Source organism: Neopoerus faecalis (genome assembly GCF_029218125.1).
Classification (GTDB): Bacteria; Bacillota; Clostridia; order Oscillospirales; family Oscillospiraceae; genus Oscillibacter; species Oscillibacter faecalis_A.
Genome location: NZ_JARFXX010000011.1, coordinates 1 through 55,774, shown reverse-complemented (window position 1 = coordinate 55,774; position 55,774 = coordinate 1). Strand labels below are relative to the sequence as shown.

Here is a 55,774-nt window from a genome sequence, read left to right as displayed (position 1 = left end):
AACGCCCTATGAGGGCTTTTCCTATGAGGCGATTATTCCAGTGGACTTCACGCTGCACCTAACCTCCCCGGCGGATATCCGCGCCCTGTTCCAAATGACGCCCTACTGCTGGAAAACCCCCAGGGCGGGCGTGGAGCGGATGGAGCAGTTGGAGACACTGAACTGTCAGGCGTCCTTCCACATCCACGTCTTTCAAAAGCTGTAATGCAAAATCGCTTGTCAAATAATTTTGTTGAAATCCAGTATATTTTCGGCAGCGGCGCTCCCCTGCCGCCCTGTCCCATACGGATTCATTGAAATTTACTTTCAAAACGTACAAGGCCCCCGGCTCTTTCGAGCCGGGGGCCTTGCTTTCATCATTTTATCAATAGACCGCCTCACCGGTGTAGACCAGCTTGGCATCGCCGGTCAGGGTGATGCGCTCATCGGTGTAGTTCACCACCAGATCGCCGCCCTTGACCCGAACAGTCACATCCTTCCCCTTTTCACATAGGCCGTTGGCCACGGCGGCCACCACCGCGGCGCAGGCGCCGGAACCGCAGGCCATGGTCTCTCCGCTGCCCCGCTCCCAGACCCGCATCTTGATGGTGCTGGGATTGACCACGCGAATGAACTCCGTGTTGACCCGCTCCCGGAAATAGGGCGCCCGCTCAAAGCGGGGGCCCAGCAGCGCCACATCCACATCATCCACCCGGGGGCAGAACACTACGCAGTGCGGGCTGCCAAGGTCCACACAGGTGACATTGAAGGACTGTCCGCCGATGGACACCGGGTAGTCTACCACGGATTTTTCGGGAATCTCAAACCGCAGCGCCGCCGTATTCAAAAGGGCGCGGCCCATATCGCCGCTGGCAGAGGTGACCTTGCCGTTGGTGGTATAGAGATGCACGGCCCGAATGCCGGTATCCGTTTCCAGCCGCAGGTCCTCCCGGACCGCAATGCCGTTATCGTACAGATATTTGCCGACGCACCGCAGCGCGTTGCCGGACATTGGGTCCTCGCTTCCATCCGCCTTGAACAGCCGGATACGGGCGTCCGCCTGATTGGAGCCTTCGATAAGCACAATTCCGTCGGCGCCGATGCCGTAGTGCCGGTCGCAGAACGTCACGCACAGCGACTCCGGGCAGGTGATCTCCCCGTGGAAGTTCTCCAGCACGATATAGTCATTGCCGCAGGTCTGCAACTTGGCAAAACGGAAGCTCTGGCGCTGGGCGCGGAGATGGCAGATGTCGATCAGCTCCGTGTTGCGCTGGTTGTAGCGGCTGGCCAGAATATCCGTCAGCGCGTTGGCGGTATCCAGCGAGGTCAGGCAGGGAATCCCCAACTGAACGCAGCGATGATTCAGGTGGATGAAATCCCGGATATAGGTAGGCTCGGTGGAGCCGGTGAGAATCACATAGTCGATACGGCCGTTTTCCAAAAGCTGGAACACCCGGTTATCCCGGCCCAGCTTTCCCACGATCTCCACATCCGTGCCCAGCCGGGCAATCTCAATGGCGGTGCCCTCAGTGGCATAGAGCTTGAAGCCCATTTCGCTGAGCTTTCGGGCGATGTCCACCACCTCCGGCTGGTCCCGGTGGTTCACGGAGATCAGCACGCCACCCCGAGCCTCCTTTTCCACCTTGTAGCCGGCAGAGACAAGGCCCTTGAACAGCGCCTCCTGCATATTTTTGCCAAGGCCCAGCACCTCGCCGGTGGATTTCATCTCCGGGGAGAGGGCGGCATTGGCGTCCGTCAGCTTTTCAAAGGAGAATACCGGCACCTTCACCGCCACATAGGGTGGCTGCCGGTACAGCCCCGTGCCGTAGCCAAGAGAGGCCAACGACTGACCCACCATGACCCGCGTGGCGATGTCCACCATCGGCACGCCTGTTACCTTGGAGATATACGGCACGGTGCGGCTGGCCCGGGGATTGACCTCGATGACGTACAGCTCGTTCTGGTAGATCAGATACTGAATATTGATGAGGCCATGGGTTCCCAGAGACAGGGCCAGCTTTTCCGAGCAGTCCACAATGGTCTTGAGCATCTTATCGCCGATGGAAAACGGCGGGTAAACGGCAATGGAGTCGCCGGAATGGACACCGGTGCGCTCAATGTGCTGCATGACGCCGGGAATCAGCACATCCTTTCCGTCGGAGATAACGTCTACCTCCAGCTCCTTACCCATGAGGTACTGGTCCACCAGCACCGGGTTTTCGATCTTGCCGGAGAGAATGACCTCCATATAGGTCCGCACATCCTCATCGTTATGGGCAATGACCATGTTCTGCCCGCCGATGACATAACTGGGGCGCAGCAGAACGGGATAGCCCAGCTCGTGGGCGGCGTCCAGCGCCTCCTGCATTCCGGTGATGCCCCGGCCCTGCGGACGCTTGATGGAAAAGCGCTCCAGCAGCGCGTCAAACCGCTCCCGGTCCTCCGCCATGTCGATGGATTCCGCGCTGGTGCCGAGGATGGGGATGCCGTGGCTGTCAAGGAATTTCGTCAGCTTGATGGCCGTCTGGCCGCCGAAGGCCACCACAACGCCCACCGGCTTTTCCACCTCGATGATGTGCATGACATCCTCGGGGCACAGCGGCTCGAAGTACAGCCGGTCGGCGGTATCATAGTCCGTGGAAACAGTCTCCGGGTTGTTGTTGACGATGACCACCTCATAGCCCAGCTCCTTCAGCGTCCAGACGCAGTGCACGGAGGAATAGTCAAACTCAATGCCCTGCCCGATACGGATGGGGCCGGAGCCAAGCACCATAATCACCGGCTTGCCGCTGCGGGGGAAGGTCCGGGACTCGCAGAACTTGTCAAAGGTAGAATAGAAATAGGGCGTTTCGGCGTCAAACTCCGCGCCGCAGGTGTCCACCATCTTGTAAACGGCGTCTCTGTGCGGGCAAGGCAGAGCCTTTGCGCCGGAGAGGCGCAGCAGCGTCTCGTCGGGATAGCCCATGCGCTTTCCGGCCTCATAATGTGCCTCCGTCAGACCGTCGGCCGCCAGTGTCTTTTCAAAGTCCGCCATTTTTTTCAGCTTGGAGAGGAACCAGCGGTCAATGCGGGTGATGCCGAAGATCTCGTCCACGGAGACGCCGGCCTTCAACGCCTCGAACACCGTGAACAGCCGGTGGTCATCCACCCGGCGCAGCCGCTCCCAGATAGGCGCGGTGTCTTCTGCGTCCCGCTTGCGGTTCAGGCTGTCCAGTCCCACCTCTGCGCCCCGGACCGCCTTCATCAGCGCCATTTCAAAGCTGGGGGCAATGGCCATGACCTCGCCGGTGGCCTTCATCTGCGTTCCCAGCGTGCGGCTGGCATCGGCAAACTTATCAAAGGGCCACTTCGGCATTTTGACCACGATATAGTCCAGCGTCGGCTCAAAGCAGGCGCAGGTCTTGCCGGTGATGTCATTTTTGATTTCGTCCAGCGTGTAGCCCAGCGCGATTTTTGTGGTGATCTTGGCAATGGGATAGCCGGTGGCCTTGGAGGCCAGCGCGGAGGAACGGCTGACGCGGGGATTGACCTCAATGACCGCGTACTCAAAGCTGTCCGGGTTCAGAGCAAGCTGCACATTACAGCCGCCCACAATGCCAAGGTGGGTGATGATGTCCAGCGACGCCTTGCGGAGCATCTGGAACTCCTTGTCCGCCAAGGTCTGGGTGGGGGCAACCACAATGGAATCGCCGGTATGGACGCCCACGGGGTCAAAGTTTTCCATGGAGCACACGGCAATGACGTTGCCTACGCCATCCCGCATGGTCTCAAACTCAATTTCCTTCCAGCCGAAGATGGCCTTTTCCACCAGAATCTGTGTAATGGGCGAAGCGTCCAGTCCCGTCTGTGCAATGACCCTCAGCTCCGCCTCGTTGGCGGCGGCACCGCCGCCGGCGCCGCCCAGCGTAAAGGCGGGACGGACAATGACAGGATAGCCAATGCGGGCGGCCACTGCCAGCGCGTCCTCCACCGTCTCGGCAATGTCCGAGGCAATGACCGGCTGGCCGATCTCCGCCATGGCCTCCTTGAAAAGCTCCCTGTCCTCGGCCCGGGAAATGGTCTTGGCGTCCGTCCCCAGCAGGCGAACGCCCTGCTGGGCCAAAAAGCCCTCCTTGTCAAGCTGCATGGCCAGCGTCAGGCCGGTCTGTCCGCCGAGGCCCGCCAGAATGCTGTCGGGCCGTTCCTTTTTAATGATGCGCTTGATGGTCTCCGTGGTCAGGGGCTCCAGATAAATTTCGTCCGCCATGGCCTGATCGGTCATGATGGTGGCGGGGTTGGAGTTGCACAACACCACATTGACCCCCGCCTCCTTTAAAACGCGGCAGGCCTGCGCACCGGCATAGTCAAACTCGGCGGCCTGCCCGATGACAATGGGGCCGGAGCCAATAACAAGGACCTTTTTAATAGAAGTATCCAGAGGCATTACCTCTCACCGCCTTTCATAAGCTCCACAAACCGGTCAAAGAGGAAGGACGTATCCTTGGGGCCGGTGCAGGCCTCCGGGTGGAACTGGACGGTAAACGCCCGCAGCTCCGGGTAGTCGATACCCTCGCAGGTACCGTCATTGGCGTTGGCATAGCGAATCCGGCCCAGTTTCACCGTATCGCTGTCCACAGCGTAGCCGTGGTTCTGGCTGGTGATATAGGTGCGGACACCGGCCACATCCCGGACAGGCTGGTTTACGCCCCGGTGGCCATATTTCAGCTTATAGGTGCTGCCTCCGGCGGCCAAAGCTGTCAGTTGGTGGCCAAGGCAGATACCAAACATCGGGATTTTTCCCAAAAGCCTGCGAATCTGCTCGATCTGATAGGTATTCTCCGCCGGGTCGCCGGGGCCGTTGGAGAGCATTATGCCGTCAGGATCAGCGGCCAGAACATCCTCCGCGGAGGTGGACGCAGGCAGGACTGTCACGGTGCAGCCCCGCTTCTGGAGTTCCCGGACAATGTTGCGCTTGGCGCCGTAATCCAGCAGGGACACCCGGAACCGCTCCTCCCCTTCCGCCGGATGGATGACCGGCGCCTTACAGGAAACCGCCTCCACCACGCCGGTCACGGCGTAGGTCCGAACAGGCGTCAGGTCAGCGGGAATTTCATCGCAGATGGCGGCGTTCATCACACCGTGCTCCCGGATGATGCGGGTCAGTTCCCGGGTATCCACACCATATAAACCCGGCACGCTCTGCTCCTTCAAAAATGTGTCCAGATCGCAGTCCGTGCGGAAATTGGAGGGCATATCGCAGTATTCCCGCACCACATAGCCCTTCACACAGCAGGGGCCCTCAAAGTCGGCCCGGATGATGCCGTAATTGCCGATAAGCGGATAGGTCTGCATAACGATCTGACCGGCATAGCTGGGATCCGTCAGCGTTTCGATATAGCCGCACATGCCCGTGGTGAACACCAGTTCACCCACGGTATCGTGCTCCGCGCCGAAACGGAGGCCCTCAAATACCTGACCATCCTGCAAAACAAGATAACCTTTTTTCATGCTCACTCCCTGTCCGCACATCACCGGCCCGCTTGCGTTTCACAGTAGCGGCAGCGGTAGACCCGCTTTTCCGGGTCCGTCAGCACAAACTCCTGCGTCAGCTCCTGCTCCACAGAGGTGATGCATCGGGGATTCTTACACTTCAGCACACCCCGGATGCGCTCCGGCAGCTTCAGCGTCCGCTTTTCCGCCAGCGCACCGTCCCGGATGATGTTCACCGTAATGCTGGGGTCCACATAGCCGATGAGGTCCCAGTCAAGGTCCATTTCCCGGTCAATTTTGATGATGTCCTTGCGGCCCAGCTTGCCGCTGGTGACGTTTTTCAAAATGGCCACGGTGCACTCCAGCTTGTCCAATCCCAGAATGTTATAGAGCTCCATGGCCTTTCCGGCGGTGATATGGTCAATGACGATGCCGTTCTGAATGGAATCGATAATCATGTCCGTTTTCTCCTTTCACGCAATGCCCAGCAGCTTCATAATCAGCGCCATGCGGATATACCGGCCGTTCTGCGCCTGCTTGAAGTAGCAGGCCCGGGGGTCATCGTCCACCGCCACAGAAATTTCATTCACGCGGGGCAGCGGGTGCAGGATGCACAAATCCTTTTTGGCGTTTGCCAGCTTATCCGGGGTGAGAATGTAGCTGTCCTTCAGGCGGAGGTAATCCTCCTCGTTGAAAAAGCGCTCCTTTTGAACGCGGGTCATGTACAGCACATCCAGCTCCGGCATGACCTCCTCCAAAGAGGCGGACTGCGTATAGGGGATGTTCTTTTCCTTGATGTACTGCTCCTTGACATAGCGGGGCAGCTTCAGCTCCTCCGGGGATACAAACACAAAGCGGATGCCGGTGTAGCGGCTCATGGCCGCGACCAGAGAATGCACGGTACGGCCGAACTTCAGGTCGCCGCAGAAGCCCACCGTCAGATTGTCCACATGACCTTTTTCTTTGTGAATGGTCATCAGGTCCGTCAGCGTCTGGGTGGGGTGGTTGTGTCCGCCGTCGCCGGCGTTGATGACCGGCACCAGAGAGTGCATGGTCGCCACCAGCGGCGCGCCCTCCTTGGGGTGTCGCATGGCGATGATATCGCAGTAGGCGCTGACCACCCGGATGGTATCCGCCACGCTCTCGCCCTTGGAAGCGGAGGAGCTGGCGGCGGAGGAAAAGCCCAGCACCTGTCCACCCAGAGACAGCATGGCGCTCTCAAAGCTCAGGCGGGTGCGGGTGGAGGGTTCAAAAAACAGCGTTGCCAGAATTTTTCCGTCGCACTTATGGGCGTATGCGGCAGGGTTGGCCATAATGTCGCAGCCCTTTTGCACCAGTGCGTCGATCTCTTCTACAGAGAGCTGCATAATGTCGATCAAATTTTCCATGTCAGTTTTCTCCTCCCTGAATCCAGCTTTCATCGGACGGGTTCTCCCGGAATTTCAGCAGCCGGGCCACATCCTCCTGAGAGATATAGCCCTCTGCGGCACCTACCTGCGCGATGGTGTCCAAATCGGTCAGGCTCACGTTCTTCACGTTGGCCGCCGCCATCCGCTCAATGCCCTTTTTCATGCCGTAGGTGAAAATGCTCACCACGCCCAGCACCTCGGCCCCCGCTTCCCGGAGGGCTTCCACCGTTTCCAGCACACTGCCGCCGGTGGAAATGAGGTCCTCGATGACCACAACCTTCTCACCCTTGTCCAGACGTCCCTCAATGCGGTTCTGGCGGCCGTGGTCTTTATTGCCGGAGCGGACATAGCCCATGGGCAGGCCCAGCAGATGCGCGGCGATGGCGGCGTGGGCGATGCCCGCCGTGGCCGTTCCCATCAGGACCTCCGCCGCCGGATACTCCCGCTTTACGGCGTCCGCAATGGCCTGCTCCACCTCGTTTCTCGCCTCAGGGGCCGTGAGAATCAGCCGGTTATCGCAGTAAATCGGGCTTTTAATGCCGCTGGCCCATGTAAAGGGCTCCTGCGGGCGGAGAAATACCGCCCGAATCTCCAGCAGGCGCTTGGCAACGCGCACATTGATATGCTCCATCGTTCTCTCCTTTATCTATCCACAAAATTTTATTTTGCTTTTTTGTTCTCAGCCTACGAACTCCGCCACGCAGCGGCGATAGGCGGCCACAGGGTCCTCTGCCTGCGTGATGGGCCGGCCCACCACGATATAGTCGGAGCCCAGTTCCCGGGCTCTTTCCGGGGTGGTGACCCGTTTCTGGTCGCCCACGTCTCCATCGGCGAAGCGGACGCCGGGGGTCACGGTGAGGAAGTCCTTGCCACAGCGCTCATGGACAACGCCCGCCTCCAGCGGAGAGCACACCACGCCGTCCAGACCCGCCTGCGCGGCGTTTTCGGCATAGTGCATCACCACCTCGGCAAGAGGCTTTTCGATCCACAGCTCTTTTTCCAGCATGTCCTGATCCGTGGAGGTCAGCTGGGTCACAGCGATGAGCAGCGGACGGGTGCCGTCGGGCCGGGTGAGACCCTCCAGCGCGGCGGTCATCATGGCGGCGGTACCGGCGGCGTGGAGGTTCACGATGTCCACATCCAGCGCGGACAGAGCGGCCATAGCCTTTTTCACGGTGTTGGGGATATCATGCAGCTTCAGATCCAGGAATATCTTGTGGCCCCGGGCCCGGATCTCCCGGACGATGGAGGGGCCTTCGGCGTAGAACAGCTCCATGCCGATCTTCACAAAGGGCTTTTCCTCTGTGAAGCGGTCCAGAAATGCCAGTGTCTTTTCCTTGCTGTCAAAGTCCAGCGCAACGATAACGTCTTTACCCATGATGTGCTCCTCCTATGATCTCTGTCAGATTTTCCATGCCGTACCGTTCCATCACGGCAGGCAGATCTTCGATAATGGTCTTGCAGGCATACGGCTCCACAAGGTTCGCCGCGCCCACGCCGACGGCGGTGGCGCCCGCCAGCATCAGCTCGATGACGTCCTCCGCCGTGGTGACGCCGCCCATGCCCACGATGGGGATGGACACTGCCTCGTAGACCTGATACACCATCCGCACTGCCAGCGGGAACATCCCCGGGCCGGACATACCGCCGGTGGTGTTGGCCAGCAGCGGACGGCGGCGCTTCAGGTCGATTCGCATCCCCGGCAGGGTGTTGATGAGGCTGACGCCATCCGCCCCCGCGTCCTCACAGGCTTTCGCCACGGCGGTGATATCCGCCGCTGTGGGGGACAGCTTCAGGATGATGGGCTTTTTTGTCACTGCCCGAACCGCCCGCGTCACCTCCGCGGCGGCCTTGGGGTCCGCACCGAAGGCCGCGCCGCCGCCATGGACATTGGGACAGGAGATATTCACCTCCAGCCAGCCCACCTGCTCCTGGGCGTCCAGCTTTTCGCAGACCTCGGCGTATTCCGCCACGGAAAAGCCGCTGACATTCGCCATCACCGGCTTGTGGAAGACCTGCTTCAGCTTCGGCAGCTCCTCTGAGATCACGGCGTCCACGCCGGGATTTTGCAGTCCCACCGCGTTCAGCAGGCCCCCGGCATACTCCGCAATGCGGGGTGTGGGATTGCCGTAGCGGGGCTCCCGGGTAGTCCCCTTGAAGGAGAACGTGCCCAACAGATTGATGTCATACAGCTCCGCAAACTCATAGCCGTAGCCAAAGGTGCCGCTGGCAGGGATGACGGGATTGTCCAGCTTCACGCCGCAGAGGGTCACTTTTGTATTCACCATACGATCTCCTCCTTTTCCAGCACCGGGCCCTCCTTGCAGATACGCTTATTGCCGTATTTCGTCCTGCAGGAGCAACCCATACAGGCTCCGAAGCCGCAGCCCATCCGCTCCTCAAAGCTGAACTGGCCGGAGGTCCTGCATACACCGTATACCGCTTTCAGCATAGGCTCCGGACCGCAGGTATAGAGATAGGTGTAGTCGGACACGGCGGCCATGCCGTCGGTCACAAGGCCCTTGAGGCCGGCGCTGCCGTCGGCGGTGGCGATGATGACCTCCACCCCCAGCGCCCGGAACTCCTCTGCCAGGAAGATTTCGGATTCCCGGTTGAAGCCCAGCACGGCGGTGACGCGCTTACCCTGTGCGGTCAGCCGCTTGGCAAGGCCGTACAGCGGGGGAATACCCACGCCGCCGCCCACCAGCAGGGGCCGCGCCCCTGCCCGGGATACATCGTAGCCGTTGCCGAGCCCCGTCAGCACGTTCAGCTCCGCGCCGGGGGTCATACGGGTCATGGCCTCCGTGCCATGTCCCAGCACCTTATAAATGAGGGTCAGCTCCCCCTCCGTCCAGTCGCACACGGAAATAGGGCGGCGAAGGTAGAAGCCGGAGAGCTTCAGGTTCACAAACTGCCCCGGCGCAGTGATGGCAGAGGTGTCCCCCGTCAGCCGCAGACGGTAAATGCCCTCTGCCAGCCGGGTATTTTCCAAAACAGTCAGCAGCGTCTCCTTCATTCGGCGCCCTCTCCTTCCAGCAAGGTTTTATCATACCAGACCGCCCGCCCCTCCATGGCTGTCAGCAGGCAGCGGCCCTGTACGCTCCAGCCCGCAAAGGGCGTGGCCCGGCCCATGGACAAAAATTCAGCGGGGTCAATCGGATAGGTGCGGTTCAAATCAAACACGGTAAAGCCGGTGTCCGGCGCAATGCCGAAGCGGCGGCAGGGCGCGTCATGAAGCAGCTCCATCAAGCGGGCAAAGGAAATGACACCGGGCTTTACCAGATGCGTATAGAGCAGTGGGAAGGCCGTTTCCAGCCCTACGATACCCATGGCGCTCTTTTCTAAGCCCCGGCCTTTTTCCTCAGCGCTGTGGGGCGCGTGGTCCGTCGCGATCATGTCAATGGTTCCGTCCGCCAATCCCTCTAACAGCGCCTCCCGGTCGGCCTTATCCCGAAGCGGCGGGTTCATCTTAAAGCGCCCGTCCTCCTCCAGCATGGCGTCATCCAGCAACAGATAGTGGGGGCCGGTCTCACAGGTAACGTTCAGTCCCTCACCCTTGGCCTTGCGGATCAGGGCCACGCTTTCCTTGGTGGAAATGTGACACACATGGTAGCCGCAGCCCGTCTCCCGCACCAGCTCCAGATCCCGCTGGATGGGCCGCCACTCGCTTTCAGAGCAGATGCCCCGGTGGCCGTGGGCCCTGGCATAGGCGCCATCGTGGATATAGCCGCCGTGAAGCAGGGTGTTGTCCTCGCAGTGGGCCACGATCAGCTTGCCGAGGCGCTTGGCCTCCTGCATGGCCCGGCGCATCATATTCCGGTTCTGCACGCCCTTCCCGTCATCGGAAAAGGCCACTACATAGGGGGCCATGGCCTCCAGCTCCGCCAGCGCCTCCCCCTGCTCCCCCCGGGTGATAGCACCATAGGGCAGCACCCGAACCACCGCGTCATGGCGGATGGCCTCCAGCTCCGGCTGAAGATGCTCCAAGCTGTCCGGCACCGGGTTCAGGTTCGGCATGGCGCACACAGCCGTATAGCCACCGTGAGCCGCCGCAAGGGAGCCGGTGCGAATGGTCTCTTTATAAGAAAAACCCGGTTCCCGAAGATGTACATGAACATCAACGAAACCGGGTAATATCACAAAAGAGGAAGCATCCACGGAAAAGGGGGAATCACTGCCGCCTCGGGAAACACGGGGACCCATATCAGCGGAAACATCGCCGCGGGAAAATACGCCGTGTCGGAACATCTGTGCGTTTTTCAAAATTGCGGTCACAGTGCATCGCTCCTTATCTGTCTATAAACTTTCAATACAGTATCATGAGTTCCCCCGCTTGTCAAGGGCGTTTCGGCAAAAGTCCGCCGTTTTTTCCATGTGGAAAATCGAATGGCAGATATTCGCAAAAATAATACAGCTCGTATATGAGGCAGCCATTGCGATGTTCAAATTTTGGCGTTTTGCCATCTTTACAAATCCAGCCTGGGCGCTCCCGCAAAAATTTTGCTAAAAAAGTGACTGTTTTTTCCGATGGTCACGCCCGACGTTTTAGTATCTCTTTTCATTTTATATTTACATAAAATTTATGATAATTTTTGTCTACAAGGAGTTATTCACATTTTCCACAGAGTTTTCAACATTGAATTTTCATTGAAATTTCAGTGAAAATTCAATCTACAGGCAAATTTATCCACTGCGCTTCTTCAAGGTTATCCCCATGATACCCCTTTACAGACGATTTACATAATACATACATTTCCGGCAACAGCAGTCAAAAACCGCCGTTTTTTCCTCTTGACAGACAGCGCTCGACTGTATCTCCGCTTTCCTCCAGTCTTGCCGGAACGCTTCCTCTGCTTCTGCGGACAGCCCTCGCGATGAACTCTTCCGCCCGGGCACAGAAAAAGAGCCGCTCCGCAGAAGCGGAGCGGCTCGTATCAGCAAAATCAAAGCTGCTTGACGGTATAGTAGACAGCCAAAGCGAAAATCACCGCCGCCATGGCCCAGATGGCATAATACGCGGCGCCGGGAATTGCCAGCGCGGCCAGCAGCGCCACAGCGGACAGGCCACAGGAGATATAGACCGGCAGACGGTCCGCAGTCTCGGGCAGCAGCTTGCCGGTCTTCCCCTGCTTGGTGAGAACGGCCAGCACGATCAGCGCCACCAGATAAAGCGCCACCAGTGCCTTCACCGCCGTACCCACATACATACTGGAGGCATACCGGCGATAGCCCCACAGGGCCAGCAGCGCCACGCCAAGGACTGTCAGCGCCAGTGCGCATTCCCGATCATACAGCGCCCAGAGCACACCCAGCAAAATCACCACCGGGACAACAATGGTCATCAGGGACAGCGTTGCCATATTCCAGCGCACCAGCGCAGAGGCAATCCCAACAAACGCACCGGCTCCCGCCAGTGCCCAGCCGGTTTTGCGTCTTCCGGCATTGGCCTTCGCGGTCAGCGCCGCAATGAGACCCACCGCCAGCACGCCCGCGCCGATACCCGCCAGCATCCAGAGATAACGGTCATACCACGCGATTCTGGAAAGCTCGGAATCCGCATTGATATAGAATCTGCGGATAATCAGAAGATATAGCTCGGCCACGCAGCCGGCCAGGAAAAACTTCATTGCGCCGTTCATCTGCTCGTCCTTCTGGAGAGCCTTTGCCTTTTTGTTCGGATTTTTTGCCATCTATACGAAACCTCCATGGTTATATTTCCCAAAATGCGGGAACGTATTCCCGCCGACACACGTTAGTAGTATAGCAGACCCGCCTATGATTTGCAAGGAAAACCTTTTCTATTTTGTTTGCTTTTTTTTCGTACCGTGGTATACTGAAAAAATCAGACTGATGTTATTGCTGCTTATTACATATTAAAAGGAGGCCCCATGAAGCGGAGTTTCATGTTTATCTGCGCGGTGGCGCTGCTGCTCACCGGCTGCGGCGCAAGTGCCGATGAGGCGTCGGCCCAGCTTTTCGCCATGGACACGGTCATGCAGTTGGACGCCTATGGCCATCAGGTAAAGCAGGCGGTCAGCGATGCCGAGGAAACCATTCAAGCGCTGGAGGCGCGGCTCTCCCGCACCCGGGAGGACAGTCTGGTGTCCGTCCTCAACCAAAACGGCGCGGCACAGGATTTATCCGCGGCGGAGCAAGCGCTGCTTTCCGAGGCCCTGACATTCCGGGACGCCACCGGCGGCGCTTTCGATATTACTATCGCGCCGGTGATGGACGCCTGGGGCTTCACCGGGGACAGCTACCGCGTCCCCGCTCAGGATGAGCTGGACGCGCTGCTGGAAAACGTGAACAGCGATGAAATTCGGCTCTCCGGCAGCAGCGTCACGCTGGGGGCGGGACAGGCCATTGACCTCGGCGGCATCGCCAAGGGCTACACCTCCGACTGCGTAGAGGCAGTCTTCCGGGAAAACAAAATTGAAAGCGGAAAAATCTCTCTCGGCGGCAATGTGTTTGTGCTGGGCGGAAAGCCGGACGGGGCCGGCTGGCGTGTCGGTATCCGCGACCCGCAGGACGAAAACGCGCTGGCGGCAGTCCTAACGCTGCGGGACGCCTACGCCATCACCTCCGGCGGCTATGAGCGCTACTTCACGGAAAATGGGAACACATACCACCACATCATTGACCCCTCCACCGGCTATCCGGCAGACAGCGGCCTGCTGTCGGTCACGGTGGTGGCGGAGGCCAACGGCCCGGACTTCTCCGGTCCCGGAAACGGGACCATGTGCGATGCCTTTTCCACCGCCCTGTTTATCATGGGTGAGGAGCGGGCGCTGGAATTCTGGCAGACCGGCGGCTATGACTTTGACTTGGTTCTGGTCACGGCGGATGGCCGGGTCATCATAACGGACGGACTTTCCGACCGATTTGAAGTGGTAAAGGACAGCGGTTATACCTATGAGACAGTCTCCTGAGCTGAAACCGAATATCTGGGACGGGCTTGTCGTGCTGGTCATCCTTGCACTGGCAATGTTCGCGGCGCTGGCGGTCTGGCGCGGCACAGACAGCGGCAGTGCCCCCCTCGTTACCGTCACCGCCGATGGCACGGAGCTGGACCGCTTTGCCCCGGAGGCGCTGCTGGACAGCCCCCGCAGTTACAGTCATAACGGCTATACGCTGACCGTGGTGGCGGAGCGGGACGGGGACACGGTGCGTCTCCATGTCGCCTCGGCGGACTGCCCCACACAGGACTGTGTGCACACTGGGGCCATCTCCCGGAGCGGGCAGAGCATCATCTGCCTCCCCGCCCGCATCGTCATCACCCTCACCGGCGGCGCGGCGGATTCCTCCGGCGTGGACGTTGTGATCGGTTAGGAGGCCCACGATGAAGCTGACAACAAAACAGTTGACGCTCTGCGCCGTGCTGACCGCCATGGCGCTGGCCCTGAGCTATCTTGAAAACCTGTTCCCCCTGTCCCTCGCCATTCCCCTGCCGGGCATCAAGCTGGGCCTTGCCAATATCGTAACGGTGTTCGCCCTCTACGCCTTGGGGCCCGGACAGGCGCTTTTAATTTTAGTGGGACGCTGCCTGCTGGGAGCGGTATTCGCCGGAAATATGAATGCGCTGATCTTCTCCGTGCTGGGCGGCGTGTCCGCCATGCTGGTGATGATTCTCCTGTCCCGGCTGGGGCAGCTGTCCGTATACGGCGTGTCCATAGGCGGCGCGGCGGCCCATAATTGCGGGCAGATCGCAGCAGCGGTCCTGACACTATGGAGCACCGCGCCGCTGACCTATCTGCCGGTGCTGCTGGCAGCCTCTCTGCTCACCGGGGCGGTGACCGGCGTGGCGGCGGCCTGCCTGTTCCGGGCCCTGGACCACACCGGGGTACTGCGGCCGCGCTGACAATGCAAATCTCCGTTTGCACTCCCGGCGCGGACATGATAAAATACAGCAAGAAAAAAGCGGCTGCCGGCGGGGCTTTCCCCCTTCCCGCGCCGCATACAGGAGGACCTGCACTATGATTCGCACCGTTTTATTCGATCTGGACGGTACACTGACGGACTCCCGAGAGGGAATTGTCAACTCCGTGAAATATACCATTGAAAAGCTGGGCGGCACTATGCCGGACCAGCAGACACTTTTGAAATTCATCGGCCCGCCCCTGCAGGAGTCCTTCATGGCCTACTGCGGCTATGACACGGAAACCGCCGCCCGGGGCGTGAAGGTTTTCCGGGAGCGGTACGAGCCGGTGGGCCAGTATGAAAACCAGCCCGCGCCGGGTCTGCGGGAGCTGCTTGCGCGGCTGAAGGAGCGGGGATATACGCTGGCGCTGGCCTCCTCCAAGCCGGAGAAGCTGTGCTTGAGCATCTGCGAACGCTTCGGATTCACCCAAAGTCTACAAACGATCGTGGGAAGCCCCATCGGGGCGGATTGGCAGAAGGCCGATGTCATCCGGGAGGTCATGCGCCGCCTGGGACTGGCGGAGGTGGACAAGACCTCCATGCTGATGGTGGGCGACCGCAAATATGACGTACTGGGCGCCGCCGAATGCGGCCTCCCCTGTGTGGGCGTAGAGTTTTTCGGCTATGCGGCGCCGGGCGAGTTGGCGCAGGCCGGCGCCGCAGCGGTGGTTCACACAGCGGCAGAGCTGGAGACCTATATTCTGACGCACTAAGCGGCCTGCCGCGTTCAACATAAAAGAAAGGAGAGCAATCATGTTTCGACCTATCCGAAAAAAGAAAAACGAGCTCAGCACCGAGGATACCAGGCAAATTCTACGTGAGGCCCGCCGGGGCGTGCTGGCGGTCAACGGAGAGGACGGTTATCCTTACGCAATTCCCATCAATTTTATATATGATGAGACTGCCGGGCGGATTTATTTCCACAGCTCCCGCACCGGATACAAGCTGGACGCCATCAAGGTCTGCGATAAAGTCTGCTTCACGGCCTACGGAACAGAAATCGTCCGCGAGGAAGCATGGGCGCCCTATATGCGGAGCGCCGTGGTATTCGGCCGCTGCCGCCTGCTGGAAAGCACCCCGGAGACCATGGCGCTGCTGAAGCGCTTTGCCATGAAGTACTACCCGGATGAGGCGCTGGCGGATCAGGCTATCTTAGAGGGCGGCAGAGCCGTGCGGATGTGTGAAATCGAGATCGAACACCTCAGCGGGAAAGAGGTACAGGAGCGATAAGCTCCCCCTGAACATACACCGTTCCATGCGAAGTGGGACGGTGCATCTTTTTGCCGCGCTGCCGGACGCCACAGAGAAAATTACGGCTTCATCCATCATGTTAAGGCCATCGAACCCTTGAAATCAAAAGGAAATCCAGAAAATCTGTTTACATTTTCCCATAATATCATTATAATAGATAGGACTTTCAGGGCCGGTGCTCTGCCAGGGCCGGTGCTCTGCCAGGGCCGGTGCTCTGCCAGGGCCGGTGCTCTGCCAGGGCCGGTGCTCTGCCAGGGCCGGTGCTCTGCCAGGGCCGGTGCTCTGCGCCGGCCGCAGTATCGGCGGAACTGTCAGGAGGTGGCGTATGTCGGGTCCGCGCACTCTGGAGCCGCTCCGGCGGCGCATGGGGACCATTGTGGACATCGGCTCCACGGAGGACTTTCCCAGCCGGGCGTATGACATCGTCTACACCCTTGTTATTTTTCTGAATTTAGGCGTGACCATCGCCTATACCTTTGATACGGCGGAGGACCGCTGCGGGGTGCTGCTGCTTACCATTGAGGAATGGACGGTGGCTTACTTTGCCGTGGACTGGGCGCTGCGGGTCTGGACCGCCAAATACCGCTGTCCCGACCTGCCGGAGACCCGGGCCATTTTGAAATACCTGCTCTCCTTTGGCGGCATCGTGGATATTCTGAGCTTTCTGCCCTATTACTTACCTTGGTTCTTCCCCGCCGGAGCCGTGGCGTTCCGGATGTTCCGGGTGGTCCGCATTTTCCGCCTGTTCCGCATCAACGCCTATTACGATTCCCTGAACGTTATCACACAAGTGCTCGCCAGCAAGGCCCAGCAGCTTCTCAGCTCCGTATTCATCATTCTTGTGCTGATGACCGCCTCCAGCCTTTGTATGTACTCGCTGGAGCATGACGCCCAGCCGGAGGTGTTCTCCAACGCCTTTTCCGGCATCTGGTGGTCTGTGTCCACGCTGCTCACCGTGGGCTACGGCGACATTTATCCCATTACGACCATGGGAAAGATTTTCGGCATATTCATCACGTTTCTTGGCGTCGGCATGGTGGCCATCCCCACCGGCATCATTTCCGCCGGCTTTGTGGACCAGTATTCCCGCATCAAGCGCATCAGCGAATACGGCACGTCCTCGGACGTTCATTTTATCTGCGTCCATTTAACGCAGAAGGATGCGTGGGCTGGAAGGGCCATCCGCGAGTTGGGTCTGCCGGAGGGAATCATCGTGGCCGCTGTTCAGCGGGGCCGGGAAACGCTGGTCCCCCGGGGCGGCACGGTGCTGCGGAGCAGGGACAGTCTGGTGCTGGGAGCCGGCTCCTATCGGGAGGATGGCCGCATTGAGCTTCAGGAGATCACCCTCCAGCCTCAGAACCCGTGGGTAGGCAGTCCCATCCGCAATCTGGACATTTCCCGCCAGACGCTGATCGTCATGGTCCGGCGCCGGGGACAAACTCTGATTCCAAACGGCGGACTGGTTCTGCTGGCCGGGGATCAGGTCCTTCTCTACAAACAGCACCATAAAACGGGAAACACGCCGCTTTAAGCGGCAGAACAGGAGGCCATGATGGCTGGTGATATGAGGACTCTGGGCTACATCTGCCCGAAATGCGGCGCGCCGGTAATGGGTGCCCGCTCCATTTTCGCTTTGGAGGCGTCCGATGCGGAAATTGCCTGCTCCTGCGGCGGCAGCGTGCTCCATACGAGCTTTGACGGACAGCGCTACCGCCTGCTGGTGCCCTGCGGCGTCTGCGGTAAAATTCACGAGGCGGTTTGTCCGCCGGAGCGCATCCGGGAGGGGGCCACGGCTCTGAGCTGCCCGGAGAGCCGGCAGTTCTGCTGCTTTGTGGGAGATGAGGGCATTGTGGACCATCATCTGCGGGAGGCAGAGATCGCCATCTCCAAGGAAAAGGCCCAGTCCGGCAGCGGCGAGACAGAGGCCTTCACCGATAATGTCATCATGTACGAATTTCTCTCGGAGCTCCGGGATATTGCCGCCCGGCCCAATGGCATCACCTGCGGTTGCGGCAGCCACAGCTATTCCATGGAAATCCGCCGGGACGCCGTGGAGCTTACATGCCGTGACTGCGGCGCACGGCTGCGGCTCAGCGCCGCCACAGACCGGGACCTTGATGACCTCTGCTGCCACATGAAGCTGGTCATCCCGGGAAAGAAATAAGTCAACCGCATGGGCCGCAAAAGCGGCCTATACTTTATAACAGAAAGGAAGCGATTGATATGATCTCGCTTCTTGCGAAAATTTTCTGCAAGCCGGAGGGCCGCACTCCCACCCAGTTGCGGACAGCCTACGGCATTCTCTGCGGGGCGGTGGGAATCGCCTTGAATCTGCTTCTGTTCGCCGGTAAGCTGCTGGCAGGCACGCTGTCCGGCTCCATCGCCATCACAGCGGACGCCTTCAATAACCTCTCGGACGCCGGCTCCTCCATCATTACGCTGCTGGGCTTCAAAATCGCCGCCAAAACGCCGGACCCCGGCCATCCCTTCGGCCACGGGCGGGCGGAATACCTTTCGGGCCTTGCGGTGTCCATGCTGATTCTGCTCATGGGCGTGGAGCTTGGCAAGGAGTCTATCGGCAAAATCCTGCACCCGGAGCCGGTGGCCTTCAGCGCTCTGGTGCTGGGGATTCTGGCGGTTTCCGTGTGCGTAAAGCTCTATATGGCCTTTTATAACCGCGCAGTCGGCAAGCGGCTGGACGCCCCGGCGCTGCTGGCCGTAGCAGCGGATTCCGTCAGCGACAGCATCTCTACCGCCGCCGTGCTGGCCGCCGCGCTGGCGAGCCGCTTCACAGGGCTGGCCGTGGATGGCTGGGTCGGCGCCGTAGTGGCGGTTCTCATCCTGAAAGGCGGCATCGACGCCGCCAAGGCTACCATCGATCCCCTGCTGGGCGTACCGCCGACGCCGGAGTTCGTTCGGGAAATTCAGGATCTGGTGATGGCCCACAAGGAAATCTGCGGGATACACGATCTGGTGGTGCATGACTACGGCCCCGGCCGGGTGATGATCTCCCTCCACGCGGAGGTCCCGGCCTCCGGCAGCGTCATGGAGCTGCACGATGTCATTGACAACATCGAGCATGAGCTTCATAAAAAGCTGGGCTGTGAGGCAGTGATTCACATGGACCCCATCGCCGCCGATGACAGCCGCACCGCTGCCCTCCGCGCACAGGTGGAGACGCTGGTGAAGTGCATCGACGCCTCGGTCAGCATTCACGATTTTCGAATCGTCCCCGGCTCCACCCATACGAATTTGATTTTCGATGTGGTAACGCCTCCCGGCTTCCGCATTGCCGATGACGAAATGGCCCGGCAGGTACGCTCGCTGGTCCGCTCACTGGACAGCCGCTATACCGCCGTGGTGCAGGTGGAGCATTCCTACACATGACCAAAACAGGCCCGGAGCTTCCGGGCCTGTTTTTCAAAATTTCGTTTTTTTCAAAAAGGTACTTTACAAGCCGCAGAAATATGTTATAATAATATAGCTGTTTGGGCTCGTAGCTCAGTTGGGAGAGCGTTCGGTTCGCATCCGAGAGGTCGAGGGTTCGAATCCCTTCGAGTCCACCATGAACAAGGCAAGTGATTATATCGCTTGCCTTGTTTTCGTTTCAATGGGTCAGGAGCGTATCTGCTCCCGGCCTTTTTGCTTGATCTGGCTCCCCTCCAGATACAGAGCTTGAAATTCCTCAAATGACACATTGAACTCTATGTCGATCTCATAATCTCGCCGCACATGGACTGCTTTTACAAACTGGGCCACGATCATTTTCTTGGCTTCAAAGGTGCAGTGGTCATACATCTCGGCCCAGCTTATCAGCTGGTCATATTCCCGCAGCACTTGGCTGGCCGTCTGTACGGTTTCTTCCAGTTCGGCTGTGGTGGTCTGAATTTGCGCCCCCAACTGCTTGATTTGTTCCATAGTCTCGCTGACAAGGCTGTTCAGCAGGTCTGCATTCAAGCGGCTGGTGCCTTGGATGACCTTGATGGTCTCTGCGCGCAGGTCTTGATACTCCCGCTGCTTCTGCCGATATCGCTCGTTCAGCAGGTTCAGCTTGGACTTTGCGAGGTCTACTTCCTTAGCCTGCTGTTTCGCTATCAATTCCTGCGAGGATGCGCTCCGGATTCGTCCCAGCTGGATACGAATGATTTGATCCACCAGCTTATCCAGCTTTTCAACGCCGTACCCGGATTGCCCGTCACATTCGCCTGGATGCCGAATATTGTAATGGCATTGATACCTTGCTCTGGTCTCGCGTATAACAGTCCCGTCCTTTCGGACACGCTTTCGTCCGCTGGTGGTCAGTGTCAGACGTCCGCCGCAGTGACCGCAATAGATATTCCCCACCAGCAAAGACCGTCCCTTTGTATTGAGCGGCACATCATTATGTCAGGTCACCCGTTTTTCCATCATCTGCTGTGCCCGTTCATAAGTTTCTGCGTCGATAATTTGAAGCTCTGGCAGCGCCTCTGATTGGCTGTCTCCATTTCGGATGACCCCAGTGTAAATGGGGTTCTTAATGATGCGGTTGATTGAAGTAGTCGGTATGTTGCGTCCTTTTCGGTTTGTAATCCCCTGTTCGGCAAGATACCGGCAAAGGCGCTGCGCTCCATACCCTTCGCAGAGATATTTCTGAAAAATCAGTTTCACGATCTCCGCTTCGTCCGGGTCTACAACAAGGTCTCCTACATCCTGATTTTGCTTGTTCGTGCGGCCCTTATGCTCCAGACGATAACCAAACGGAACACCGCCGCCGGTAAAATGTCCCTCCTGCGTCATTTGCTCCATTCGGGTCTTGGTGCGGACAGAGGTTTTGATGCTTTCGCCGGACGCCTGCCAGTAACGGATATAATTCAGCAGCTTGTCCACATGGGTATCAAACCGCTGCTGTCCTTCCTTGGCACTCCACACCTCGATGCCGTTTTTGACAAACCACTCCACAACGAACGGCGTTTCGTCCTCTCTGCGCCCCAGTCGGTCAAACATAAATACCAGCAGAATATCGAATTTGTTCTGCAAGGCATCACGCTGAATTTCTTGAATGGCATCCCGGTCTTTTGCTGAGACCTTAAACCCGGAAACACCCTTTTCCGAAAACTCCTTGACGATTTCCCATCCGGGATGCTGCCGAACAAACTCCCAGCACGCTTCCTTTTGCATGGGAATATCATCTTTTTCGACTTGTCCCAGCGTTGATACACGATAGAGACAGTAAACGCGCCGCCCTTTGGTTATCAGTTCTTCTAACATATACATCACTCCTGTTTTCTTCCGATATGGGGAATGGTGTATATGGCCTCGTTTCAATTTTCAAGGTGCATATCTATACCATCATTATCTCATATCCACGTAGAAAACACAAATTTTATGACTTTTTAGAGACGTTTGAAAGAAGAATATCCTTGATCTCACGAACTGCGGCAGGATTCTCCTTGCCGGCATATCGAACTGTAACCTTGCAGCCATCCACATAGATCGTCTGCGTCTGCCGCGGGCTCTGTGGAAATACAGTCTGCTTCTGCTCCACGCTTCATTCCTCCGTATATTTTATAAAATGGCAGGGCCATATCCTCATGCAGACATGGCCTTGGTATAAAATGCCGTTTTCTCCGAACCCGTTCCTGCCCCTGCACAATATTCAGCGGCGTTTTGATTTCCTTGGTACGCAGACGCGATACTTCACCGGAAAGCATATCCGATTCGGACGGTCATTCACTTCTCAAGGTGCAGGTGTTCACCACATAGCTGTGATGAGCAGAAAGCTGTTATCGCCACAGTCTGCGTCAGATAGATCCCGCATCCTCTTGTGTGTTTTGGAAATGAACAGTTGGCTTTTCAGCGGTGGACGTGCTTGATATTGCTCTATTAGTTCGTCTACCTGACAGGCACAAGCATAACAGTCTGGTTCATTCTTCTGAATATACCGGCAAAAATAACCGGTGTGATGGGCAAAATACGCAGCATGACGCCTTCGTTTCAATCCCCCATACTTCCTGTTATAGGCATAGCAGTCGCTCCGTGTCCAGCCCATAGCTACAAGCGGGTACTTATTTTCAAACTCCCTTTTAAGTTAATTGTTGTTACCGCTTGGTTAGCCAGCCCTAATGTAGATTTATTCATTAGGGGCATAATAGAAACCTCAGCTTCGACAGGTAGAGCCTTGTATTTGACGAATTCTCTTTTTATCCCTATAATATATAAACTATTATAATAGGGATGAGCAAAACTCAATTATTGCGAAATCAAGACACGATATATATGGTTTGAGCGAGCCTTATAGCGCTATTTGTTGTATATCCTTATGCGCAAATCGGAGTTTTGCTCAACCCTATATTATAAGGTTAGGGGGATCCAATATGCCCAAGTTCAAAATCTCAAATGAATATATTTCAAAATGTAATGACACGGAGATTTCTGAGTATCCAAAATACACGACCCAAGTGATTAATCTCGCAAACCAGAATGCAGGTGGTACAAGGCCAAGAAATGTTGGTCAGTTATCGGAACTACTTCCCGAGTATCTGTCTTCACCAGGCGAGGCCTCTCTTTCTGGCTGGAAAGAATGGTATAATGAGAGATATCCCGACGCTGTTAATAATGCAGTTGATAGGGTTTGGGATCAAGTTAACAATCTTAGAGATTGTATGGATTACATTGACAAGCATATTCTATCAAGGATTTTTAATGATACCTGTTCACCTCTGCCCATTTTATCCATAGTAGATTTAGATATGTTTGTAGCTTTCATCAGCTGATTTTTTGTCATTTCCTTGTCTATTAGCAATTTCACCAAGGTTTGTAATCAAATGCCATATTTGTCACCTCTTACGGAAATACTATCACAGCAGTCCGAAGTGCCATATCGTCTATTCTTTGTAGCCACCGCCCGCCTTGTTGTGGAGCGTCCTGTGGACGGCCGGCTTTCTCTTTCCTGTGTTAAAGTCTGTACATGAGTCCGCACAGTTCCCCCCGTCACAGGCCGGTGGTAATCTCCAACTATAAGAAGTCATGTCAGTACTCATCGGTTTTGATGGTTTCCATGAGCCGCTCCAGCTGCTTATCATCGTGGGTGGTCTTAGCGGCTGTCACCTTCTTCGGCAGTATCACATCATTGGAGGATAAGTATATATAATTAGCCTCCTTACCTTTTCCTTTAGACATTATGCTCCGCAAAGTTCTCAACCTGCTCCATAACTTTTCGGAAAACCTCTGGGCTGTACTGCGGAGGATACCCATTCTTTATCAGGCAAACTTTGATATCAAATTTAAGCTGGTCGCGGACATTCTGATTGTTGAGCCAGTCTGCAAACGAGGATTTTGTATCAATGATTTTTTTGATCTTTTTCGCCAAAGATCTGCACTTCTCATTGACAGAAACACCGTCGACGATTTTGTCTTTGCCGCACTCAAAATTGTACTCGTTGCGCAGTGTCATCAAAATATCATAGAATGCCTTCTCTTCAAAAGTAAGACCAATCTTCCGGAAGCTTTCGTGGTCCTCATTCATTTCATGCAGAATGCGCAAGGCTTGTTCCGTGGCATTTCTGATGATTTCCTCGGAAGTTTGCTCTTGGGCTTCGCCAGCTTCCTCCGTAGCAAGATGCTTCCTGCGCTCATGATAATGCTGGATGGTCTCCTCAAGCATTTCCTGATACTTCTTTGCGGCCATCTGATTTGTTTTGCCATATTCCCTGATCTGCTTGCGAAGCATTTTTACCAGCAGTTCCAGCTTGGATGCAGGCATTTTCACATCAGACAGCTTCTCATAATATTCAGGGCTGAAAATATCCTCGGGTTCTCCATCCTCCAGAACGCTTTCAGGTGCATTGTACCTAAGTGCTTCTTCAACCATCTTCGCCACACGGCGGTTCATGATATCAGTATCCACTTCGGTATCGGTTCCGTTCATCTTACGCACAAATCCCGCAATGGCCATGAAGCACTGAGCGAGGGCAGATTCTTCTTTGCCTATCTCACCGAATGGCTGACAAATATCATACGCCGCCCGCATTCTTTTGACGGTTTTCAGGAAATACGTCTTGAATAAGACTTTGCTAACACCTTTGCCACCGTTAGTTTCTGTTTGCAGTTCCTGTGCGGAAGCAAAAACATACTCGGAGGCTTTCGCTAAAAGTTTGTACCGCAAGGCAGGATCTTCAGCCGGATCAAGGAACGGAGCCAAATCATACCCCGAAAAAAGATCCTTCAAAATCGAAAGTTCCTCCCTGAATACGTCGGCAGCCTGCTGCACATCGTCTGCCGTAGGTGCAATAGAGTTATCACCACCGTAGATTTTCAGAGCCTTGCGCATATTATCGCGGATCCCGATATAGTCGATAATAAAGCCATAATCTTTGCCGGGATATTTTCTATTGACCCGGCTGATGGTCTGAATCAGCAGATGTCTTTCCAGTGGCTTATCATTATACATATAAGTCAGAGAGGGGACATCAAAGCCTGTGATCCACATATCAACGACTATGGCAATACGGAAATTGGACTTATCCTGTTTGAACGCAGCGTCCAATTCCTCGGAGCGTTTGCTATTTGCAGCGCCGCCGAGATAATTATACATATCTGCCGCGTCGTTACTGCCAACGCTTGCCACCATCGCAATAAATGGCATCGGTTTCAGCTCGCGCAGATCTTCTTCTGAAGCAAAGATGTCATCAGGCACCTTCTTTTCCTCAAACCATTCCGGATAGTGTTCCTTGAACTTTAGCAGCAGATCATAGGCGATTTTTCTGTTGGAACATACGATCATCGCTTTCTGCACTCTATCCGGGTCGTTGGCGCAGGCGGAGACATAGTGTTCATGAATATCAACAGCAAGGTGCTCCAAACGGGAAGGCTCACCCAGAATAATCTCCATGGAGCTCATGGCCTTTTTACTGGTCTCAATATCCTCTGCCGTTGCGCCATCGTCAAAGCACTTCTGGTAGTAATCTTCTATTTGCTTGACCTTTTTCTGATCAAGCAGGACTTTGGCGATGCGAGGATGATATTTGATGGGCACAGTAAGGCCATCGGCCACAGCCTGATCCATCGTATAACGGTCAATTTCAGCGCCGAAGGTCTGGTAGGTCTGGTCGATGGGTGTACCCGTAAAGCCGACGAAAGTTGCCTGTGGAAACGCTTCTTTTAAAACCTTTGCATACGGCTTGGACACCATGGCCTTCATATTTTCATCTGTATCCTTACTGAACCTGATCCGGTTCGCACGTTCAATCTGCGTTCTGTGCGCCTCGTCAGAGAAACAGATAATATTGGCACGGCTGTTAATCAGTCCGATTTTATCATCTTCCCGGTCACAGAATTTCTGGATCGTACAGATATAAAAACCACCGCTTTTCCTTATGCTGAGTTCCTGACGCAGGGCATTGCGGCTTGGGACAACCCATACCTCTCCAAGGTTCAAAAACTCTTTACTCTTGGTAAAAAGCTGCGCGCCCTGCTTTTGGAGTTCGTCACGGTCAACAATCATAACGATGGTAGGAGAGCCAATCTCTTTTATATCGGCACAGCGCAGAGCGAGCTGGCGGGCAAGAAACGCCATCGTATAAGTCTTTCCACAGCCTGTAGCACCGAAATAGGTGCCGCCCTTGCCACTCTTTTCTACAACAGATTTAATGATACTCTGTTTCAGCAAACGAGTGGCAAAAAATTGCGGGTACCGGCAGACGATCTCCCGTTCCTCACTGTCATACTCGCTGTCCTGGAAGTAAATGTAATCACGAAAAATCTCAAGAAACCGCTTTGGGCTGTACACACCCTTTATCATAGTTTGTACCTCGTCAAATGGCAAGGGAGAGACCTTATCGCCGTCGTTCACACGACGCCATGCATAGAAGTGTTCATAGGGTGTACGAACGGTGCCAAGCCGCGTTTTCACGCCATCGGAAATGCAGGCCAGCGGGCAATAATGCAACAGATGCGGAATATCGCGCCAATAGCGGAGGTTAATCTGTTCCCATGCACCATAAATCGTCGCATTGCCATCTGCCGGGTTTTTCAATTCAACAATACACAGGGGAATTCCGTTGACAAACAGAAGGATGTCCGGTCGACGATTCTCCGTCTGCCCGTTATTGGTATATTCAACAATGAACTGATTGACCGCACGGAATACATTTTTCTCCGGATTTTCAAAATCAATCAAATTGACCATTATAGGAAGGCCTGACTGCGGTGTGAACTGAATCCCGTTCACCATCCAGCCATAGACTTTATGGAGCGTCGCAAAATCACTTTCCGCACCTGCAAGGCGCACGGTATCCATAATCTGCTGAATTTCATCAGCGGTCAGATCCGGGTTAGTCTTGTTCAGAAAGTACTCCATGTCATCGATGTATAACACGTCCCGCATGGAAGTGCGCGGGAGACTACTCCCGGGCAGATAGTTCCATCCCGCTTCCTCCAAAAAGGAAAGAAATGCGTTTTCATATTCCGTTTCGCAGTAGCGACCATTATAGCTATGCAGTTTCGCCATTGGTTTCACCTCCATCCTCAAGCGAGCCACGAATTAAAATCGGGCAGATATCCTTGATTTGTGCTTTTAACTGTTCGTTTATCTTTTTACGTTTGTTATATACGGTATACACTTCGGCAATGGCTTTTTGTATCTCAATATCCGGGATAGGAATCTGCACGTCACACATCGTGTCCCAATCAAATGTTTCTCTTGCAGATCCCCAGGAATGAAAGCGTGAATATCTATTAAATTCAGACCTCAAAAAGAACAAAAACAGGTACTGGGGGATTAAATGTTCGCTATTGGTTCTGAACACGGTAGAAATCGAAGAAACCAGGTATGTTTCTTTTGATGAATTTATTGCAAGAGATATCTTATCACCGCGGCGCGATGTATCGGAAATAAATGCAATTTCATTGGGGCTTACAATTTTATAGTTGCTGAGCGAAACCCCGTCCATATTTGCCTTTGTATCAATAAACTCTTTGTCCGTGGATATCCCTCTAACGAAATCCAGCGTTAAGCCGATATCATTTTTTGCATTACATTCAGTTATATATCTCCCTATCCTCTCACATGGGATTCTTCTCCGTAAATTCTCAACATATGCATCACAAGTGAGCTTCAAATCCTCCAAGCCGCGCTCATATGCCTGTTGATTGGCGACCATTGCATTATAGATATCGACGTATTTTTGTTGCGTCGGCAGATTGGGAAGCGTCAGCTCCATTTCACACAATGCATCCCACGAAAACACCTCTGTGGAACTCCCCCAAGAACGATAGCACGCCTCACGATCCCACTCATCTCGATTAAAATGGAGAAAAAGATATTCCGCAGAAACAGTCAATTCCATTTCCGGCCTAATTCTAAAGCCGATGTTATTCCATGATATAATAAAACTAACATCTGTATTGTTATATCCAAAGCCTATATGCTTTCCGTGAGTTCGTGGATTAAACACAAATTCTTTTGGATGAATCACCAAAAACTTACTTAGATCAGCAACTGATACGTCCGCTTTCGTGGGGATAATTTGCTTGGTGATTGTCATTCCTCTAACATCATCCGCACCAAATAGATAGTCTGTATTAATTTCAGTGGTTTGCTCAACCAGTTGACCAATCCGGAACTTACTCAATCCCATATCCAATCCCCCTGAAGGCATCCTCAAGCATCTTTTGGGACTTCATTTCCTGCGCCAGCACTTCCCGCATCTCTTTTTGAACTCGGCTCATTTCAGCGGCATAGTCGATTTCCAAATCATGGTCAATGAACTCGATATACTTGCTGGGAACAAGACTCCAGCTCTTTTTTTCAATCTCATCCGTTTTAACACTGCGGTAAAGCTCCGGCACAGCATAATTTGCACCGTCGGTTCCTTCGGACTGCCATGTATGATAAATGCCGGCAGCTTTTTGAATCTGTTCGCTGCTTAAAAGAACTTTCTTTTTGCTTTCGTTCTTTACGGGATTTTCTGTCCAGGTACGCAGATCCATAAACAGGAGTTCTTTTTCGCGGTTGCGCAGTATTCTGCCGTGATACTCCCCGCCCTTTTTGTTCTGATTCAGAATCCAGAGTGTGACGCTGATATCCGTGGTGATAAAAAGCTCACGGGGAAGAATGATAATGGCTTCGACCTTATCATTCTGAATCAGCTTTTTTCGGATCTCAAGCGTATCGCTGTCGCCTAAAGCGCCATTGGACAGCAAAAATCCAGCAACGCCCTTGAGAGCTTTCAAATGGGAAAGTATATGGAGAATCCATGCGTAGTTGGCGTTGCTCTCAGGCGGCGTCTGATAATCCGCCCAGCGGGAATCATTTTTCTGATTATCGTCATACCACCCTTTCAGATTGAAGGGCGGATTGGCCATGATGTAGTCAAAGTAAAGGCCTTTATGCAGATCATGCGTAAAAGTAGAGTCGCTTTCCCCGCCGAGATTATGGCTGATGCCGCGCAAGGCAAGGTTCATCTTTGCCAGGCGGTAGGTTGCGGCTTCCTTTTCCTGACCATAGACATTGATCCTTCTGATATCACCGCGCTTTTCCCGGATGAGGTCGGTACTCTGGACAAACATACCGCCAGAGCCACAGCAGGGATCATAGAGTGTACCGTCAAACGGCTCAACCATCGTCGCAATCAATTGCACGACATCATGCGGTGTATAGAATTCGCCCTCCTCTTTCGTGGCGTTGACAGCAAATTCTTTGAGGAAGTATTCATAAACACGACCGATCAGATCTTTCTCTTCGCCGAAGGCCTTGTGGCTGATTTTGTTGACTTCATCGACCACCTGTTTGATATCGTTGGGGGCAAGATTACGTGTGGTAAACGTGCCCTCCACAAAACACCCCTTCAACTGTTTGCTGCTGGCAGCAATGCTGTGCAGGGCAGTATCAAGGGCGACATTCAGCTTGGGCGCAGGCGTCTCAATGATCGTTGACCAACGGGCATCCATGGGCAGGTTATATGTGCCGTCCGTAAAGGTGGGGTCATCTAAAAACGCGGCTTTGATTGCTTCATCATCAGGGTCAAGTCCCTCCCTGATCAGGTTTTTCCGTAAGTTTTCTACGCCGTCTTCAAATTTTTCACCAATAAAGCGCAAAAACACCAGCGTGAGCATCATATCTCGTTTTTCAAAAAACGAACCAGAGTTGCGTGCCTTGCGCAGAATGTCGCGGCATTTGAACAGGATAGAGTCCAAATTGATTTTTTCTTCCACTTTTTTCTTGGCCATTGGAATATACCTTTCTTTATCTTTTCGGTGTCAGCTCCATTTGTTTTCTGACCCCGACCAGCGTTTCACATAGTTTCTGCCTTCCACCGCTGCGGCAAACGGCTCAGAAAGCAATGATCTGATTGCTTTAAGCACCGTGCTGTAATCATCGGTTTTTATATCGGTTTTGCGGCAGAATGCTTTCCACTTTTTCCGCATCGCTTCATCGCCGTCGAAGGCCATCACCTGTTCAAATTGTTCCACAGTAAAGCTGTGATTGCGGTTGGCAAATGTCTTTTTCATGGCTTCAGCCAGCAAAGCGCCGTCAAAGTCAAATTTATTTGCCAGATAGTAAATATCGTAATAATCCTTCATTCTACTGGAGAATTCCATCAGATTGAGAATTGCATCGATTTTTTCTGCGACGGTCGTTTCCAGAGAGTACGTATTTATCATCGGCGCGGTGAAATCTTCAAGCTGGGTAGGGATTTTTCTCTTTTCCTGTTTTGGAACGATCATATCGCCCACACTAAAATCAATGTTGAGCGGTGTTCTTATGTTCTTGATCCGAGCCACGAGGGATGCGCCGATTCCCGCGTATTTTTTCGTCACAGCAATCGGCGCAATGCCTTTGATCTCATAAGTCACGAAATCATTTCCGGCAGGAACGGTAATAATTTCTTCCAATACAGTTTTCAATTGCTCCGGTGTGTTTGGCACTTTCCAGAGGAGAAAGTCTACATCCATCGTCACACGACTGTCAAAATCAGTAATGGCATAGATGAACAAGCCACCCTTAAGCACAAGATTGTCAACATATTTGGACTTTTCTAACCGCCGCAGGAATTCCTCCTGGCAAAAGAGTTGCAAACAGAGCTGATAAGTTCTGCCGCTTTCGTTTGCTTTGTTTTTCAACCTCGCCAGTACAGCTGCAGCAGCATCAGCCATTGAGCAGCACCTCCATCAGTTCGGTCACTTTTTTATAAACTCGCAGCTTTCTGGCATACGCAGAAAGGTTGCTCAGATTCTTCTTTGTATCGTTTGCATAGGCATGCAGGGCTTTGGAGAACAATTCGTTGTCCAACCGGGAACGGTATTTGAAGCAGTCACAAATGGTTCTTTCCCGGTCATAAACAGGCAAATCAACACCCTGAAAACTCCCTGTGGTTTTACCCAGTTCATACAGATTGTCCTGTACATAGTAAGGCCGCAGAACAAGCGCATCCACCTCAAGTTTTGCTCTGGATATAGTACGTGGCACTGCAATGGACCATTTGCGTGGTGCGAAGTTGCTGTATCCATAGTAGAAAAGGGCAGACTCAACACACACAATTCCCTGCGGAACAAGCGTTGCGAGAAGCTGTTCCTCAGAAACAATATCTTCCCCGGCAAGGCTGTAATAGCCGTGGCGTACTCGCTCGAGATAACCGGCGATACACATATTCACAACATCAACTGCACGGATTCCGGCTGCGACAAAATCAGCAGACTTAGCAACGCCGCTCCTGCTCATAATAATCGCTTTGGCCAGTTCTCGGTTGTTCATGCAATCACCGACTTCTATTTTTTAAATTCGCACACAAATATTTATTATCTGTACTCGATTTTTATTTTAGCATAGATCATAAATAAGCACAACAAAAATTCACACACAAAAGTCAGAATTTGCGCGCGAATTTTATATATTAGAAAGGCCGCTAACACCTACTGTTTCAGAATTGTCGGAAACTGGTTCTGAACGGCAATGGGCAGGATCGTTTTATTCAGCATCATATCAAATCATAAAAGCCTTTACTAAGGTGACATCACCTTTAAGTTCCTGTGCAGCAATTCGCGCGGGTTCAACTCCCACGGCCCGTACCAATAAAAAGAGGACATCCATTAGGTGTGTCCAGTTAAGAAAACATTCTAAGGCGAGAGAGAAACGGTATAGCTTCGGCTATGCCATTTCTTTCATTTTTGCCTGCTATCAAATACTTTGGCCATTTTCAAAATCCCGATACCTTTGTAGTAGATATCAACCTCTTGCCTGCGGTTGATTTTGCTATGGGGATCGGTCGCTGCGTGAATGACGATCTTCTCAACGAACTCATGCAGGATACGGGGGTGTCAGCTCTGGGATATCGGTGTACTGGCGGACAACGGACAGGAACCTGTCAACATTGGCACTTTTGCCTTCTGCTTCTTCGATTTCTTCACGGAGCATTGCTGCCTGCGTCTGCAAGTTACGGTCCTTCCGGTTCCGATGATTCGATTTGCATTACTTATTATTCCAAGTTCGCATAATCCCCGCGCAGAATGAGGCCGAGGCGATAAGTATTTTACTTATCGCCTCGGCCTTTTCAGCCTATCCCTTTGCTCGTATTTTTGCTCTTTCTCATTGCGCTTACCGCATAACCATCACACCGTATGCTTGCTTTACCGAAGAAAGGAACGCCGCCGAATAAATTCGACAGCGTTTTTCTGCAGCACAGGGGCAACGCCTGCGCTGCATTTATCCTCTCTGCATTAGGGAAAGCAAAACCGCTTCCCGCCTGTCTGCCCAGCAGACAGGCGGGAAACGGTTTTGTCTTAAAAATTACCGGTACAGGTCATAGTCTGTACCAACAGAGCCGGGGGGGCTTTCACCAGCCGGGTCTGAACCGCCTGCAAATCGAGGTTCTTCAATATCTCGCTCCGCTGAACCGTCATAGCCGCGCAGAGCTTGTCCAGCGCAGCGTCCAGCCGCTCCTGACCAACGGAGACCGCGCCCATACCAGGATACGCAACTTCTTTGCCATACTGCGCCTCAAAATAAGCCAGCAGCTTCTCCGTCAAAATCGTCTGCCGGGCCTCCACGCGAAGACTCTTTGTGGTCTGTCCCTGATAGCCATCCCGGAACGGTCCCCGTTGGTCCACCTCCGCATCCGTGACCGTAAGGTTCAAGGAGGCCGCCAACGCCTCCCGCGCCGCGTACAGCTTGACTGTCTTTTCAAGATAAGTCAATGCGGCGGGAATATCCTGATTTCCGTTCGTAAGCAAGTGGTTTTACTGTTTCCGCAGCCCTTGATACAGTGCTTCGGAGCAGTCCTCCGCCGTGAAGTCCGCACCATCCACCATAAGCAAGACCGCCGCTGGGTCAACGCCCAGAATATCCCGGCACTGGCTGAAGGATTGGAAGGACAGCTTCAGCCGCTGGGCGGGATCCACCAGCCGGGCCAGCATAGCCGCCGCCTGACCACGGGTCACGGTGTGCTGACCGTCAAAGGTGCCGTACTCGTCCACGCCGTTCAAAACGCCGGAGAGATACAGCTCATACACCACGCTGCCGGCAGTCAGGTCCGGTACATCCCGCTCCAGCGTGTTGATCTCCGGCAGGGTGACATGGGCATTGTCCAGCACCAACAGCAGCAGCGCCGCAAAGTCGCTCCGCGTACACGGCTGCTGGGGCTAATCCGTCCCCTCACTGTATCTCCAAGCCTGCAAAACGCTGCGGCTCATGGCGGACTGAGCCGTGTCGGTGGACAGGCCGGAGAGCAGCGTCAAAGCAGACTGATACCACGCCTCCCCCACCGCCGGAGCCGCAAGGCCGCTGCCTCCGGTGAGCCGGTCATACAGCCGGGCGGAAATCACCAGAATTTGGGCGTTGGTCAGTTCACTGACGGCATCAAACCGGTCAGCCTGCCGCCCCTCCAGCAGCCCGGTATCAAAGCTGGTCTTCACCGCGTCGGCGCACCGCAATCCGCTCATGTCCCGGAAGCGGCCATCGTAGGTCCGCTGCTCCGGCACCAGCAGCGTGTCCGCAGCCGCTATTTGTGCCGCCTTTGCTCCTCCGGTCAGAAGTGACAGCAGAATAAACAGGCCCAGCAAAAAACTTCCCAAACGGCAAACCATAAAAAATCGTCTCATGTTCCATCACCCTCCGTTAAAAAAGCTCTTGGTGTAATGCTCTCCGCCATTTTCAGAAGCACATCCTTTTCAAAGGCACCGAAGATGGTGAAGGTCACGCCTTCGGCGTTGGTCCATGTAAGGGTGGCCTTGTTGCGGGGCTTATAGGAAACGGCAACAATCTCATTCCCTGCCTCATCCTCTGTCATTCTCTTGGCATAGCCGGAATATTCGTCCAGAGAGCCCGCAACGGCGTAATACATACCGGAACAGCCGTTGACCGTGACAGGTTCCGAAGCGGCTCCACCCGCAAGGTGAGGACCGGCAATACCGTTGGAATACAGAAATGTAATTATTTTGATAATATAGCTATCCGGTAAATTAGTAATTTCAAAATCTGGTAGTTCAGGCTTTTTCTCGTCATTAGAGATTCCAGTATACCGATATATCACTTGATTCTGAAACACCTCTTTTACGAAGTTAATTACCGCAGCTCGCACAGTCGGGCTGATTGCCATAGCCGATCCCAGCCCAACCAGCAGGATTAAGAAGAAACACGCTGCTTGCTGAACCACCCTTTTCCATACCGGCTTTAGGTGTTCCTTGCACCACTTATTCGGGTCTGCCAGCATTTTCTTCCGCTGGCGGCGGTAAGGCAGCGTTCAGGGCGACTCCGTCCCCTCCGGCTCCGACAGCACCTCTGCGTAATCCATGGTGGCCGCCAGCAGCAGGGCCTCCTTTAGCTTCGCGTCAAACAGAGCGTCATTCATAGCAATAGCCCTCCGTCTGCAATTTTTCGATCAGCAGCTTCCGCCCACGGGCCACCAGCGTGGCCACGGTGGAGGTGTTGAGCTTCAGCGCCTTGGCGATCTCCTGATTGCTGTACTCCCACGCGAACCGCAGCTCCAAAGCCTCCCGGTACCGCTCCGGCATGGAGCGGATCAGCTCCACGATGCGCCCGGTCTCGTCCATCTCCGGGGCGGAGGGCGCCGGGGCGTCCCAGTCCTCCGGCAGTGGATCCGTGTGGTTCTCCTTCCGCAGCATGGTCATGGACACGTTCTTCACAATGACCACCAGATAGCCATCCACAGCTCCCCACGGTACCTGTTTCACCTTTTCAAAATGCTGGATGACCTGCACCTAGCTCTGCTGAACGGCGTCCTCCGCCAGTTCGTGAGACCGCAGAATTTTCAGGGCAATGCGGTAGAGCTTCTGTTCGTATGCGGTATGTAATTTCAAAAATTTTCGCTGGTCTTCCTCGTCCTCCAGCATGGCCAGCAGAATCGTCAGCATGGCAGCCACCTCGTTTTCTCTTTCTCTCTTGATAGGGTAACACATTTTTCCAAAAAGCGCACCCTTCATCTTATAAACGCACCGACCACTGAATCTGTCTCATGAAAACAAAAAGTTTTCAAAAAATTTTGGGTGACTGTTCTGTGAATCTCTCAAAAGGCGGGGAGGCGAACGCCTCCCCGCCAATTTGGGCTTGTTATTCAAATTTGCCCCAGAAGGAATCCACGACCACATCTACATTGGTAACTGTTCCTCCGGCCATACACCAAGTCAGTGTTCTTGCAAAATCTCCTTCATCCTTTTCAAGATAGGATGCACGAGTCACCGTCTGTTCCGGCGCGATTTTTACTTTAGAAAAAAGTTCTACATCCGTTAGACTCCCATTAGGCCGCCGAACGATGTACACGGACTGTGTTTCTTTAGAGTGGTTTATGAAACTGATACGCATGGTAGCTCCCGGAACACCTTCCTCATCCTCATTCAGCTCTGCAATATCAATTTGATAAGGTCCTTCTGCATCCTACCCGAGAAGAAATCCTGATTTGGCAGGATGAGGAGGATTTTCCCTTCAAGCGCCGCAAAATCAGCCTCAGTCACGGGATTTTGGTTCATAAGATCGGCAAGCAGTCCCGAGATATGCACATCCTTTTCCTGCTTGTAATCCTTAAAAATCGTTTCAAACATATCCTGTGCATAGGCGATTTCTTCCGCGCTTTCATTTCGGATATGGCTCATACCAGCCTTTATGAGCTTCGGTTTCAGTTTTTCATAGTTGCAGTGCTTCATATACCACAGCATCAGCGACGCAAGGAAGTATTTCCTTTTCAGGCTTTTCAGCGTATTTTTGTCCATGCCGCCGGTCGAGATCAGGACCAGTCCGCCGGTTTCTCCCGGATATTTCTGCACATAGATCTGCGCGACCATACCGCCGTCACTCGCACCCACAAAAACGGGATTTTCAATGCCGAGCTTCTGAAAAAAGGCGTACATTCCGGCAACAAGCTCCTGATTTGTACGCAGCTCCTGCGGATAGTCGAACAGGAGCACCCGGCAGTCACCGGACAGTCCCTCTACATAGTCCATCCACATTTCAAGCGTATTCATACCGCCATTCAGGAACACAAGCGTTCTACCGATATTCTCTCCGCTCAGGATATAACGGCACTGTGCACCGCAGACGGCGATCGTTTCGCATGGATGCGCTGCCTGAAATGACTTTAGCTTTTCCGAATATGGCATCACACTTTTCTCCTTCCGCATGGTCCGTATTTTGTAAGCAGCAGTTAGAGTCGGCTAACCACCTGCTTTCAGAAAAGTCGCACTTTTGCGGCCTTTCTGCCGGTTCCAACCGTTATCCGCAGGGCAGTGGCTGAAGCAGCGCCGCCGTGCGTCCCACAAATCACTCGGTCACACGGTAGCAAATCCCCATTCTCATGTCAGGACACCGCTGTGCCACATCGGTCAGAAACTCTTTTCTATTTATTGCAGTTATCGCTCCTTATCGGGTTTATTCTCCGTATTATCCGTAACCATACGTTTTCACTTCCCACGTTCCGCCGTTGTCCCTCACCAAGATCCACTGAAAGTCATCATACGTTGTATTTGGCTCTAACGAGCCATCACCACCCGATGCATCCGTATCAAAAGACGAATACAGAACAATGGCCTCGTCCGCGTTATATTCCTGCGCCCATTGGGTGAACAGATCGGACAACGCATCTCCGGGGTAGCGAAGCTCCGTCAGAGTGCAGCCCTGAAACTCCGTTTCAAAACAGGCGGTTACGGCCGCCACAGCATTTTCTATGTCATCATCCGTATAGAGGTCAGAATGATAAGTCACCGGTTTCCCATAGCAGGCGGAGTAAAGAAGCTCCTCGTCCTCCGTCCGAAATACGGCGTCGGAAACCTCGGCTCCCGCGTCCAGAATGAGAATATAGGGCGCATTGTTTTGAACGGAGATAGAGACCTCCCTCCCGTCAGCGAGCTTTGCGGCGACGTCCGTAAAGGTAACGTCCCTGCGCGTGTCCGTGGTAGGATCGTAGAGCGAACTGCCAATATCTCCAAAGAGGACGGTTGCTTCCTCCGTGCTCAGCACCTCTGCAGAAAAGCCGATGCTGCCGGGGCCATAGGCGTCCCCTAATGCTTCGATGGTGTACCCCTCGCCCTCTGCGGCCACAATGTACGCCCTGACCATGGTGTAACCCTTCTCCACGCCGGGCGGCGTAAAGGTTGTCAGCAGCGCATATACGCCCTCCTTGACCGTGTCGGTACTGACAAGGTCATAGTTCGGCTCCTCTGCTGTGAACCACTCCCTGACCGCATCGACTTCACTGTCCGCATTATCCGCGGCAGGCTTCGCCTGACAGCCGGTCAGAAGCAGCAGCGCCAACACAAAAAGCGCGATGTTCTTCATTGCTTTCATTTGGTATCTCCTTCTAACATTTGAAAAGCACCTTGCCGATTCCCGGCTTTCTGCTTCCTCAGTTCCCCGGTTCTATCACAAAATCGCCATCGCCGAGGTCATACCGCGTGCCTCCGTCCGGCAGGGTCTCGCCCTGCATATCTCCAAGATACACTTCCTTGGACTGCCCCTTAAAGCCGACCATGCAAAGGATAGCAGCCGCCGCGATCACCACCATGACCAGAATGCCGATTGCTCTGCTTTTCATAAAGTAAACCTCCCTTTCTTAGCCAGTGAAGTTACCTGCTGTAATTATGTAATATAACCTGCCCTAATTTCCTTGACTATCCCCGTCATCCATTTCAAATCCAAGCACATAGATGCTCGACTCCGTATCGTAAACCCCCAGCATATCTTCAGTGATTTCCAGCGGCTCCATGTCATCCATAATGTCGATTCGTTCATCATCTGAAGTTGAAAAAGCCCAATTTGCATGGGGAAGATTGGTTTCCTCATCAATAAATGTATCGGCGTTCAGAACCTTTGCCATTGCTCCGGGATATACAACATAGACGTCATACACACAGGTTTCCATGCCATCAAAGCAGCTCCCTTGCTTGATTTCTTTCACATTAGATACTTCCAGAGAGAAGTCATTATATTGAAATGTTTTCACTGTCCCCTTCGCCGGAGGCGCGTCAGCCGGTTCTGGCGGGGTTACTGCTGGATATTCTGAATCAGACTGTGTTGGCTCTGAAGGGGTCTCATTTCCATTTGCACAAGCGGATAAGAGCAGAAGCATCGCAAGAATCATGCTGATGCAGATATTTTTCTTCCTTGTTTTCATGTGGTTCTCCTTTGAATGGGAAACGTCTGAAAGGCCCACCGCACAGAGGTCTTGCACTCTGCGCGGTGGTTTCCCCAACTCTTTACTTATACTGCTTCAGAGAAACCGTAATGTCACTGAGGCTGGAAACGCCTTTGGCGTAGACGCCGAAAGCCAGCGTGCTTTCCAGTTCCTCCGCACCGTCCGCGATGGTGAAGGCTCTGGTCAGGGTCTCGCCCGCGCCGATGTCAACGGAAGTGAACTTCTCAAAGCCGCCCAGCGTCAGCGCCCGTCCGGCAGTCACCGTCTGTACGGCGGAGCCGTTGTTGGTCACAGTCAGCACGATGTACTGTCCGTCTTCGGGATAGAAGGTGCCTTCCAGCGAATAACCGCAGGTAGTCTGTACCTTGGTGTTGTCCTGAAGAACGCCCGTCAGAGACTTTCCGACAGCCTTGGCCGGGTCGATCTCTGTGAACGGCCCATGGACAGTCCCCAGCACCGGCTTTGTGGCGTTGGCGGGGATACTGCCATCGTCCTCTTTCCCGCCTACCACCACATAATCCGCAGGGTCTGCGCCCAGGTTCACCCGATTCTTCTGTCCGTCCCAGCGGACTTCGATGCCCAGCAGCTCGGAGATCTGGCGGATGGAGAGATAATTGGTTTTGCCGCCGGTCTCATCGACGTATGTAATGACAGAGGGAACATCCTGCCCGTTAGGGGCCTTGTAGGATTCTCCGGCGAGGACCTTATTCTCACCGAACAGGGAAATTCCGGCTTTGTTGTACTCCACGCGGCTGGAAGCTGCCGACACGCTGCCCACGGTGGAGACCACCATAAGCATCGCCACCATACCCGCAGCGAATGACCCGTACTTTTTCATCATAAATGCCTCCTTATTCTTTTTCTTTTATGGGTGGGTTCTGGCTCTCTACTTTCAAGACGCAGGAGCGATGTGATTTGTTACAGGATTTTGCGAGTTTTATTTATTTTTCTGTTTTTGCTAAAGAAATACTTTCGTCTATGTGCAAAATGGCAAGCTCACCGCAGAATACCTTGACCGCAAATCGAAGGGGCACCAATAAAAAGATGCCCACATTCCAAGGCCCCCGTCTCCTCGCCCCGCAAACCGGCAAAGCGTTTGCGGGGTGAAAAGGAGGCGCAGCGGTGTGAGCGCGCTCTGACTTATAAAATAAGTCGGAGCAAGCGATACAAAGCTTGCTCCGACGTGGTACGGGTAGTGGGGGTCGAACCCACACGAATTGCTTCACAGGAACCTAAATCCTGCGCGTCTGCCAATTCCGCCATACCCGCATTTTCAATTTCCAAAATATTATAGCACACCGCTCCCTCTTGAACAAGAGGAAGTTTCGCGTTACAATGGTCATATCCAACAGAAATGAGGAATCGCCATGCCTGCTCCCCGTATTGCCGCCATTCATGACCTGTCCTGCTTTGGCCGCTGCTCGCTGACCATTGCCCTGCCGGTGCTCTCCGCCATGGGCTGCCAGTGCTGCCCGCTGCCAACGGCGCTGCTCTCCGCCCACACGGGCATCTCCGGCTTTACCTTTTTAGACACCACGGACGAAATGCGCCGCATCTCGGCGCACTGGTCGCAGCTTTCGCTCCATTTTCAGGCCATCTATACCGGCTTTCTCGGCAGTGCCCCACAAATCAATCTTGTGGAGGACTTTCTGCGCCGCTTTCACGCACCGGACACACTGCTGGTCATGGACCCGGTCATGGGCGACCACGGCACACCGTACAAAACCTGTACGCCCGCGCTGCGCCAGGGTCTTCGGGAGCTGGTGGCGCAGGCCGATGTCATCACGCCAAATCTCACAGAGGCCGCTATTTTACTGGACATTCCCTACCATGAATCCCAAACCGCCGATGCCTCGGAGTTGGTACGGGCACTGAGCCTTCAGGGACAACGCTCCGTTGTCCTCACCGGCTACGCCGCCGCGCCCGGGCAGGTGGGTGCCCTGTGCTATGACCGGGACACCCGTCAGGTGGAGGCCGTTCAAACAGCCAGAGTTCCGCAGGATTTCCCCGGCACCGGCGACCTGTTTGCCAGCGTGCTCACCGGTGCGCTGACTCGCGGCGCGCCCCTGCTCCAAGCCGCCCGCACGGCAGTGGATTTTGTCGGCAGTTGTGTGGCCCGTTCGGTGGCTGAGGGCGCCGGTGAAGCCGAAGGCGTAGACTTTGAGCCGCTGCTGCGGCAGTTGACGGTCAAATAGAAAAACTGGAAAGGGTATTTCCCTTTCCGGTTTTTTCTATTTGCTTTCTTTTGCTGCCAAATAGTGAAAAATCTGACAGATGGCTATGCCGCAGACCGTCATCCACAGCAAATGCCGCACCGCATTTTCGGCTGTAAAATTTGCGTTCCACCACGCCTCGCCGTACTCCGCAAAATAGCGGACCAGCATACCGATGCCGCTCCCAAGGCAACTCAGCAGCGCCGCTTTCCATACCGGCCAGCGTTCCATGTGAAATCCGGCCAACAGAAGAAGCGCAAAGGCCACGCAGGGAATTGCCAGCCCTGCGGCGGACAGCTCCAACGGAAAGGACCCGTAGGAGAGCATGGCCAGCCACAAACAGGCCATGGCAATTCCCAGCTTTTCCCTTTTCATACGCCCTCACCTGCCCTCATTTGTCCATTCCCCTTTTGATCTGGATAATGGCAAGAATCGCAGCAATGATACAGAGAATAGCTGGAATACTTGTGGTAAGATTATTCATTTTCTGCGAACCGGCCCCAAACAGTGCAATCGCCGCGACAATATTCATCACAATAGTGAAAACATAGTTCTTCATAGCATTCACCCCTTGTATCCATGAAATTTTATTTCATGGGAGTCCTTGATTTTACCTGAGCGGTCAGGCAAAGCCCGCCAGCTCCAAGGCTTTGCCATGCAAAGCGCTTGTACGCCGCTAAGGCAGCGGCTCACTGCCGTTCGCGGAAAATTGACATCGGCCTTCCCTTACCTTATTCGTCCCGATACCCGAGGCTCCTCACGTAATTCACATTGTCCCGCCAATTTTCCTTGACCTTTACCCAAGTCTGAAGAAAGACCTTGGTCCCCATGAATTTTTCCATATCGGCCCGGGCCAGAGAGCTGATCTTCTTCAGCATGGCGCCCTGCTTGCCGATGATGATGCCCTTATGGCTGGCCTTTTCGCAGTAAATGGTGGCGTCCACATCCACCACGCCGGAATCCCGCTCGGAAAATTTAGTGATCTCAATGGCCGTGCCGTGGGGAATTTCCTTATCCAGACACAGCAGCAGCTTCTCCCGCAGCAGCTCACCCATGACCTGCCGCTCCGGCTGGTCGGTGCTCTCACCGTCCGGAAATAGCTGCGGCCCCTCCTGCGCGTATTTTTGAAGCTCCTGCATCAAATCGTCCAAGCCGCTGCGGCTGTGGGCGGAGATAGGGATGATGGCGTCAAAGCCGTCCCATTCCTCGTTGTAGGCGGCAATGACCGGCAGCAGCTCCGCTGGCTCCACGGTATCGATTTTGTTGATGCAGAGGATGCAGGGAATTTTTTCCTCCTTCACCCGCTGAATCAGCGCTTTTTCCGGGCCGCCCACATGGGGAATCGGCTCCACCAGCAGCAGCGCGCAGTCTACATCCGCAAGGCTGGAGGTGACAACCTTCACCATGTAGTCGCCCAGCGCGGACTTCGGCCTGTGCAGACCCGGCGTATCCAGCAGAATGAACTGCGTATCGTCCCGGTTGACGATGCCGTAAATGCGGTTGCGGGTGGTCTGGGCCTTGTTGGAGACAATAGCTACCTTCTCCCCCACCAGGGCGTTGGTCAGGCTGGACTTGCCCACATTAGGCCGGCCGCAGATGGTGATCATAGCGGTTTTCGTAATGTTTGACATAGGTGATCCTCAACTTTCTTTGAGCATTTTTGATGGTTGCAGTATTAAAATATCATAGAATCCATAGAAATGCAAGTAAATCGGGACCAATCCGCTTTACAATAAGCTGCTTTCAGTCCTCGTCCTGCTCATTCTGCGAAGCCGGGTAGTCGGCTGATTCAAAAGCAACTCCTCCGCCGCCTGCTGCGCCTTGATGATATCCAGCATGATTTTTGATGTTCCCTGCTGTAAAAGCTCCAATCCCCGAACAGCTCGTTCCGATGCCCGCATCATGGTCAGATAGGCTTCCTTGTAGTCCAAATTGTCGCTCATAAAATTCCTCCTTACCCCATTTGAGTTATATTAACTCAAATGGGGTAAGTTTTCAAGGTGGAATTTTTATAAGTTTTCCTTGAAAGAGGTGACACCATGAGTATCGGAGAAGCAGTCCGTCTGCGAATTATAGAGCTATGTGAGGAACGCAATCTTTCTGTCAACGCTTTGTGCTATCTCAGCGGTGTCACACAATCTACCGTCAACAACATTGTCAGCGGACGAAACCACAGCACCACCATCAGCACACTCAAAAAGCTGTGTGACGGATTGGATATTTCTATCAGTGAATTTTTCCATTCTCCCTTATTTGAAAATTTGGATCAGGAGCTGCGGTGATGGACGCCAAGCAGTCCCGTTGTTTCTATAAGGCACAAAAAAAGCGTGAGGTATCTTTTAGATACCTCACGCTTTTATCATAGGAGTAATTTATTTCAGCATTCTTTTCAGGTACTGTCCCGTGAAGCTGGCGGGGCAGACCGCCACCTCCTCCGGCGTACCGGTGCACACAATGGTGCCGCCGCCATCGCCACCCTCGGGGCCGAGGTCAATGAGATGGTCGGCGCACTTGATAACGTCCAGATTGTGCTCGATAACCACCACGGTGTTCCCCGCGTCCACCAAACGCTGCAGCACTTCCAACAGCTTCCGCACATCGTCGGAATGGAGGCCGGTAGTAGGCTCATCTAAAATATAAATGGTCTTGCCGGTGGCCTGCTTGGAAAGCTCCGTGGCCAGCTTCACCCGCTGGGCCTCACCGCCGGAAAGCTCCGTGGAGGGCTGCCCCAGCTTCACATAGCCAAGGCCCACATCCTGCAAGGTTTGCAGCCGCTTTTTCAGCTTCGGCAGCGCGGAGAAAAATTCCAGCGCCTCGTCTACCGTCATATCCAGCACATCGGCAATGTTTTTGCCCTTGTAGCGGACCTCTAAGGTCTCCCGGTTGTAGCGTCTGCCCTTACAGACCTCGCAGGGCACAAAAATATCCGGCAGAAAGTGCATCTCGATTTTCAATAGACCGTCACCGGAGCAGGCTTCGCACCGGCCGCCCCGGACGTTGAAGCTGAAGCGCCCCTGTCCGTAGCCCCGGCTCTTGGCCTCCTGGGTGGAGGCGAACAGGTCCCGGATATCGTTGAACAGTCCCGTATAGGTTGCCGGGTTGGAGCGGGGCGTCCGCCCAATGGGACTCTGGTCGATGTTGACCACCTTGTCCAGATATTCCAGCCCCTCCATGCGGTCGCACTTGCCGGGGCGCACCTTCATCCGCATCAGCTCCGCGCCCAAGCGCTTGAACAGCACCTCGTTCACCAGAGAGGACTTACCGCTGCCGGACACGCCGGTGACCACGGTGAACGTCCCCAGCGGGAACTCCACATCAATGTGGCGCAGATTGTTCTCCGCCGCGCCGATGACCTTCAAAACCTTGCCGTTTCCGGGACGGCGGACAGCAGGCACCTCAATTTTCTTCTTTCCGGACAGATACTGCCCCGTCAGACTGTCGGGGTTAGCCATCACCTCCGCCGGAGTGCCTGCTGCCACCACCTGACCGCCGTGGACCCCGGCGCCGGGGCCGATGTCGATGAGGTAGTCCGCGGCCCGCATGGTGTCCTCGTCATGCTCCACCACAATGAGGCTGTTGCCGAGGTCCCGCAACCTTTGCAGCGTTGCCAGCAGCTTGTCATTGTCCCGCTGGTGCAGCCCGATGGACGGCTCGTCTAAAATATACAGCACGCCCATCAGGCTGCTGCCGATCTGGGTGGCCAGCCGGATTCGCTGGCTCTCGCCGCCGGAAAGGGTCCCGGCACTGCGGGCCAGCGTCAGATAGCCCAGGCCCACGGACTTCAAAAAGCCCAGCCGGGAACGAATTTCCTTCAAAATGCGGTCGGCGATGAGCATCTGCTGCTCCGTCAGATGCAGCTCATCCACCCACTTCAGCTCGTCAGTCACGGAAAGCGTTGTGAAATCGTAGATATTCTGATCCCCCACGGTCACGGCCAGCGATTCCTTCCGCAGCCGCCGCCCACGGCAGGTGGGACAGGGGCATTCGCTCATCAGCTCCTCCAGCTCCTTCCGGCTGGCGTCGGACTGCGTTTCCTTATAGCGGCGTTCAATGTTGTTGCAGATACCCTCAAACGCCTGCTTCAAAACGCCCTTGCCCCGCGGCTGGTCATAGTGCAGCTCCAGCAGCTCGCCCTTCGTGCCGTAGAGGATGATGTTCTTCGCCTCGTCACTGAGGCTGTCCCACGGCTCCGTCAGGGAAAATTTGTATTTTTTGCTCAGCGCGTCAAAGTACATCCGGGAAATTCCATCCCCGCGGATGTTATTCCACCCGCTGGCAGAAATAGCCCCATCCAAAATGGACTTGTCTCCATCCTGAATAATGAGGGCCGGATCGGCCTTGAGCTGGCTGCCGAGGCCCGTACAGGTGGGGCAGGCGCCAAAGGGATTGTTGAATGAGAACATCCGGGGCGTCAACTCCTCCATGGAGATGCCGCAGTCCTCACAGGCATAGTTCTGGGAAAAGGACAGATCCTTCTCCTCCCGCAGCAGATTGACGATCACCAGTCCTCCGGAGAGCTTCGCCGCGGTCTCCACGCTGTCCGTCAGCCGTTGGCAGATATCAGGGCGGATAATGAGCCGGTCCACGATGATCTCAATGGAGTGCTTTTTGTTTTTCTCCAGCTTGATCTCCTCGTCCAGCTCATAGAGGTTCCCGTCAATACGCGCCCGGACATAACCGGAGCGCTTGGCGTCCTCCAGCACCTTGGCGTGCTCGCCCTTCTTGCCCCGGATGACCGGCGCCATGACCTGAATCCGCGTCCCCTCTGGCAGCGCCAGCACCTGATCGATGATCTGGTCGATGGTCTGCTGCCTGATCTCCTTGCCGCAGTTGGGGCAGTGGGGCGTACCCGCTCTTGCCCACAGCAGACGGAGATAGTCGTAGATCTCCGTCACGGTGCCCACGGTGGACCGGGGGTTTTTGCTGGTGGTTTTCTGGTCGATGGAAATGGCGGGACTCAGGCCCTCGATATAGTCCACGTCCGGCTTGTCCATCTGGCCCAAAAACATCCTGGCGTAGGAGGAAAGGCTCTCCACGTACCGGCGCTGACCCTCAGCATAAATGGTGTCAAACGCCAGCGAGGATTTGCCGCTGCCGGACACACCGGTCATCACCACCAGCTTGTCCCGGGGGATGGTGACGTCAATATTCTTCAGATTATTGGCCCGGGCACCCTTTACAATGATATTTTCCTGCATACTGTTGCTTACTGCTCCTGCTTTCTATCGTAAAACCGGTTTTCGGTGACAGCTTACTCGAATAATTTTTTAATGTCAACTGCGATTTTAAAATAAATCTCATAGTTTTTCAAACTTTATCATGCATTAGTTCACGGTGACATCCGCCATTTTGGCCCCCAGCAGCGCCACGAGGTCGGCGGGGTTCGCCTCTACCTGCGCGCCGATCTTCCCTGCGGACACACAGATAGTATCGAATAGCTCCGCCGTTTCGTGGAACACCGTAGGGAACTGCTTTTTCATCCCCACCGGGGAGCACCCGCCGTGGACATAGCCCGTCAGTGGCAGCAGCTCCTTCTGCGGCAGCATAGCAATGGATTTTTCCCCCACCGCCTTCGCCGCCTTTTTCAAATCCAGATTTTCCGCCACCGGGATGTCAAATACATAGTATGCCCCGGAGGTACCCTTTGTTACCAGCGTTTTGAATACCTGCTCCGGGTCCTGCCCCAGATAGCCCGCCACGGACACACCGTCCACCGGCCCGTCCGCCGGGTACTCATGAGCCGTGTAGGCGATTTTTTTCTGCTCCAGCGTCCGCATGACGTTGGTTTTTTCTTCCTTGTGTTTGGACACAGATCTCACCTCTTACAAATACATCCGCAGCAATGCCAGGATCAGCATGTGGGCGGGATAAAAAGCGTAGCAGGCATACTGGATGGCCTTATTGTGAGCGCCCTGTCTGCCGTTATACAGCCAAATGGGGATCAGGGCCAGCAGCGCCAAGCCCTGCTCCGGGAATTCCAAGGTCCAGCTCCCCAGCGTCAGGGGGATGGTCATGCCCCCCAGCAGTTTGCAGTTCAGGAAGGCCAGTCCCGCCACCTCGCCGAGCCAGCCGTAGGGGATCTGGCGGCAGAGGTAGAAGATCAGCACCGTGACCACGCCGCTGCCGTAGTAGTCCACCATGCCGACCGTTCCCAGAAAATAGCCCACGGGCAGGCTCAAAACGGCGGCGAGGATATACAGCCCCGTTCCCTTGCTCCGGACCTTTTCCAGCCCCAGCATCAGCAGAAGGGCGATGAAGAAGGTGAACATCACGTTCTGATGGAAGGGGAACACCGGGGAGGAGTAGTACAGGTAGTTAAAGGGGATCTCAGAGATCAGGGCAAAGGCCAGCATCCGCAGCAGGTATTTTTTCCGGTCATGGGTCCGCTGAAAGCCCTCCGCCACCTGAAAGGCAAAAATGGGGAAAGCGACGCGGCCCACCGCCGTCAGCCACATGACGCCGGGCAGCACCGTGGCCCACAGGTGGTCGCAGAGCATGAGGGCCATGGCCAGCAGTTTTAAGGCCAGGCTGTCCAGACACCCCCTGGTTTTTGTGTGTTCCATAGTATGTTTTCCTTTGCAATGTTTTTCGTGTTTTTTCTGTATGTAAAATGCCCATTCGGACATACATTTGTCTGTTTTGGGTCACCCCGTTTTCAGTCGGCTACGGCAGCACCCACAGGGCGATGTTGTACCCGATGAGCAGCAAAATCGGATAAATGCACCAGCCCGCCCGCTGCATTCCCAGATAGAAGTCCGACGGCTCCGAGTCCTTCACGTCGCACATATGCTGCCAGCGGAACAGGCCAATGGGTATGCGGCGTCCAGCGCCAGCAGGCCGGAAAACAGCAGCATGGTGAAATACAGCATCCAACTGCCCCGGGCCGTCCGCTCCGGTCCTCTTGCGAAGGCCAGGATCGTCCCGGCGGAGGTTTTATAGGAATCCCAATCGTTTTCTCCGCTGGTCCTGAAGGTGGCCTCCAATCCGGAAAACGGGGCCCAGTTTCCCTCCAGATCGTACCATCCCATGTCGTGCTCCGCCGTATAGCCGCCCTCAAAGAGAAGTTGGCCATTCCGGGTGATCCGGATGTGCTCCACCGGTCCCAGCTGGTCCGCCTGAATGGGCGGCAGGCCGGTCTCCACCGCGCACTCGTCACGGACGCGGTCCCCGACCTGAACCACCACCTCCGTCCGCTGTTCATCGGGGCAGTCCGTCACGGTGATCTTCACCCGCTCACCCTGAACCTTCCCGGCGTAGACCGTCGCGGCGGGATCATCGGCCTGCACCGACACCCGCAGGAACCCCTCTTCAAATTTCACACCCTCAAGTCTGTGAAATACAAACGTCAGGATGGCGAAGGTCACTGCCATAGCCGCAACGGAGATCAGGACAGCCTTTTGCAGAGCAGAGCGTTTTTCCATAAATACCCCCTGTATTTTTCCAATCGGTTCGTACAGTTTGTTTTCGGTTTTGGCGTGTTTTCTCTCGAAATTTGTCCGCTATTTACCGCCCCGCAGCTCGATGATGCGGTCACGCAGCACGGCGGCATACTCGAATTCCAGCAGCTTGCTGGCCTCCTTCATCTCCTGCTCCAACTTGGCGATCTCCGCCGTCCGCTCCGCCTCCGTCAGCTTTTTGGGCTTGCCCTTGGCCTTGTGTCCGGCGTCCTCGCTCTTGGAGATCTCCAGAATTTCCCGGACATCCTTGATGATGGTTTTCGGCACGATGCCATGAGCCCTGTTGTAATCGTCCTGAATTTTCCGGCGGCGCTCCGTCTCGTCCATGGCCGCCCGCATGGAGGGCGTAATAGTATCGGCATACAAAATGACCATGCCCTCGGCGTTTCGGGCGGCGCGGCCGATGGTCTGAATAAGGGAGGTCTCACTGCGGAGAAAGCCCTCCTTGTCCGCGTCCAGCACCGCCACCAAAGAGACCTCCGGCAGATCAAGGCCCTCCCGCAGCAGGTTGATGCCTACCAGCACATCAAATTCTCCCAACCGCAGGTCCCGGATGATCTCCATCCGCTCAATGGTCTGCACATCGGAATGCATATACCGCACCCGGATATTGGCGGCCCGGAAAAACTCCGTCAGGTCCTCCGCCATCTTCTTCGTCAGGGTCGTCACCAACACCCGCTCGTTCCGCTGGGCCCGGGCGCGAATCTCCTCCATGAGATCGTCGATCTGGCCCTCCACCGGACGGACCTCCACTCTGGGGTCCAGCAGTCCGGTGGGGCGGATGACCTGCTCCACGATGTTGTCCGCCCGCTCCCGCTCGTAGGGCCCCGGCGTGGCGGAGACGAACACCGCCTGACCGATGCGGCTCTCAAATTCCTCGAATTTCAGCGGCCGGTTGTCAAAGGCGCAGGGCAGGCGGAAGCCATAGCGCACCAGCGATTCCTTTCTGGCCCGATCGCCGTTGTACATGGCCCGCACCTGCGGCAGCGTCACATGGCTCTCGTCCACAAACAGCAGGAAATCATCGGGAAAGAAGTCCAGCAGGGTCATAGGGGCGCTGCCTGCCGGACGGTCGGAAATGATCCGGGAATAGTTCTCGATGCCGGAGCAGTAGCCCAACTCCCGCATCATTTCCATGTCATATTCCGTCCGCTGGCGGATGCGCTGGGCCTCCACCAGCATCTCATTGTCATTGAAATATTTTACCTGGTCCTCCAGTTCCGTTTGAATCTGGCTGATAGCCCGCTCCATTTTGTCCTTGGTGGTAACATAGTGGCTGGCGGGGTAAATGGCCACATGGTTCAGCACCCGGTTCACCGTACCGGTGAGGGGGTGAAAGTCGGAGATCCGGTCGATCTCGTCCCCAAAGAACTCCACCCGGATGGCGTGATCCTTGTAGTAGGCGGGGTAGATCTCCACCGTGTCCCCCCGCACCCGGAACCGGTTCCGCTCGAAGGCCACGTCGTTCCGCTCGTAGCGGTTCTCCACCAGACGGCGCAGCAGCTCGTCCCGGTCCCACTCCGCCCCCTGACGCAGAGAAATCACCATCTGGGCAAAGTCGTCCGGCTCGCCCAAGCCGTAAATGCAGGACACGGAGGACACCACGATCACGTCCCGCCGCTCCAACAGGGCACAGGTAGCGGACAGCCGCAGGCGGTCGATCTCATCATTGGTAGATGCGTCCTTGGCGATGTAGGTATCCGTGTGGGGGATATAGGCCTCTGGCTGGTAGTAATCGTAGTAGGAGACAAAATACTCCACGGCGTTGTTGGGGAAAAACTCCTTGAATTCCGCGCAGAGCTGGGCCGCCAGCGTCTTATTGTGGGCCAGCACCAGCGTAGGCCGCTGGACCTTCTCAATGACCTTGGCCATGGTATAGGTCTTGCCGGAGCCGGTGACGCCTAACAAGACCTGCTCCTTCAAGCCGTTTTCGATGCCCGCCGCCAGCGCGTCGATGGCCTCCGGCTGGTCGCCGGAGGGCTGATAAGGGGATACTACTTCAAATTTCGGCATGGGAATCCTTTCCGTTTTTCTGCGGGCGGAGCGGGGGCGGCTCCGTCCCGTCCGTGCAGGATGCTATATTTTTATGATAACACATCTGCGCCGAAAAATCAAACATTTGTTCGTATTTCAGGGCGGTCTTATCCGAAAAATCCGCTCTGCGCCATGGAAACGAAATCATTGTCCGCCACAATGATGTGGTCGGCCAGCGTCACGCCGATGGTATCCAGCGCCCGCCGTGCCGCCTCCGTGGCGGCGCAGTCATCATCGGAGGGCAGCGCTACACCGCTGGGGTGGTTGTGGGCTAAAATCACCGTACTGGCCGAGGTGAGAATAGCATTTTCCATGAGTTTGCGGATGTCCAGCCCGGAGGAGGCGATACCGCCCTCTCCCAGCCGTTTGCAGGCCAACAGCTTGCATTTGCGATCCAAGCAAAGCTGGTAGACCACCTCATGGGTCTCCCCCGCAAAGCGCTCCAACAGATAGGCCCCCACGGTCTTCACCGAGGACAGCGGACGGTTCTGCGCCGCCTCAGCCAGCCTTGCCCGGGTGCCGATCTGTCCCGCCACCTTCAACAGCACAGCGGCACTTTCACCGACGCCCTCTACCTTCCGTAGGTCCTCCACGGGCGCGGTCAGTACCGCCAGCAGTGAGCCGTAGCGCTCGATGAGGCGGTGGGCAATGGGATTGGTGTCCCGCCGGGGAATGGCGTAATACAGCAGAAGCTCCAGCGCCTCGTGATCCGCAAAGCCCTCCAGTCCGCTCTTTAAAAAGCGCTGCCGCATTTTCTCCCGGTGTCCCTGGTGGATATTTTCCATACAGCCGTTCCCCCTTCCGCCGTGCCCGTCCTGCTATAAGCGATCATTGCTTTAAAAGAATATTATATCACGCCGATATGCAAAAAGAAAGAGCGGACCGGTGTCCGCCCTCTCTTTTCTCGCGTCCTTCTGCCTTACAGATTCTTCTCGTAGGACTCGATCATCTTCTTGACCATCTGGCCGCCCACGGAACCGGCCTCGCGGCTGGTCAGGTCGCCGTTGTAGCCCTGCTTCAGATTGACACCCATCTCCCTTGGTGTGTATTCACCACAAAAACTCAGTTTTATTTTGAAGTCAATACACACCAAGGTGGTTTGATGTTTTTTGACCTCTTAAAGATTTGCTACCCTTGTTACATTCCGTACAGGGTCTTTTGCGATTTCTCCAATAAAGCGGTAAAAGATACGAATACTTTGCCGGTAGGGAGTTCGCGGCCCAGCAATCGTTAAACCGTCTGGCAAGATTTTTTCACCAATTTCTATTCGCTCTATGAAGGTATGAAGAATATCTCGATCTAAAGTTTCGATATGGGAATAGCGTCTGGCGAGGTCAAAAAACAAGTCATACGCATCGCGGATATTGCTTTCTTCCGAAGTATCCTCAATCAATCTATCACGCTGTTCTTCAAGCTCCTGACGCTCTTTTCCAAATCGCTCCATCATTTGATCCAGTAATTCATCACTTAAATTTCCGGCTGCGTTATCACGGTACGCTCGTTCAATCATCTTGACAATACGCTTCAACCTTATTTCTATATCGGCCAATGACTTTTCCTTGTCCTCACCGACGCCAAGCGAAGCATTAGATTGTTGAATAGCCGCCTGTGTGATGGCCTCAATATCATCATCGTCAAATGACAACAGCTCGTTCAAATCACGCCGAATGATCTCCATTAGGTCATCATACCGGATACGGGCACCATGCTCACAGCGGTTTCGTGTTCGACTTGTCAAGTTATTGCAAACAAGATACCAATACTTTGCGCGTTCACCCTTGTAGACCGAACCGCCGGAACACATCGCTGTACCACAGTGAGCGCAGTATGCGATCCCGCCAAAAATACTGTGGCGAAATGCAGGATTGGCCGCATGGGACTTTGTGTTTTCTCCGAGGAAATGTTCTGCTCGGTCAAATTGCTCTTGTGTCACCAATGGCTCATGGGTATTTTCTGTAAAGCACCAATCTTCCTGTGGAATAGAGATTTTCTTTTTGGACTTCACATTGACCTTACGGGTTTTCCCAAGTACGGTGTGTCCCAAATAGACGCGATTTCGCAGGATACGCTTAACCGTAGTATAGTTCCAGTAGTCTGACGCTCTGGATGCTCCCTGTGGGGTGAATTTATCACGATATTCAACCCTGTATTTCAAAGGCGGGATGATACATTGTTCGTTCAGCTTGTTTGCAATCGTCCGCGTTGAAAGTCCCGTTGATGCCCATTCAAAAATCTGTCGGACGATCGGTGCTGTATTTTCATCGGGAACAAGCTGGTCGGTGGTACGCTCCGCTTTTTTATAGCCGTATGGCGGACAAGCTGCATACTTGCCCTTCTTCCGTTTCATGTCTAACGTCTGCTTGACTTTTCTGGAAGTATCACGCAGGTACACATCATTCATGGCAAATTGGAACGGTGCCATCAGGTTGTCTCCCATGGAGTCAAAGTCATTACCGGGAGCCAGATAATGAATACCGTTCTCAGGGAAAAAGCGTTCTGCGTAGTAACTTGATTCCGTCATATCACGGCCAAGCCGGGAAAGGTCTTTTGTAATGACCATATTGGCCTTTCCGGTCGAAAGATGATCCAGCATCGCTTGAAAGCCAGGGCGCTCAAAATTGCCGCCAGAATAGCCATCGTCTACAAATTCTTTTACGATGATAATATCGTGCTTTTCACAATAGTCCCTAATGATTGCACGTTGATTTGTAATGCTCTCGGACTCGTTTTTATGTTTCTTTTCCTCATCGGATAAGCGGCAGTAAATATCAGCGAGTTTGATGTGGTTCCGCATGATGTCCTCCTTTCTGGAACCACTCATTTACACTGATATTATACCATTTTCTTTCCTGAGTGGTCAAAAAAATCGACTTTTTTAGCCGTGGTAATGATTTCCTCCGCCACCACTTCTTGCGGCGTTTTGCTGCTGGTAAACACCCTCTCGATCACATAGGTTGCAGCTCCAATTTTGTGTTGCTTTTCTTGCTTTTCCAAGGTTGCACCTCCCTAAAAGCATTATTTCCATCTAAAAACAATTTAACCGGGCAGCAGGGCTGCCTGGCACTTTTTTCTCAGTCTAAAATCGACAAAAACCGCGCCCTCATGCAGGCGCGGCCTTTGATGTAGTCTTGTTTGTTGGCAGGTACGTTTCAGGAACATATTGGACGGTGCTGGCACACCTTACACGGGAATTTCACCCCCTGCGGTTCTCACAGGTTGCCCCCTTTGCCTGCGACGGCTCACGGCCTGTCAAGGCCGCTTCAACGCTCGGACTGAGGCTGGACAATCGTATCTCCCCGATATGCGGGTCATCGCCCCAAGCCAGCCACGGCTTGTTTGTGCGCGGAAGGCTGCTCCCCCTATACCTCCTCTCTTAGTTGGGATCATGGCCTGCTCAATCCCGCACGGCTTTCCTTTCGGGCGCATATCGGATGTATCCAATAGACCTATTCAATTCTCGGACTGTCGCCAGCCCGCACGGATGCACCGTTGCCGATACATCCGTGCCGAATGGCGAGTGTCGAAATCTGTCTCAAATTGAGCCACATTTCCAGTGACGGACAAAAGAGAAAGGCGGCAGTGCGCCGCCTTTCTCCCTGTCGGTCAGTTTCTCAGGTAAGCGGCCAGAATGTCGATGAACTGGGAATTGGTAGGCGGCTGTCGCAATTCAGCCCCGGCGATCAGGTTCAAGAAGCTGTGGTCGGGATAATTCCAACAGCTCTGAATAAGTGTGCGGAGATTGCGTTCGACGCAGCTGGGCGTGGTCTGAAAATGCGCCGCCGTTTGTGCATAGAGGCGCTTGGTAATAAGAATCATATTCTCCGGCTGATCCCGAACTTGCTCCACCATGTAGACCGCATAGCGGAAACCCGTCAGTTTGCCGCTCACACCGAGAAGCCGCAACAGGCGTTCGGCATCCAACGGGGTCTGCGAAGCGTCTCGTTCATACTCAGGCACATAATAAACTAAAGGCATTTGATACCCCTCCTGTTAGAAATTAGGATAAGAACAGAGAAAGGGCAGCAGGGGCGGGCCTCTCGGCCAGCGGTAGGTCTCGGCACAAGACCTCTGCTATGCTGGAACTAAATCCAGCCGTTAGGGATACCCCAATTTTCTGTTTTCACTGTAAAAGTGAGATGACGGGGGAGCGTTGTGTGAATGGTCATCAGGTCAAAATTCCTTGTAAACATCCGTGTCCTCCGTTAAGTAAATCATACACGATAAATGCCGTTTTGTGTCATACAATCGCTCTACAATGCCCGGCGGTAATCGTCTGATTTTGCTCGATTGCAGTCGAATTTTGAACTTTAGGACGATATTATAGAAAAACCGCAAGGCAACTCCATAGAGGAGCCGCCTTGCGGTTAAAAACAATATTTCTTTGGCTATTCCACGCACACTCGTTCGGGACTCAGCTTACTTGCCCTGATAGGCTCTGAAAAGGAAGGTCACGATCTGACCTCGGGTACAGGGCTGATTGGGCCCAAAGAGGCCGTTGCCAATACCGCCGGTGATGCCCTTTTCCTGCGCCCACTTCACAGCCTCATAGTAATAGGCGCTGGTGGACACATCGCTGAACGGGCTTGTCTCAACTTCCTTGACAAAAGCAGCGTTGATCTCAACCTTGCCCACAGGCATAGTGAACGTGTACTTGCCGTTGCCCTTATCCGCTGTCATCACGGTCTGCCTTACCGCTTCAAAATCGTACACATGAACGCTTTCGTAGGGATGATACCGGACTGTCAGGTAAACGGCAGTTCGGCTGGCCGGACGGAGTTCTGCTGAAACAATGCTTTCCAACAGGCTTTTCTCGGTGGGAAACTGCTCCACAGGCAGATACCGGGCCAGCGTGGCCGGATTTGCCAGCAGATCGTCCCAACTCTTTCCGCCGTCATTTGTCCTCATCAGGACGCAGGCGTTCTCTTCGCTGCTTCCCAGAAGGACCCCGTTCTGCTCACTAAAGAAAAACAGTCCAGAAACTGTGCACGCAAGCGGACGGCCGACCTTGTCCCAGTTTTTTCCGCCATTTGTGGTGTGGAAAAGCTGGCCCTCAGAAGCTGCCCAGCCATCAGACTCGCTGCTGAAATGATATGCGCTGGTGTTTAGGGGTACGGAATCCATCTTAGGCACAGCAGCATCGTCCTTCAGCACGCCTGCTGCCTCCAGAACATTCGCACAAGCCCAATGGCTCTCTGCCAAATCTGAAAAGGGATTTTTGACAGACATCAGTTCCGTCACAGATTCATCCCGTCCGAGCATCCGGTTGATGGCAGTGACCGCTTCAGCACGGGTGATCTCACGTTCCGGGTGGAACAGTCCATCAGCATTTCCCTGTAGCCAGCCCAGAATCTTCGTGCTGTATATGTACGTTTCGGCCCAGTACCCGGCAGGAACATCCGCAAACACAAATTCTTCCCCATACTGCCCCACAGGTGCCGCAAACTGACAGCGATGCAGCAGAACGGCGAACGCGGCCCTGCTGATCGGCGCATCCGGGCGGAAGGTTCCGTCCGCATAGCCGGTGAGAATACCGTAGCTGGCAAGATATGCAACCGCCTGGGTGCAGTCTTTTCCTGCTGTGTCTGAGAACGGGGCTCGGTAACTGTCGGCCTTATTGCCAGCGTCCAGCAGGGTGTATAGCATCTGTGCCAATTCGCCGCGTGTCAGAGGGGCGTTAGGACGCGCGAGCCCACCGCTCACGGGCAGGTAGGCCAGATGCCTCACTGTTTGGAGCTTCGGCCATCCATCCGGCTGAGCCGGAACCAAGCCTTTCCGCAAATTCTCCATGGAAAAGGTGGAGGATACACGTTTAAAAGCATCCAAAAAATCTCCGCCGGTGGGAGCGCCTCCTCCTGGGGTCTTCCATAGAAATACCCGGTTCTTTCCTATGGCGATGATCTGGTACGCCATATCATCGTAGTGACCGGAGAAGAAACCAGACCGTGGGGAAACCACTACAACGGAGCCGATCTCTCCCCCGTATTTTTCACGGGAGGGAGCGTGATAAAAGTTCACGCCGGTATCGGTTTCCTCGGCAATGACCTCGCCCTGACGAACGCCGGGAACCGTGATGGAAAATCCAAGCTGGCTGCTTTGATACTGGAATAATGCAGGGGCGGCTGCTTGGGCCGGGATGCCCAGCAGCAGGCATATTGCCAGCAAAATTGAGATCCGTTTCATTTACAGCAATTCCTCCTTTGAGAATTGTCGCACATGGTGACTTTATTCCCGCAGAATTATTTGGCCTTTAGTTAAATAGGTCAGCAGTATCCAGCGTTTCAGACGCCTCCATCAAATCCTCACTAATCTGTTATTAAAAGAACGGATAACAACGCAAAATTGCAAAGAATAAAATGTGTAACGGGTATGCCCAATAATAAATCCACTTTTTCTTACTTCCGTGTTGCCCATTGTACAGGCAAACAAACAAA

59 protein-coding genes, 2 tRNA genes and 2 pseudogenes (1 of these 63 cut by a window edge) are annotated in these 55,774 nt (G+C 54.5%); 13 read left to right on the top strand and 50 right to left on the bottom strand.

The window, feature by feature from the left end; genetic code table 11:
* Positions 1-205, top strand: partial view of a putative RNA methyltransferase gene (locus tag PY311_RS11330; RefSeq protein ID WP_286148804.1) — the final stretch only. The gene continues 620 nt to the left of window position 1, outside the view; the window shows 205 of its 825 coding nt (coding positions 621-825); the start codon falls outside the window, past its left edge; it ends in the stop codon at positions 203-205.
* Between the two features lie 159 nt (positions 206-364).
* Here the strand turns inward: PY311_RS11330 and carB are convergent, their stop codons facing one another.
* The 10 genes from carB to PY311_RS11280 form a co-directional block, all read right to left on the bottom strand.
* On the bottom strand, positions 365-4,402 hold the full coding sequence (gene carB / locus PY311_RS11325) for a carbamoyl-phosphate synthase large subunit (RefSeq protein ID WP_286148803.1): 4,038 nt from the start codon (positions 4,400-4,402) through the stop codon (positions 365-367).
* Positions 4,402-5,466, bottom strand: a complete 1,065-nt coding sequence (locus PY311_RS11320) for a carbamoyl phosphate synthase small subunit (protein ID WP_286148801.1) — start codon at positions 5,464-5,466, stop codon at positions 4,402-4,404. Before PY311_RS11320 ends, carB begins: the two co-directional genes overlap by 1 nt.
* Before the next feature lie 20 nt (positions 5,467-5,486).
* The gene (locus PY311_RS11315; RefSeq protein WP_286148800.1) at positions 5,487-5,906 is read right to left on the bottom strand and encodes an aspartate carbamoyltransferase regulatory subunit; all 420 of its coding nucleotides are present in this window, start codon (positions 5,904-5,906) and stop codon (positions 5,487-5,489) included.
* A gap of 15 nt (positions 5,907-5,921) precedes the next feature.
* Positions 5,922-6,836: an aspartate carbamoyltransferase gene (pyrB, locus tag PY311_RS11310; protein WP_286148799.1), complete on the bottom strand. Its 915-nt coding sequence runs from the start codon at positions 6,834-6,836 to the stop codon at positions 5,922-5,924.
* A gap of 1 nt (position 6,837) precedes the next feature.
* Positions 6,838-7,488 carry an orotate phosphoribosyltransferase gene (gene pyrE, locus PY311_RS11305; protein ID WP_286148798.1) on the bottom strand — a complete coding sequence of 217 codons (651 nt, stop codon included), beginning with the start codon at positions 7,486-7,488 and terminating at the stop codon, positions 6,838-6,840.
* 48 nt (positions 7,489-7,536) lie between these two features.
* A complete protein-coding gene (gene pyrF / locus PY311_RS11300) occupies positions 7,537-8,235 on the bottom strand; it encodes an orotidine-5'-phosphate decarboxylase (RefSeq protein WP_286148797.1) in 699 nt (232 codons plus the stop codon).
* Positions 8,228-9,142 carry a dihydroorotate dehydrogenase gene (locus PY311_RS11295; RefSeq protein WP_434059945.1) on the bottom strand — a complete coding sequence of 305 codons (915 nt, stop codon included), beginning with the start codon at positions 9,140-9,142 and terminating at the stop codon, positions 8,228-8,230. Before PY311_RS11295 ends, pyrF begins: the two co-directional genes overlap by 8 nt.
* The gene (locus tag PY311_RS11290) at positions 9,139-9,873 is read right to left on the bottom strand and encodes a dihydroorotate dehydrogenase electron transfer subunit (RefSeq protein ID WP_286148794.1); all 735 of its coding nucleotides are present in this window, start codon (positions 9,871-9,873) and stop codon (positions 9,139-9,141) included. Before PY311_RS11290 ends, PY311_RS11295 begins: the two co-directional genes overlap by 4 nt.
* Positions 9,870-11,132 (bottom strand): dihydroorotase, encoded by a 1,263-nt coding sequence (locus PY311_RS11285; protein ID WP_286148793.1) that lies wholly within the window; start codon positions 11,130-11,132, stop codon positions 9,870-9,872. The genes PY311_RS11290 and PY311_RS11285 overlap by 4 nt, the downstream gene beginning before the upstream one ends.
* A gap of 668 nt (positions 11,133-11,800) precedes the next feature.
* Positions 11,801-12,547: a hypothetical protein gene (locus tag PY311_RS11280; RefSeq protein ID WP_286148792.1), complete on the bottom strand. Its 747-nt coding sequence runs from the start codon at positions 12,545-12,547 to the stop codon at positions 11,801-11,803.
* A 198-nt stretch (positions 12,548-12,745) separates the two neighbouring features.
* Between PY311_RS11280 and PY311_RS11275 the strand changes: the two genes are divergently transcribed.
* From PY311_RS11275 to PY311_RS11235, 9 genes are all read left to right on the top strand, one after another.
* Positions 12,746-13,786 (top strand): FAD:protein FMN transferase, encoded by a 1,041-nt coding sequence (locus PY311_RS11275; RefSeq protein WP_286148791.1) that lies wholly within the window; start codon positions 12,746-12,748, stop codon positions 13,784-13,786.
* Positions 13,770-14,186 carry a NusG domain II-containing protein gene (locus PY311_RS11270; protein WP_286148790.1) on the top strand — a complete coding sequence of 139 codons (417 nt, stop codon included), beginning with the start codon at positions 13,770-13,772 and terminating at the stop codon, positions 14,184-14,186. Before PY311_RS11275 ends, PY311_RS11270 begins: the two co-directional genes overlap by 17 nt.
* A 10-nt stretch (positions 14,187-14,196) precedes the next feature.
* A complete protein-coding gene (locus tag PY311_RS11265) occupies positions 14,197-14,715 on the top strand; it encodes a Gx transporter family protein (RefSeq protein WP_286148789.1) in 519 nt (172 codons plus the stop codon).
* Between the two features lie 115 nt (positions 14,716-14,830).
* On the top strand, positions 14,831-15,487 hold the full coding sequence (locus tag PY311_RS11260) for an HAD hydrolase-like protein (RefSeq protein WP_286148788.1): 657 nt from the start codon (positions 14,831-14,833) through the stop codon (positions 15,485-15,487).
* A gap of 40 nt (positions 15,488-15,527) precedes the next feature.
* Positions 15,528-16,004, top strand: a complete 477-nt coding sequence (locus PY311_RS11255) for a pyridoxamine 5'-phosphate oxidase family protein (RefSeq protein WP_286148786.1) — start codon at positions 15,528-15,530, stop codon at positions 16,002-16,004.
* A gap of 346 nt (positions 16,005-16,350) precedes the next feature.
* Positions 16,351-17,556: an ion transporter gene (locus PY311_RS11250; RefSeq protein ID WP_286148785.1), complete on the top strand. Its 1,206-nt coding sequence runs from the start codon at positions 16,351-16,353 to the stop codon at positions 17,554-17,556.
* 21 nt (positions 17,557-17,577) lie between these two features.
* Positions 17,578-18,189: a hypothetical protein gene (locus PY311_RS11245; RefSeq protein WP_286148784.1), complete on the top strand. Its 612-nt coding sequence runs from the start codon at positions 17,578-17,580 to the stop codon at positions 18,187-18,189.
* A 59-nt stretch (positions 18,190-18,248) separates the two neighbouring features.
* The gene (locus tag PY311_RS11240) at positions 18,249-19,412 is read left to right on the top strand and encodes a cation diffusion facilitator family transporter (RefSeq protein ID WP_286148783.1); all 1,164 of its coding nucleotides are present in this window, start codon (positions 18,249-18,251) and stop codon (positions 19,410-19,412) included.
* A 103-nt stretch (positions 19,413-19,515) separates the two neighbouring features.
* Positions 19,516-19,591: transfer RNA gene (locus tag PY311_RS11235), tRNA-Ala, on the top strand.
* Between the two features lie 49 nt (positions 19,592-19,640).
* Here the strand turns inward: PY311_RS11235 and PY311_RS11230 are convergent.
* From PY311_RS11230 to PY311_RS11220, 3 genes are all read right to left on the bottom strand, one after another.
* Positions 19,641-20,369: a recombinase zinc ribbon domain-containing protein gene (locus tag PY311_RS11230; protein WP_286148782.1), complete on the bottom strand. Its 729-nt coding sequence runs from the start codon at positions 20,367-20,369 to the stop codon at positions 19,641-19,643.
* Between the two features lie 42 nt (positions 20,370-20,411).
* The gene (locus PY311_RS11225) at positions 20,412-21,272 is read right to left on the bottom strand and encodes a recombinase family protein (RefSeq protein WP_286148781.1); all 861 of its coding nucleotides are present in this window, start codon (positions 21,270-21,272) and stop codon (positions 20,412-20,414) included.
* Between the two features lie 115 nt (positions 21,273-21,387).
* Positions 21,388-21,549, bottom strand: coding sequence for a hypothetical protein (locus tag PY311_RS11220; RefSeq protein WP_286148780.1), 162 nt, complete (start codon positions 21,547-21,549; stop codon positions 21,388-21,390).
* An 829-nt stretch (positions 21,550-22,378) separates the two neighbouring features.
* On the opposite strand from PY311_RS11220, the pseudogene PY311_RS11215 reads away from it, so the two are divergent.
* Positions 22,379-22,627: pseudogene (locus PY311_RS11215) on the top strand (MjaI family restriction endonuclease); the annotation flags it as partial.
* Positions 22,628-22,671: 44 nt separating this feature from the next.
* Here PY311_RS11215 and PY311_RS11210 read toward each other — a convergent pair.
* From PY311_RS11210 to PY311_RS11115, 22 genes are all read right to left on the bottom strand, one after another.
* Complete coding sequence (locus PY311_RS11210) at positions 22,672-22,770, bottom strand: helix-turn-helix domain-containing protein (protein ID WP_286148823.1); 99 nt, start codon at positions 22,768-22,770, stop codon at positions 22,672-22,674.
* A gap of 263 nt (positions 22,771-23,033) precedes the next feature.
* The gene (locus PY311_RS11205) at positions 23,034-23,183 is read right to left on the bottom strand and encodes a hypothetical protein (RefSeq protein WP_286148779.1); all 150 of its coding nucleotides are present in this window, start codon (positions 23,181-23,183) and stop codon (positions 23,034-23,036) included.
* The gene (locus PY311_RS11200) at positions 23,176-26,511 is read right to left on the bottom strand and encodes a type I restriction endonuclease subunit R (RefSeq protein ID WP_286148778.1); all 3,336 of its coding nucleotides are present in this window, start codon (positions 26,509-26,511) and stop codon (positions 23,176-23,178) included. The genes PY311_RS11205 and PY311_RS11200 overlap by 8 nt, the downstream gene beginning before the upstream one ends.
* Positions 26,495-27,640: a restriction endonuclease subunit S gene (locus tag PY311_RS11195; protein WP_286148777.1), complete on the bottom strand. Its 1,146-nt coding sequence runs from the start codon at positions 27,638-27,640 to the stop codon at positions 26,495-26,497. The genes PY311_RS11200 and PY311_RS11195 overlap by 17 nt, the downstream gene beginning before the upstream one ends.
* Positions 27,627-29,231 carry a class I SAM-dependent DNA methyltransferase gene (locus PY311_RS11190; protein ID WP_286148775.1) on the bottom strand — a complete coding sequence of 535 codons (1,605 nt, stop codon included), beginning with the start codon at positions 29,229-29,231 and terminating at the stop codon, positions 27,627-27,629. Before PY311_RS11190 ends, PY311_RS11195 begins: the two co-directional genes overlap by 14 nt.
* 30 nt (positions 29,232-29,261) lie before the next feature.
* Positions 29,262-30,158, bottom strand: coding sequence for a nucleotidyl transferase AbiEii/AbiGii toxin family protein (locus tag PY311_RS11185; protein WP_286148773.1), 897 nt, complete (start codon positions 30,156-30,158; stop codon positions 29,262-29,264).
* Positions 30,151-30,756, bottom strand: a complete 606-nt coding sequence (locus PY311_RS11180; RefSeq protein WP_286148772.1) for a type IV toxin-antitoxin system AbiEi family antitoxin domain-containing protein — start codon at positions 30,754-30,756, stop codon at positions 30,151-30,153. The genes PY311_RS11185 and PY311_RS11180 overlap by 8 nt, the downstream gene beginning before the upstream one ends.
* 407 nt (positions 30,757-31,163) lie before the next feature.
* On the bottom strand, positions 31,164-31,307 hold the full coding sequence (locus PY311_RS12710; RefSeq protein WP_350309740.1) for a DUF4368 domain-containing protein: 144 nt from the start codon (positions 31,305-31,307) through the stop codon (positions 31,164-31,166).
* Positions 31,300-31,416, bottom strand: coding sequence for a DUF4368 domain-containing protein (locus PY311_RS12705; RefSeq protein WP_350309739.1), 117 nt, complete (start codon positions 31,414-31,416; stop codon positions 31,300-31,302). Before PY311_RS12705 ends, PY311_RS12710 begins: the two co-directional genes overlap by 8 nt.
* Before the next feature lie 365 nt (positions 31,417-31,781).
* Complete coding sequence (locus PY311_RS11175) at positions 31,782-32,231, bottom strand: hypothetical protein (RefSeq protein ID WP_286148771.1); 450 nt, start codon at positions 32,229-32,231, stop codon at positions 31,782-31,784.
* Between the two features lie 6 nt (positions 32,232-32,237).
* The gene (locus tag PY311_RS11170) at positions 32,238-32,594 is read right to left on the bottom strand and encodes a hypothetical protein (RefSeq protein ID WP_286148770.1); all 357 of its coding nucleotides are present in this window, start codon (positions 32,592-32,594) and stop codon (positions 32,238-32,240) included.
* A gap of 45 nt (positions 32,595-32,639) precedes the next feature.
* The gene (locus PY311_RS11165) at positions 32,640-33,098 is read right to left on the bottom strand and encodes a hypothetical protein (RefSeq protein WP_286148769.1); all 459 of its coding nucleotides are present in this window, start codon (positions 33,096-33,098) and stop codon (positions 32,640-32,642) included.
* Positions 33,095-33,709 carry a DUF4367 domain-containing protein gene (locus PY311_RS11160; protein ID WP_286148768.1) on the bottom strand — a complete coding sequence of 205 codons (615 nt, stop codon included), beginning with the start codon at positions 33,707-33,709 and terminating at the stop codon, positions 33,095-33,097. The genes PY311_RS11165 and PY311_RS11160 overlap by 4 nt, the downstream gene beginning before the upstream one ends.
* Positions 33,710-33,839: 130 nt before the next feature.
* Positions 33,840-34,217, bottom strand: coding sequence for an RNA polymerase sigma factor (locus PY311_RS11155; protein WP_286148767.1), 378 nt, complete (start codon positions 34,215-34,217; stop codon positions 33,840-33,842).
* Positions 34,218-34,370: a hypothetical protein gene (locus tag PY311_RS11150; protein ID WP_286148766.1), complete on the bottom strand. Its 153-nt coding sequence runs from the start codon at positions 34,368-34,370 to the stop codon at positions 34,218-34,220.
* A 196-nt stretch (positions 34,371-34,566) separates the two neighbouring features.
* A complete protein-coding gene (locus PY311_RS11145) occupies positions 34,567-34,818 on the bottom strand; it encodes a hypothetical protein (protein WP_286148765.1) in 252 nt (83 codons plus the stop codon).
* Positions 34,819-34,850: 32 nt separating this feature from the next.
* Positions 34,851-35,609: an alpha/beta fold hydrolase gene (locus tag PY311_RS11140; protein ID WP_286148764.1), complete on the bottom strand. Its 759-nt coding sequence runs from the start codon at positions 35,607-35,609 to the stop codon at positions 34,851-34,853.
* A gap of 280 nt (positions 35,610-35,889) precedes the next feature.
* Positions 35,890-36,792, bottom strand: a complete 903-nt coding sequence (locus PY311_RS11135; RefSeq protein ID WP_286148763.1) for a hypothetical protein — start codon at positions 36,790-36,792, stop codon at positions 35,890-35,892.
* 58 nt (positions 36,793-36,850) lie between these two features.
* Complete coding sequence (locus tag PY311_RS11130) at positions 36,851-37,039, bottom strand: hypothetical protein (RefSeq protein WP_286148761.1); 189 nt, start codon at positions 37,037-37,039, stop codon at positions 36,851-36,853.
* A 63-nt stretch (positions 37,040-37,102) separates the two neighbouring features.
* Positions 37,103-37,618 carry a hypothetical protein gene (locus PY311_RS11125; protein WP_286148760.1) on the bottom strand — a complete coding sequence of 172 codons (516 nt, stop codon included), beginning with the start codon at positions 37,616-37,618 and terminating at the stop codon, positions 37,103-37,105.
* 82 nt (positions 37,619-37,700) lie between these two features.
* The gene (locus PY311_RS11120) at positions 37,701-38,480 is read right to left on the bottom strand and encodes a hypothetical protein (RefSeq protein WP_286148758.1); all 780 of its coding nucleotides are present in this window, start codon (positions 38,478-38,480) and stop codon (positions 37,701-37,703) included.
* A gap of 343 nt (positions 38,481-38,823) precedes the next feature.
* Positions 38,824-38,908 (bottom strand) — tRNA-Leu (locus tag PY311_RS11115).
* A gap of 98 nt (positions 38,909-39,006) precedes the next feature.
* Between PY311_RS11115 and PY311_RS11110 the strand changes: the two genes are divergently transcribed.
* Positions 39,007-39,834: a pyridoxamine kinase gene (locus tag PY311_RS11110; RefSeq protein WP_286148756.1), complete on the top strand. Its 828-nt coding sequence runs from the start codon at positions 39,007-39,009 to the stop codon at positions 39,832-39,834.
* Positions 39,835-39,870: 36 nt separating this feature from the next.
* Here the strand turns inward: PY311_RS11110 and PY311_RS11105 are convergent, their stop codons facing one another.
* From PY311_RS11105 to PY311_RS11090, 4 genes are all read right to left on the bottom strand, one after another.
* The gene (locus PY311_RS11105) at positions 39,871-40,227 is read right to left on the bottom strand and encodes a hypothetical protein (protein WP_286148755.1); all 357 of its coding nucleotides are present in this window, start codon (positions 40,225-40,227) and stop codon (positions 39,871-39,873) included.
* A gap of 16 nt (positions 40,228-40,243) precedes the next feature.
* On the bottom strand, positions 40,244-40,411 hold the full coding sequence (locus PY311_RS11100; RefSeq protein WP_286148754.1) for a hypothetical protein: 168 nt from the start codon (positions 40,409-40,411) through the stop codon (positions 40,244-40,246).
* Positions 40,412-40,583: 172 nt separating this feature from the next.
* Positions 40,584-41,483 carry a GTPase Era gene (gene era, locus PY311_RS11095; RefSeq protein ID WP_286148753.1) on the bottom strand — a complete coding sequence of 300 codons (900 nt, stop codon included), beginning with the start codon at positions 41,481-41,483 and terminating at the stop codon, positions 40,584-40,586.
* A gap of 96 nt (positions 41,484-41,579) precedes the next feature.
* Positions 41,580-41,795, bottom strand: coding sequence for a hypothetical protein (locus tag PY311_RS11090; protein WP_286148752.1), 216 nt, complete (start codon positions 41,793-41,795; stop codon positions 41,580-41,582).
* Between the two features lie 96 nt (positions 41,796-41,891).
* Here PY311_RS11090 and PY311_RS11085 point away from each other — a divergent pair, with 96 nt between their 5' ends.
* On the top strand, positions 41,892-42,134 hold the full coding sequence (locus PY311_RS11085) for a helix-turn-helix domain-containing protein (protein WP_286148751.1): 243 nt from the start codon (positions 41,892-41,894) through the stop codon (positions 42,132-42,134).
* 90 nt (positions 42,135-42,224) lie between these two features.
* Here PY311_RS11085 and uvrA read toward each other — a convergent pair whose 3' ends face one another.
* The 11 genes and pseudogenes from uvrA to PY311_RS11030 all read right to left on the bottom strand — a co-directional run bounded on the left by uvrA (position 42,225) and on the right by PY311_RS11030 (position 55,523).
* On the bottom strand, positions 42,225-45,050 hold the full coding sequence (gene uvrA / locus PY311_RS11080) for an excinuclease ABC subunit UvrA (protein WP_286148750.1): 2,826 nt from the start codon (positions 45,048-45,050) through the stop codon (positions 42,225-42,227).
* Between the two features lie 126 nt (positions 45,051-45,176).
* Positions 45,177-45,662 carry a Cys-tRNA(Pro) deacylase gene (ybaK, locus tag PY311_RS11075; RefSeq protein ID WP_286148749.1) on the bottom strand — a complete coding sequence of 162 codons (486 nt, stop codon included), beginning with the start codon at positions 45,660-45,662 and terminating at the stop codon, positions 45,177-45,179.
* Between the two features lie 12 nt (positions 45,663-45,674).
* Positions 45,675-46,415 (bottom strand): TraX family protein, encoded by a 741-nt coding sequence (locus PY311_RS11070; RefSeq protein ID WP_286148748.1) that lies wholly within the window; start codon positions 46,413-46,415, stop codon positions 45,675-45,677.
* A 210-nt stretch (positions 46,416-46,625) separates the two neighbouring features.
* Complete coding sequence (locus tag PY311_RS11065) at positions 46,626-47,273, bottom strand: hypothetical protein (RefSeq protein WP_286148747.1); 648 nt, start codon at positions 47,271-47,273, stop codon at positions 46,626-46,628.
* Between the two features lie 78 nt (positions 47,274-47,351).
* On the bottom strand, positions 47,352-49,322 hold the full coding sequence (gene uvrB, locus PY311_RS11060) for an excinuclease ABC subunit UvrB (RefSeq protein WP_286148746.1): 1,971 nt from the start codon (positions 49,320-49,322) through the stop codon (positions 47,352-47,354).
* 128 nt (positions 49,323-49,450) lie between these two features.
* Complete coding sequence (locus PY311_RS11055) at positions 49,451-50,128, bottom strand: JAB domain-containing protein (protein WP_286148745.1); 678 nt, start codon at positions 50,126-50,128, stop codon at positions 49,451-49,453.
* A 134-nt stretch (positions 50,129-50,262) separates the two neighbouring features.
* Positions 50,263-50,382, bottom strand: a pseudogene (locus PY311_RS11050) (alpha/beta-type small acid-soluble spore protein); the annotation flags it as partial.
* 78 nt (positions 50,383-50,460) lie between these two features.
* Entirely contained in the window at positions 50,461-52,137 is a 1,677-nt protein-coding gene (locus tag PY311_RS11045; protein ID WP_286148744.1) for a recombinase family protein, read from the bottom strand.
* A 38-nt stretch (positions 52,138-52,175) separates the two neighbouring features.
* Positions 52,176-52,337, bottom strand: a complete 162-nt coding sequence (locus tag PY311_RS11040) for a hypothetical protein (RefSeq protein WP_177306248.1) — start codon at positions 52,335-52,337, stop codon at positions 52,176-52,178.
* 609 nt (positions 52,338-52,946) lie between these two features.
* Positions 52,947-53,318, bottom strand: a complete 372-nt coding sequence (locus PY311_RS11035; protein ID WP_238074780.1) for a sporulation initiation factor Spo0A C-terminal domain-containing protein — start codon at positions 53,316-53,318, stop codon at positions 52,947-52,949.
* A gap of 441 nt (positions 53,319-53,759) precedes the next feature.
* Positions 53,760-55,523 carry an S-layer homology domain-containing protein gene (locus tag PY311_RS11030; protein ID WP_286148742.1) on the bottom strand — a complete coding sequence of 588 codons (1,764 nt, stop codon included), beginning with the start codon at positions 55,521-55,523 and terminating at the stop codon, positions 53,760-53,762.
* Positions 55,524-55,774: the final 251 nt, after the last annotated feature.

Excerpts from the sequence above, each read along its gene's own strand:
- carB (WP_286148803.1), bottom strand. The coding sequence starts at position 4,402 with ATGCCTCTGGATACTTCTATTAAAAAGGTCCTTGTTATTGGCTCCGGC.
- PY311_RS11320 (WP_286148801.1), bottom strand. The coding sequence starts at position 5,466 with ATGAAAAAAGGTTATCTTGTTTTGCAGGATGGTCAGGTATTTGAGGGC.
- PY311_RS11315 (WP_286148800.1), bottom strand. The coding sequence starts at position 5,906 with ATGATTATCGATTCCATTCAGAACGGCATCGTCATTGACCATATCACC.
- pyrB (WP_286148799.1), bottom strand. The coding sequence starts at position 6,836 with ATGGAAAATTTGATCGACATTATGCAGCTCTCTGTAGAAGAGATCGAC.
- pyrE (WP_286148798.1), bottom strand. The coding sequence starts at position 7,488 with ATGGAGCATATCAATGTGCGCGTTGCCAAGCGCCTGCTGGAGATTCGG.
- pyrF (WP_286148797.1), bottom strand. The coding sequence starts at position 8,235 with ATGGGTAAAGACGTTATCGTTGCGCTGGACTTTGACAGCAAGGAAAAG.
- PY311_RS11290 (WP_286148794.1), bottom strand. The coding sequence starts at position 9,873 with ATGAAGGAGACGCTGCTGACTGTTTTGGAAAATACCCGGCTGGCAGAG.
- PY311_RS11280 (WP_286148792.1), bottom strand. The coding sequence starts at position 12,547 with ATGGCAAAAAATCCGAACAAAAAGGCAAAGGCTCTCCAGAAGGACGAG.
- PY311_RS11275 (WP_286148791.1), top strand. The coding sequence starts at position 12,746 with ATGAAGCGGAGTTTCATGTTTATCTGCGCGGTGGCGCTGCTGCTCACC.
- PY311_RS11270 (WP_286148790.1), top strand. The coding sequence starts at position 13,770 with ATGAGACAGTCTCCTGAGCTGAAACCGAATATCTGGGACGGGCTTGTC.
- PY311_RS11265 (WP_286148789.1), top strand. The coding sequence starts at position 14,197 with ATGAAGCTGACAACAAAACAGTTGACGCTCTGCGCCGTGCTGACCGCC.
- PY311_RS11260 (WP_286148788.1), top strand. The coding sequence starts at position 14,831 with ATGATTCGCACCGTTTTATTCGATCTGGACGGTACACTGACGGACTCC.
- PY311_RS11255 (WP_286148786.1), top strand. The coding sequence starts at position 15,528 with ATGTTTCGACCTATCCGAAAAAAGAAAAACGAGCTCAGCACCGAGGAT.
- PY311_RS11250 (WP_286148785.1), top strand. The coding sequence starts at position 16,351 with ATGTCGGGTCCGCGCACTCTGGAGCCGCTCCGGCGGCGCATGGGGACC.
- PY311_RS11245 (WP_286148784.1), top strand. The coding sequence starts at position 17,578 with ATGGCTGGTGATATGAGGACTCTGGGCTACATCTGCCCGAAATGCGGC.
- PY311_RS11240 (WP_286148783.1), top strand. The coding sequence starts at position 18,249 with ATGATCTCGCTTCTTGCGAAAATTTTCTGCAAGCCGGAGGGCCGCACT.
- PY311_RS11225 (WP_286148781.1), bottom strand. The coding sequence starts at position 21,272 with ATGTTAGAAGAACTGATAACCAAAGGGCGGCGCGTTTACTGTCTCTAT.
- PY311_RS11210 (WP_286148823.1), bottom strand. The coding sequence starts at position 22,770 with ATGAAAGCTACAAACATATCTAAATCTACTATGGATAAAATGGGCAGA.
- PY311_RS11205 (WP_286148779.1), bottom strand. The coding sequence starts at position 23,183 with ATGTCTAAAGGAAAAGGTAAGGAGGCTAATTATATATACTTATCCTCC.
- PY311_RS11200 (WP_286148778.1), bottom strand. The coding sequence starts at position 26,511 with ATGGCGAAACTGCATAGCTATAATGGTCGCTACTGCGAAACGGAATAT.
- PY311_RS11195 (WP_286148777.1), bottom strand. The coding sequence starts at position 27,640 with ATGGGATTGAGTAAGTTCCGGATTGGTCAACTGGTTGAGCAAACCACT.
- PY311_RS11190 (WP_286148775.1), bottom strand. The coding sequence starts at position 29,231 with ATGGCCAAGAAAAAAGTGGAAGAAAAAATCAATTTGGACTCTATCCTG.
- PY311_RS11185 (WP_286148773.1), bottom strand. The coding sequence starts at position 30,158 with ATGGCTGATGCTGCTGCAGCTGTACTGGCGAGGTTGAAAAACAAAGCA.
- PY311_RS11180 (WP_286148772.1), bottom strand. The coding sequence starts at position 30,756 with ATGAACAACCGAGAACTGGCCAAAGCGATTATTATGAGCAGGAGCGGC.
- PY311_RS12705 (WP_350309739.1), bottom strand. The coding sequence starts at position 31,416 with ATGCTCCGTGAAGAAATCGAAGAAGCAGAAGGCAAAAGTGCCAATGTT.
- PY311_RS11165 (WP_286148769.1), bottom strand. The coding sequence starts at position 33,098 with ATGAGACGATTTTTTATGGTTTGCCGTTTGGGAAGTTTTTTGCTGGGC.
- PY311_RS11160 (WP_286148768.1), bottom strand. The coding sequence starts at position 33,709 with ATGCTGGCAGACCCGAATAAGTGGTGCAAGGAACACCTAAAGCCGGTA.
- PY311_RS11150 (WP_286148766.1), bottom strand. The coding sequence starts at position 34,370 with ATGCTGACGATTCTGCTGGCCATGCTGGAGGACGAGGAAGACCAGCGA.
- PY311_RS11145 (WP_286148765.1), bottom strand. The coding sequence starts at position 34,818 with ATGCGTATCAGTTTCATAAACCACTCTAAAGAAACACAGTCCGTGTAC.
- PY311_RS11140 (WP_286148764.1), bottom strand. The coding sequence starts at position 35,609 with ATGCCATATTCGGAAAAGCTAAAGTCATTTCAGGCAGCGCATCCATGC.
- PY311_RS11135 (WP_286148763.1), bottom strand. The coding sequence starts at position 36,792 with ATGAAAGCAATGAAGAACATCGCGCTTTTTGTGTTGGCGCTGCTGCTT.
- PY311_RS11130 (WP_286148761.1), bottom strand. The coding sequence starts at position 37,039 with ATGAAAAGCAGAGCAATCGGCATTCTGGTCATGGTGGTGATCGCGGCG.
- PY311_RS11125 (WP_286148760.1), bottom strand. The coding sequence starts at position 37,618 with ATGAAAACAAGGAAGAAAAATATCTGCATCAGCATGATTCTTGCGATG.
- PY311_RS11120 (WP_286148758.1), bottom strand. The coding sequence starts at position 38,480 with ATGATGAAAAAGTACGGGTCATTCGCTGCGGGTATGGTGGCGATGCTT.
- PY311_RS11110 (WP_286148756.1), top strand. The coding sequence starts at position 39,007 with ATGCCTGCTCCCCGTATTGCCGCCATTCATGACCTGTCCTGCTTTGGC.
- PY311_RS11105 (WP_286148755.1), bottom strand. The coding sequence starts at position 40,227 with ATGAAAAGGGAAAAGCTGGGAATTGCCATGGCCTGTTTGTGGCTGGCC.
- PY311_RS11100 (WP_286148754.1), bottom strand. The coding sequence starts at position 40,411 with ATGAAGAACTATGTTTTCACTATTGTGATGAATATTGTCGCGGCGATT.
- era (WP_286148753.1), bottom strand. The coding sequence starts at position 41,483 with ATGTCAAACATTACGAAAACCGCTATGATCACCATCTGCGGCCGGCCT.
- PY311_RS11090 (WP_286148752.1), bottom strand. The coding sequence starts at position 41,795 with ATGAGCGACAATTTGGACTACAAGGAAGCCTATCTGACCATGATGCGG.
- PY311_RS11085 (WP_286148751.1), top strand. The coding sequence starts at position 41,892 with ATGAGTATCGGAGAAGCAGTCCGTCTGCGAATTATAGAGCTATGTGAG.
- uvrA (WP_286148750.1), bottom strand. The coding sequence starts at position 45,050 with ATGCAGGAAAATATCATTGTAAAGGGTGCCCGGGCCAATAATCTGAAG.
- PY311_RS11070 (WP_286148748.1), bottom strand. The coding sequence starts at position 46,415 with ATGGAACACACAAAAACCAGGGGGTGTCTGGACAGCCTGGCCTTAAAA.
- PY311_RS11065 (WP_286148747.1), bottom strand. The coding sequence starts at position 47,273 with ATGGAAAAACGCTCTGCTCTGCAAAAGGCTGTCCTGATCTCCGTTGCG.
- uvrB (WP_286148746.1), bottom strand. The coding sequence starts at position 49,322 with ATGCCGAAATTTGAAGTAGTATCCCCTTATCAGCCCTCCGGCGACCAG.
- PY311_RS11055 (WP_286148745.1), bottom strand. The coding sequence starts at position 50,128 with ATGGAAAATATCCACCAGGGACACCGGGAGAAAATGCGGCAGCGCTTT.
- PY311_RS11045 (WP_286148744.1), bottom strand. The coding sequence starts at position 52,137 with ATGCGGAACCACATCAAACTCGCTGATATTTACTGCCGCTTATCCGAT.
- PY311_RS11035 (WP_238074780.1), bottom strand. The coding sequence starts at position 53,318 with ATGCCTTTAGTTTATTATGTGCCTGAGTATGAACGAGACGCTTCGCAG.
- PY311_RS11030 (WP_286148742.1), bottom strand. The coding sequence starts at position 55,523 with ATGAAACGGATCTCAATTTTGCTGGCAATATGCCTGCTGCTGGGCATC.